The organism is Microbispora sp. H10836 (assembly GCF_012999525.1).
In the GTDB taxonomy this organism is placed as follows: Bacteria; Actinomycetota; Actinomycetes; order Streptosporangiales; family Streptosporangiaceae; genus Microbispora.
Genome location: NZ_JABBWU010000034.1, coordinates 1 through 55,624, shown reverse-complemented (window position 1 = coordinate 55,624; position 55,624 = coordinate 1). Strand labels below are relative to the sequence as shown.

55 protein-coding genes, 1 tRNA gene and 1 pseudogene are annotated in these 55,624 nt (G+C 70.7%); 40 read left to right on the top strand and 17 right to left on the bottom strand.

The features are described from left to right. Window positions 1-8 precede the first annotated feature (8 nt). A complete protein-coding gene (locus HHX30_RS38280; protein WP_169988840.1) occupies window positions 9-698 on the top strand; it encodes an SDR family NAD(P)-dependent oxidoreductase in 690 nt (229 codons plus the stop codon). Between the two features lie 27 nt (window positions 699-725). Here HHX30_RS38280 and HHX30_RS43575 read toward each other — a convergent pair whose 3' ends face one another. Continuing rightward, on the bottom strand, window positions 726-3,080 hold the full coding sequence (locus tag HHX30_RS43575; RefSeq protein ID WP_169988839.1) for a GH1 family beta-glucosidase: 2,355 nt from the start codon (window positions 3,078-3,080) through the stop codon (window positions 726-728). A 247-nt stretch (window positions 3,081-3,327) separates the two neighbouring features. On the opposite strand from HHX30_RS43575, the gene HHX30_RS38270 reads away from it, so the two are divergent. From HHX30_RS38270 to HHX30_RS43015, 8 genes are all read left to right on the top strand, one after another. After that, window positions 3,328-5,184, top strand: a complete 1,857-nt coding sequence (locus HHX30_RS38270) for a glycosyltransferase family 2 protein (RefSeq protein WP_169988838.1) — start codon at window positions 3,328-3,330, stop codon at window positions 5,182-5,184. Between the two features lie 81 nt (window positions 5,185-5,265). After that, window positions 5,266-6,309, top strand: a complete 1,044-nt coding sequence (locus tag HHX30_RS43570) for an energy-coupling factor ABC transporter permease (protein WP_311923022.1) — start codon at window positions 5,266-5,268, stop codon at window positions 6,307-6,309. Window positions 6,310-6,453: 144 nt separating this feature from the next. After that, window positions 6,454-7,218 (top strand): cobalt ECF transporter T component CbiQ, encoded by a 765-nt coding sequence (gene cbiQ, locus HHX30_RS38260; protein ID WP_169988836.1) that lies wholly within the window; start codon window positions 6,454-6,456, stop codon window positions 7,216-7,218. Continuing rightward, window positions 7,203-7,967: an energy-coupling factor ABC transporter ATP-binding protein gene (locus tag HHX30_RS38255; RefSeq protein WP_169988835.1), complete on the top strand. Its 765-nt coding sequence runs from the start codon at window positions 7,203-7,205 to the stop codon at window positions 7,965-7,967. The genes cbiQ and HHX30_RS38255 overlap by 16 nt, the downstream gene beginning before the upstream one ends. 40 nt (window positions 7,968-8,007) lie before the next feature. After that, window positions 8,008-8,352, top strand: coding sequence for an STAS domain-containing protein (locus HHX30_RS38250; RefSeq protein WP_169988834.1), 345 nt, complete (start codon window positions 8,008-8,010; stop codon window positions 8,350-8,352). A gap of 33 nt (window positions 8,353-8,385) precedes the next feature. Beyond that, window positions 8,386-9,165, top strand: coding sequence for an SDR family NAD(P)-dependent oxidoreductase (locus HHX30_RS38245; protein ID WP_169988833.1), 780 nt, complete (start codon window positions 8,386-8,388; stop codon window positions 9,163-9,165). Window positions 9,166-9,180: 15 nt separating this feature from the next. Next, window positions 9,181-9,978 carry a crotonase/enoyl-CoA hydratase family protein gene (locus tag HHX30_RS38240; protein WP_169988832.1) on the top strand — a complete coding sequence of 266 codons (798 nt, stop codon included), beginning with the start codon at window positions 9,181-9,183 and terminating at the stop codon, window positions 9,976-9,978. A 250-nt stretch (window positions 9,979-10,228) separates the two neighbouring features. Further along, window positions 10,229-11,251, top strand: a complete 1,023-nt coding sequence (locus tag HHX30_RS43015) for a hypothetical protein (protein WP_283246984.1) — start codon at window positions 10,229-10,231, stop codon at window positions 11,249-11,251. A gap of 79 nt (window positions 11,252-11,330) precedes the next feature. Here the strand turns inward: HHX30_RS43015 and HHX30_RS38230 are convergent, their stop codons facing one another. Together HHX30_RS38230 and HHX30_RS38225 are read right to left on the bottom strand one after the other, a co-directional pair. Next, on the bottom strand, window positions 11,331-12,239 hold the full coding sequence (locus HHX30_RS38230) for an SDR family oxidoreductase (RefSeq protein WP_169988831.1): 909 nt from the start codon (window positions 12,237-12,239) through the stop codon (window positions 11,331-11,333). Then, window positions 12,236-12,805 carry a TetR/AcrR family transcriptional regulator gene (locus HHX30_RS38225; RefSeq protein WP_211593350.1) on the bottom strand — a complete coding sequence of 190 codons (570 nt, stop codon included), beginning with the start codon at window positions 12,803-12,805 and terminating at the stop codon, window positions 12,236-12,238. The genes HHX30_RS38230 and HHX30_RS38225 overlap by 4 nt, the downstream gene beginning before the upstream one ends. A gap of 168 nt (window positions 12,806-12,973) precedes the next feature. Here HHX30_RS38225 and HHX30_RS38220 point away from each other — a divergent pair, with 168 nt between their 5' ends. After that, window positions 12,974-13,600, top strand: a complete 627-nt coding sequence (locus tag HHX30_RS38220) for a rhomboid family intramembrane serine protease (protein ID WP_169988829.1) — start codon at window positions 12,974-12,976, stop codon at window positions 13,598-13,600. Window positions 13,601-13,612: 12 nt separating this feature from the next. On the opposite strand, the gene HHX30_RS41070 is transcribed toward HHX30_RS38220, so the two are convergent. From HHX30_RS41070 to HHX30_RS38205, 3 genes are all read right to left on the bottom strand, one after another. Then, window positions 13,613-14,023 (bottom strand): hypothetical protein, encoded by a 411-nt coding sequence (locus HHX30_RS41070; RefSeq protein ID WP_211593348.1) that lies wholly within the window; start codon window positions 14,021-14,023, stop codon window positions 13,613-13,615. 189 nt (window positions 14,024-14,212) lie between these two features. Beyond that, window positions 14,213-15,325 (bottom strand): phosphoserine transaminase, encoded by a 1,113-nt coding sequence (gene serC / locus HHX30_RS38210; protein WP_169988828.1) that lies wholly within the window; start codon window positions 15,323-15,325, stop codon window positions 14,213-14,215. Between the two features lie 230 nt (window positions 15,326-15,555). Then, window positions 15,556-16,662: a citrate synthase 2 gene (locus tag HHX30_RS38205; RefSeq protein ID WP_169988827.1), complete on the bottom strand. Its 1,107-nt coding sequence runs from the start codon at window positions 16,660-16,662 to the stop codon at window positions 15,556-15,558. A gap of 170 nt (window positions 16,663-16,832) precedes the next feature. Here HHX30_RS38205 and pdxH point away from each other — a divergent pair, with 170 nt between their 5' ends. Continuing rightward, entirely contained in the window at window positions 16,833-17,477 is a 645-nt protein-coding gene (pdxH, locus tag HHX30_RS38200; RefSeq protein ID WP_310742269.1) for a pyridoxamine 5'-phosphate oxidase, read from the top strand. A gap of 17 nt (window positions 17,478-17,494) precedes the next feature. On the opposite strand, the gene HHX30_RS38195 is transcribed toward pdxH, so the two are convergent. Beyond that, a complete protein-coding gene (locus HHX30_RS38195; protein WP_169988825.1) occupies window positions 17,495-18,106 on the bottom strand; it encodes a UdgX family uracil-DNA binding protein in 612 nt (203 codons plus the stop codon). A gap of 78 nt (window positions 18,107-18,184) precedes the next feature. Here HHX30_RS38195 and HHX30_RS38190 point away from each other — a divergent pair, with 78 nt between their 5' ends. Together HHX30_RS38190 and HHX30_RS38185 are read left to right on the top strand one after the other, a co-directional pair. After that, window positions 18,185-18,889 carry a metal-dependent transcriptional regulator gene (locus HHX30_RS38190; RefSeq protein WP_169988824.1) on the top strand — a complete coding sequence of 235 codons (705 nt, stop codon included), beginning with the start codon at window positions 18,185-18,187 and terminating at the stop codon, window positions 18,887-18,889. 120 nt (window positions 18,890-19,009) lie between these two features. Then, entirely contained in the window at window positions 19,010-21,235 is a 2,226-nt protein-coding gene (locus tag HHX30_RS38185) for a SpoIIE family protein phosphatase (RefSeq protein WP_169988823.1), read from the top strand. A 37-nt stretch (window positions 21,236-21,272) separates the two neighbouring features. Here the strand turns inward: HHX30_RS38185 and HHX30_RS38180 are convergent, their stop codons facing one another. Next, window positions 21,273-22,163 carry a hypothetical protein gene (locus HHX30_RS38180; protein ID WP_169988822.1) on the bottom strand — a complete coding sequence of 297 codons (891 nt, stop codon included), beginning with the start codon at window positions 22,161-22,163 and terminating at the stop codon, window positions 21,273-21,275. Window positions 22,164-22,317: 154 nt separating this feature from the next. Here HHX30_RS38180 and HHX30_RS38175 point away from each other — a divergent pair, with 154 nt between their 5' ends. Further along, window positions 22,318-23,094: an alpha/beta fold hydrolase gene (locus HHX30_RS38175; protein WP_169988821.1), complete on the top strand. Its 777-nt coding sequence runs from the start codon at window positions 22,318-22,320 to the stop codon at window positions 23,092-23,094. A 68-nt stretch (window positions 23,095-23,162) separates the two neighbouring features. Continuing rightward, a complete protein-coding gene (locus HHX30_RS38170; RefSeq protein WP_169988820.1) occupies window positions 23,163-23,324 on the top strand; it encodes a hypothetical protein in 162 nt (53 codons plus the stop codon). A gap of 7 nt (window positions 23,325-23,331) precedes the next feature. On the opposite strand, the gene HHX30_RS38165 is transcribed toward HHX30_RS38170, so the two are convergent. After that, window positions 23,332-24,477, bottom strand: a complete 1,146-nt coding sequence (locus HHX30_RS38165; RefSeq protein WP_169988819.1) for an acyl-CoA dehydrogenase family protein — start codon at window positions 24,475-24,477, stop codon at window positions 23,332-23,334. A 237-nt stretch (window positions 24,478-24,714) separates the two neighbouring features. Here HHX30_RS38165 and HHX30_RS38160 point away from each other — a divergent pair, with 237 nt between their 5' ends. From HHX30_RS38160 to HHX30_RS38130, 7 genes are all read left to right on the top strand, one after another. Continuing rightward, window positions 24,715-26,148, top strand: a complete 1,434-nt coding sequence (locus HHX30_RS38160; protein WP_169988818.1) for a hypothetical protein — start codon at window positions 24,715-24,717, stop codon at window positions 26,146-26,148. A gap of 11 nt (window positions 26,149-26,159) precedes the next feature. Then, window positions 26,160-27,050: a class F sortase gene (locus HHX30_RS38155; RefSeq protein ID WP_169988817.1), complete on the top strand. Its 891-nt coding sequence runs from the start codon at window positions 26,160-26,162 to the stop codon at window positions 27,048-27,050. 243 nt (window positions 27,051-27,293) lie between these two features. Next, the gene (locus HHX30_RS38150; protein WP_169988816.1) at window positions 27,294-28,523 is read left to right on the top strand and encodes a hypothetical protein; all 1,230 of its coding nucleotides are present in this window, start codon (window positions 27,294-27,296) and stop codon (window positions 28,521-28,523) included. Window positions 28,524-28,678: 155 nt separating this feature from the next. Then, on the top strand, window positions 28,679-29,602 hold the full coding sequence (locus HHX30_RS38145; RefSeq protein WP_169988815.1) for a hypothetical protein: 924 nt from the start codon (window positions 28,679-28,681) through the stop codon (window positions 29,600-29,602). A 9-nt stretch (window positions 29,603-29,611) separates the two neighbouring features. Further along, a complete protein-coding gene (locus HHX30_RS38140) occupies window positions 29,612-30,520 on the top strand; it encodes a class F sortase (RefSeq protein WP_169988814.1) in 909 nt (302 codons plus the stop codon). A 79-nt stretch (window positions 30,521-30,599) separates the two neighbouring features. Next, window positions 30,600-31,580, top strand: coding sequence for a hypothetical protein (locus tag HHX30_RS38135; RefSeq protein WP_169988813.1), 981 nt, complete (start codon window positions 30,600-30,602; stop codon window positions 31,578-31,580). Window positions 31,581-31,694: 114 nt separating this feature from the next. Continuing rightward, the gene (locus HHX30_RS38130) at window positions 31,695-32,840 is read left to right on the top strand and encodes an acetyl-CoA C-acetyltransferase (protein ID WP_169988812.1); all 1,146 of its coding nucleotides are present in this window, start codon (window positions 31,695-31,697) and stop codon (window positions 32,838-32,840) included. A 61-nt stretch (window positions 32,841-32,901) separates the two neighbouring features. Here the strand turns inward: HHX30_RS38130 and HHX30_RS38125 are convergent, their stop codons facing one another. Then, complete coding sequence (locus HHX30_RS38125; RefSeq protein ID WP_169988811.1) at window positions 32,902-33,051, bottom strand: hypothetical protein; 150 nt, start codon at window positions 33,049-33,051, stop codon at window positions 32,902-32,904. Window positions 33,052-33,341: 290 nt separating this feature from the next. Between HHX30_RS38125 and HHX30_RS38120 the strand changes: the two genes are divergently transcribed. After that, window positions 33,342-33,500 carry a hypothetical protein gene (locus HHX30_RS38120; protein WP_169988810.1) on the top strand — a complete coding sequence of 53 codons (159 nt, stop codon included), beginning with the start codon at window positions 33,342-33,344 and terminating at the stop codon, window positions 33,498-33,500. A 60-nt stretch (window positions 33,501-33,560) separates the two neighbouring features. On the opposite strand, the gene HHX30_RS38115 is transcribed toward HHX30_RS38120, so the two are convergent. From HHX30_RS38115 to HHX30_RS38100, 4 genes are all read right to left on the bottom strand, one after another. Further along, on the bottom strand, window positions 33,561-35,438 hold the full coding sequence (locus HHX30_RS38115) for an acyl-CoA dehydrogenase family protein (protein WP_169988809.1): 1,878 nt from the start codon (window positions 35,436-35,438) through the stop codon (window positions 33,561-33,563). Between the two features lie 40 nt (window positions 35,439-35,478). Next, entirely contained in the window at window positions 35,479-36,864 is a 1,386-nt protein-coding gene (locus HHX30_RS38110; RefSeq protein WP_169988808.1) for a HAMP domain-containing sensor histidine kinase, read from the bottom strand. Window positions 36,865-36,874: 10 nt separating this feature from the next. Further along, window positions 36,875-37,573: a response regulator transcription factor gene (locus HHX30_RS38105; RefSeq protein WP_169988807.1), complete on the bottom strand. Its 699-nt coding sequence runs from the start codon at window positions 37,571-37,573 to the stop codon at window positions 36,875-36,877. 136 nt (window positions 37,574-37,709) lie between these two features. After that, window positions 37,710-38,441 carry a bifunctional 2-polyprenyl-6-hydroxyphenol methylase/3-demethylubiquinol 3-O-methyltransferase UbiG gene (locus HHX30_RS38100; RefSeq protein WP_169988806.1) on the bottom strand — a complete coding sequence of 244 codons (732 nt, stop codon included), beginning with the start codon at window positions 38,439-38,441 and terminating at the stop codon, window positions 37,710-37,712. Between the two features lie 174 nt (window positions 38,442-38,615). Here HHX30_RS38100 and HHX30_RS38095 point away from each other — a divergent pair, with 174 nt between their 5' ends. Then, window positions 38,616-39,152 (top strand): RNA polymerase sigma factor, encoded by a 537-nt coding sequence (locus HHX30_RS38095; protein WP_169988805.1) that lies wholly within the window; start codon window positions 38,616-38,618, stop codon window positions 39,150-39,152. After that, entirely contained in the window at window positions 39,142-39,888 is a 747-nt protein-coding gene (locus tag HHX30_RS38090; protein WP_169988804.1) for a hypothetical protein, read from the top strand. The genes HHX30_RS38095 and HHX30_RS38090 overlap by 11 nt, the downstream gene beginning before the upstream one ends. Window positions 39,889-39,897: 9 nt before the next feature. Here the strand turns inward: HHX30_RS38090 and HHX30_RS38085 are convergent, their stop codons facing one another. Then, window positions 39,898-40,917, bottom strand: coding sequence for an adenosine deaminase (locus HHX30_RS38085; RefSeq protein WP_169988803.1), 1,020 nt, complete (start codon window positions 40,915-40,917; stop codon window positions 39,898-39,900). A 74-nt stretch (window positions 40,918-40,991) separates the two neighbouring features. On the opposite strand from HHX30_RS38085, the gene HHX30_RS38080 reads away from it, so the two are divergent. From HHX30_RS38080 to HHX30_RS38070, 3 genes are all read left to right on the top strand, one after another. Then, the gene (locus HHX30_RS38080) at window positions 40,992-41,492 is read left to right on the top strand and encodes a SigE family RNA polymerase sigma factor (RefSeq protein ID WP_169988802.1); all 501 of its coding nucleotides are present in this window, start codon (window positions 40,992-40,994) and stop codon (window positions 41,490-41,492) included. Next, window positions 41,489-42,493: a PASTA domain-containing protein gene (locus HHX30_RS38075; protein ID WP_169988801.1), complete on the top strand. Its 1,005-nt coding sequence runs from the start codon at window positions 41,489-41,491 to the stop codon at window positions 42,491-42,493. The genes HHX30_RS38080 and HHX30_RS38075 overlap by 4 nt, the downstream gene beginning before the upstream one ends. A 120-nt stretch (window positions 42,494-42,613) precedes the next feature. After that, window positions 42,614-43,855 carry an ATP-binding protein gene (locus HHX30_RS38070; protein WP_169988800.1) on the top strand — a complete coding sequence of 414 codons (1,242 nt, stop codon included), beginning with the start codon at window positions 42,614-42,616 and terminating at the stop codon, window positions 43,853-43,855. 164 nt (window positions 43,856-44,019) lie between these two features. Here the strand turns inward: HHX30_RS38070 and HHX30_RS38065 are convergent, their stop codons facing one another. After that, the gene (locus HHX30_RS38065; RefSeq protein WP_169988799.1) at window positions 44,020-45,225 is read right to left on the bottom strand and encodes a pyridoxal phosphate-dependent aminotransferase; all 1,206 of its coding nucleotides are present in this window, start codon (window positions 45,223-45,225) and stop codon (window positions 44,020-44,022) included. A 235-nt stretch (window positions 45,226-45,460) separates the two neighbouring features. Here HHX30_RS38065 and HHX30_RS38060 point away from each other — a divergent pair. From HHX30_RS38060 to HHX30_RS38035, 6 genes are all read left to right on the top strand, one after another. Then, window positions 45,461-45,533: transfer RNA gene (locus tag HHX30_RS38060), tRNA-Trp, on the top strand. Between the two features lie 75 nt (window positions 45,534-45,608). Beyond that, complete coding sequence (secE, locus tag HHX30_RS38055) at window positions 45,609-45,866, top strand: preprotein translocase subunit SecE (RefSeq protein ID WP_169988798.1); 258 nt, start codon at window positions 45,609-45,611, stop codon at window positions 45,864-45,866. 55 nt (window positions 45,867-45,921) lie between these two features. Continuing rightward, a complete protein-coding gene (gene nusG / locus HHX30_RS38050; protein ID WP_310742268.1) occupies window positions 45,922-46,695 on the top strand; it encodes a transcription termination/antitermination protein NusG in 774 nt (257 codons plus the stop codon). A gap of 94 nt (window positions 46,696-46,789) precedes the next feature. Then, complete coding sequence (gene rplK / locus HHX30_RS38045; protein ID WP_169988797.1) at window positions 46,790-47,221, top strand: 50S ribosomal protein L11; 432 nt, start codon at window positions 46,790-46,792, stop codon at window positions 47,219-47,221. Between the two features lie 115 nt (window positions 47,222-47,336). After that, window positions 47,337-48,050, top strand: coding sequence for a 50S ribosomal protein L1 (gene rplA / locus HHX30_RS38040; protein WP_169988796.1), 714 nt, complete (start codon window positions 47,337-47,339; stop codon window positions 48,048-48,050). A 127-nt stretch (window positions 48,051-48,177) separates the two neighbouring features. Next, window positions 48,178-48,675 carry a MarR family transcriptional regulator gene (locus HHX30_RS38035; protein WP_310742267.1) on the top strand — a complete coding sequence of 166 codons (498 nt, stop codon included), beginning with the start codon at window positions 48,178-48,180 and terminating at the stop codon, window positions 48,673-48,675. A gap of 13 nt (window positions 48,676-48,688) precedes the next feature. On the opposite strand, the gene HHX30_RS38030 is transcribed toward HHX30_RS38035, so the two are convergent. Then, a complete protein-coding gene (locus tag HHX30_RS38030) occupies window positions 48,689-49,897 on the bottom strand; it encodes an amidohydrolase family protein (RefSeq protein WP_169988795.1) in 1,209 nt (402 codons plus the stop codon). A 178-nt stretch (window positions 49,898-50,075) separates the two neighbouring features. Here HHX30_RS38030 and HHX30_RS38025 point away from each other — a divergent pair, with 178 nt between their 5' ends. From HHX30_RS38025 to HHX30_RS38000, 6 genes and pseudogenes are all read left to right on the top strand, one after another. Then, window positions 50,076-50,921, top strand: a complete 846-nt coding sequence (locus HHX30_RS38025; RefSeq protein WP_169988794.1) for a DUF1396 domain-containing protein — start codon at window positions 50,076-50,078, stop codon at window positions 50,919-50,921. A gap of 223 nt (window positions 50,922-51,144) precedes the next feature. Further along, window positions 51,145-51,669, top strand: coding sequence for a 50S ribosomal protein L10 (rplJ, locus tag HHX30_RS38020; protein ID WP_079319155.1), 525 nt, complete (start codon window positions 51,145-51,147; stop codon window positions 51,667-51,669). 77 nt (window positions 51,670-51,746) lie between these two features. Next, entirely contained in the window at window positions 51,747-52,142 is a 396-nt protein-coding gene (gene rplL / locus HHX30_RS38015) for a 50S ribosomal protein L7/L12 (protein ID WP_169988793.1), read from the top strand. A 194-nt stretch (window positions 52,143-52,336) separates the two neighbouring features. Next, the gene (locus HHX30_RS38010) at window positions 52,337-52,825 is read left to right on the top strand and encodes a hypothetical protein (RefSeq protein WP_169988792.1); all 489 of its coding nucleotides are present in this window, start codon (window positions 52,337-52,339) and stop codon (window positions 52,823-52,825) included. Further along, the gene (locus HHX30_RS38005) at window positions 52,822-53,328 is read left to right on the top strand and encodes a hypothetical protein (RefSeq protein ID WP_169988791.1); all 507 of its coding nucleotides are present in this window, start codon (window positions 52,822-52,824) and stop codon (window positions 53,326-53,328) included. The genes HHX30_RS38010 and HHX30_RS38005 overlap by 4 nt, the downstream gene beginning before the upstream one ends. 420 nt (window positions 53,329-53,748) lie before the next feature. Then, window positions 53,749-55,624, top strand: a pseudogene (locus tag HHX30_RS38000) (DNA-directed RNA polymerase subunit beta); the annotation flags it as partial.

Below are 55,624 nucleotides of genomic sequence, written 5' to 3'. Positions count from 1 at the left end.
ACAGTCAGATGAAAGTCGCACTGGTCACGGGATCGGGACGCGGAATCGGCAGGGAAATCGCGCGGCAGCTCGCCGGGCACGGCATGACGGTGTTCGCCGGGGTGCGCGACGAGAGCCACGCCCCCGAAGGCACCCGTCCCGTGCTGCTCGACGTCACTGACGACGCGATGGTCGGGAACGCGGCCAAGCTCGTCGGAGAGGAGTTCGGGCGGCTCGACGTGCTGGTCAACAACGCCGCGATCTGCGGCGACTACGGCGTCAGCCCGGCGGACGCGACGGCGGACCACATGCGCGCCACCTACGAGGTGGGCGTGTTCGGGGTCGTCACCGTCACCCGCGCGATGATCCCGCTGCTGCGGGCGGCCGGCGAGGCCAGGGTCGTCAACATGACCACCCGGCTGGCCTCTCTCACCCTCACCCAGGCGAAGGACGACTTCAACGTGGGGTGGGCGATGCTGGCCTACAACTCGGCGAAGAGCGCGCTCAACGCGCTCACCGTGCTCTACGCGAACGAGCTGGCCGGCTCGGGCATCCTCGTCAACGCGGTGGACCCCGGTCACTGCGCCACCGACCTGACCGGCCACACCGGCACCCGTACGGCGGCCGAGGGCGCGGCGGTGGCCGTGCGGATGGCGACCCTGCCGTCCGGCGGCCCCACCGGCACGTTCAGCTCGGCGGAGGGCGCGATCCCCTGGTAGATCCTCCGCCCAGGAGGGTCGCGAGGGTCACGTCGTAGCGCGGACCACCAGGCGCGTGGGGAGGACGACGGGGCTGGTGTGACGACCGTCGAGGCGGGACAGGAGCAGCCGCGCCAGGGCCAGGGCCTGGTCCGCGGCGGGCACCCGGACGGTGGTGAGCGGCGGGGTCGTGCAGGAGGCGGCGTGGATGTCGCCGAAGCCGACGACCGCCAGATCCTCCGGCACCCGCAGTCCCCTCTCGCGCGCCGCCTCCATGGCGCCGATCGCCAGCTCGTCCGAGGTGGCGAACACCGCGTCGAGATCCTGGTCACCGGACAGGAGCTCGCGGGCCGCGGCGGCGCCCGACGCGCCGTCCAGGCCGGCGAGCGCGATCACCGGCCGCAGTCCGTCCTCGTGGAGCGTGGCCAGGTGCCCGTTGAGACGGTCCTGTACGGCGACGAGGTCCATGGGGCCGCAGATCACGCCGATGCGGCGGCGACCCCGGTCGAGGAGGTGCCGGGTGGCCGCCTTCGCGCCGCCGGCGTTGTCCACGTCCACGTGCGGCACGAGGGAGGCGATCACGGGCTTGCCGAGCAGCACGACCGGCACCCCGGTGCGGGCGAGCCGCTCGGTGAGCGTGTCCGGGCCGTCCGGAGGGACGAGCACGACCCCGTCGACCTGCCGCGCCTCGACGTGCCGGATGATGCGCCGATGGCTTTCGGCCGTGTCGGCGAGCATGAGGGTGATCTGCTTGCCGGCTCCTTCGAGGACGCTGGTGACGTACTGGACGACGGCGGAGGTGAGCGCCTCGCCGCCGTGCCGGGGGACCGACAGGACGAGCGCGACCGAGTCGGTCCGCCGGGTGACGAGGCTCCTGGCGGCGGCGTTGGGCACGTAGCCCAGCTCCTGCACGGCGCGCAGCACCGCGGCGCGCACCTCGGGGCTGACCCGCGCGTCCCCGTTCACGACCCGCGAGACCGTGGCCCTGGAGACGCCCGCGCGAGCGGCGACGGTCTCGAGCGTGGGCCGCTTCGGCCGCTCCGCGCCGAGCCCGTTGCGCTTGATGACGTCGCGATACCACAGCGCGCTGTCCTTGAGCAGCCGCCGCTGCGTGGTGAAGTCGACGTGGACGATGCCGAACTTGCGCCGGTAGCCGTCCGCCCATTCGACGCAGTCGAGCAGCGACCACAGCAGATAGCCGCGGACCCGGGCGCCCTCGTCGATCGAGGTCCGCAGGGCCCGCAGGTGCTCCTCGACGAAGCTGATCCGGTCGACGTCGTGGATGCCGTCGCTTGTCACGACGTCCTCGAAGTCGGCGCCGTTCTCCGTGATCATCAGCTCGGTCTCGGGGTAGTCCTCGGACAGGCGCCGCAGGACCAGGGACAGGCCGTTCGGCATGATGGGCCAGCCCATCGCGGTGACGGCCGTGGGCACACTGCTGAACAGAACGCCCTCGCTGCCCGGGAAGGCCGGGTCGGCCGCGGCGCTGGGCTGGGCCTGCACCGTGATGGGCGTGTAGTAGTTGACCCCCACCAAGTCGACGGGCCGTCCGATGAGGTCGAGGTCCCCGTCGCGGATGTGGCCGAGCCCGGCGGTCCTATCGATGACAGGCAGCAGCTCGGCGGGGTAGCGGCCACGCAGCACCGGCTCCAGGAACTGCCGGTTGTGCAGGGTGTCGATCCTCGCCGCCGCCTCGGCGTCCTCCTCGGGGACGTCGGTGGACATGTCCCCGAGCTGAGCGGGAGTGAGGACGGGGGAGAGGTTCAGCACGATGCCGGCTCTGGCGGCGCCCCCCGCGCGCAGCGCCTCCAGGCTCAGCCCGTGCGCGAGCAGCATGTGGTGGGCGCCCACGAAGGCGTCGGCCGCCGACCGCAGGCCCGGGGCGTGCACCCCTGAGGCGTGGCCGAGGAAGGCGGCCACCCACGGCTCGTTGAAGGTGAACCAGGTGTCCACCCGGTCGCCGATCCTGTCGTACACGACGCGGGCGTAGTCGGCGAAGTGGCCGGCGGTGTCGCGTGAGGTCCACCCCCCGGCGTCCTGCAGCGCCCGCGGCAGGTCCCAGTGGTACAGCGTGGCGTACGGCGCGATGCCCGCCTCCAGCAGCTCGTCCACGAGCCTGTCGTAGAAGTCGAGCCCCGGGCCGTTGACGCGGCCGTACCCCTCGGGCAGCACGCGTGGCCAGCTGACGGAGAACCGGTAGGCGGCGATGCCCAGGTCCTGCATCAGCCGGACGTCCTCGGCGTGGCGCAGGTAGTGGTCGCAGGCCGGGTCGCCGTATCCCCCGCCCGCGAAGGCGTCCCAGATCGAGGGGCCCCGGCCGTCGCGGTCGGTGGCGCCCTCGATCTGGAACGCGGACGTGGACACTCCCCAGACGAAACCCTCTGGGAACAACGCGGTGCGCATCTACGCGAAACCCCCGGTGACTCGGTGAGCGCTCAGTCTGCCGCCTCGCGTGCCGGAATCGCCACTCAGAGGGCCGCCGTGGGCCCCGGCCGCGTGAGGCGCGAGTCTGGACGGCCGACGAGGCGGCCGCCCGGTCGCGGGAGCCGTACGCGGAGGACGCCGGCGTGACGCGGACCGGATGCGATGTGACGCGCCCGGCGCGGCGCAGGCGGGGTTCGCGCGGGTCGTCGGCACATAATGAAGCGCGATGGATACGGGGAGTGGCCAACGCGCCGATCGGGGGATCGACGTCAGCGTCGTCGTCCCGGCGTACAACCGCCGGGCGTCACTCGACCGTTGCCTCACCTCGCTGCTCGTGCAGCGGGTCGCCAAAGAGATCATCGTGGTCGACGGCGGCTCACGGGACGGAACCCCGGCACTCCTCGACCTCTACGCCGCGCACCATCCCCGGCTGATCACCGTGATGCGGGACGCCCAGCCCGGCACGCCCGGAGGCGCTCGCAACCGCGGACTCGAACGGGCGGCCGGGCGGTACGTCTTCTTCTGCGACGCCGGGGACCACCTCGCCTCCGACGCGCTGGCCCGCCTGGTCGCCACGGCCGACCGGACCGGCGCCGACGTCGTCGTGGGGAGGATCGCCGGTGCGCGTCAGGGGCTGCGGGACAGCGCCGACAAGGCCTCCTTAACCGCCGTCTACGATGATTTGTCCTGTTTCAAGCTCTTCCGCCGGGACTTTCTCGATCGGCACGCCATCCGCTTCGACGAGACGCACCGGCGTGGCGAGGACATGACCTTCGCCGTCCACGCGTACTGCCATGCCCGGGTGATCTCCGTGGTCGCGGACCGGGACTGCTACCACGCCGAGGGCGGGAACGAGGCGTCCGCGCGCGATCCGCTCGGCTGGCTGCGCGTGGTCCGCACGCCCATCGAGGTCATGGCGCGGCACGTGCCGCCCGGCGCGCTGCGCGACCGCCTGCTCCTGCGGCACCTGCGCCGTGACGTGCTCGCCCAGCTCGGGGCGCCGTTCCTGGCCGCGTGCGAGGCCCATCGCGAGAAGATCGCCGTCGAGGTCGCCGACATCTGCGGGCAGTGGCTGACGCCGGGGGTACGCGCCCATCTCGACGGCGTGGACGCCGCCCGCGTCGCCGCGCTCGACGATCCCGACCGGCTCGTACGGCTCGCGCGCGTCGAGGCCGCGCCGCTGCGGCACCGGCTGACCGGCGTCGAGTGGCGGGGCGACCACCTGGTGATCGAAGGGTGGGCCGCCCTCGCCGGTCTGGACATATCCCCGCCGGAGACCACCGTGGGCCTGGTGCTGCGCGAACGCCTGACGCGTGCGGAGCGCGTGCCCCGCGTGACCCGCGGCGGAACCGGAGCCGCCGGATCCTTCACGGCCGTGGTCGACGCGGCCGCACTGCCGACGGGAGTGTGGGACGTCCACGTCGCCGTCGAGTGCGAGGGCGCGCGCAGGCTGGCCCGGCTCGGCTCACGCCGCGACGACGGAGCCGGCGTTCCCGCCGCCCACCTGGTCGGCGGGGTCGTCGCGGTGCCCTTCCTGACCCGGTCCCAGGGCCACCTCGGTCTCGACGTCGGGGGGCACGTCGTGCGGGTCCCCGCGGCCGTACGGCTGACGCGGGCGTGGTGGCGGGGCAGGCGGCTGCGGGTCGAGGGCCGGGCGAGGGTGGGCGACGAGGCCGCCGCCGGGGCCGTACGTCACCTGATCTGGCGCGAGCGGACGACGGGGCGGGAGCACCGCGAGAGGGCTGTGGCGTCCGGGCCGGGGGAGTTCACGGCCGAGACGGCCGGCCTGCCGCCCGGCACGTGGGACGCCTACCTCGAACTCGACCTCGGCGGCCCTTCGGTGCGTTTTCCGGTCAAGGTCGCCGACGCGGACACGCTCGACCGGCCGCTGCGGTGGTGGCGCGGCCCGCTGCCATGGGACACGGCGTCCCGGGACCCGCGGGGTCCGTTGGGGTGGGTCCCCGCGCAATGGACGGTCCGGCCGTACGCCACGGCGGTCAACCGGCGGCTCAGCGTGTCGGTGCGCGTGGCCACCCCGCTTACGGTGGCCAGACGGATGGTCAGGGCCCTGCGGCATGGCTAATTGCGAATCATTTGCAACTACAACTCGGTGCCCTAAAGTGGGAGGGGATTCGCCCGTTTCGAAGGGGTTATAGCCGTGCACGTGCCCGATGGGTTCTTTGACGTCCCCGTGTCCGTCGGCGCCGGGGTCTTCGCGGCCGCCGGGGTGGCCGTGTGCCTGCGGGGCGCCAAACGGGAGCTCGACGACCGCACCGCCCCCATGGCGGGTCTGGTGGCCGCGTTCGTCTTCGCGGCGCAGATGCTCAACTTCCCCGTCGCGGCGGGCACCAGCGGCCACCTGCTCGGCGGGGCGCTGGCGGCGATACTCGTCGGGCCGTACACCGCCGTGTTGTGCGTCGCGGTCGTGCTGCTCGTGCAGGCGTTCTTCTTCGCCGACGGCGGGCTGACCGCGCTGGGCGTCAACATCACGCTGATGGCGATCGTGACCGCGGTCGTCGGCTGGGCGGTGTTCCGGCTGATCACCCGGGGCGCGCCGCGCGGGCGGGCGACGCTGGTGGCCGCGTCGTTCGTGGCGGCGCTGGTCTCCGTCCCGGCGGCGGCGCTCGTGTTCACGGTCCTGTTCTGGCTCGGCGGCACCGCGCCGATCGAGCTGGGCTCGGTGGCCGCCGCGATGGGCGGCGTGCACCTGCTCATCGGGCTCGGCGAGGGCTTCATCACCGCGCTCACCGTGAGCAGCGTGCTGGCCGTCCGCCCCGACCTCGTGTACGGCGCGCGCGGAATGGCCAGGGCGCTGACGCTGCGGACCGCCGAGGGGGAGGTCCAGGTGGGCCAGGCGGCCCCGGAGGCTCCCCCGGCCGGGATCGGCCTGCGTCCTGTGCTGGTGGGCGGTGCGCTCGTGGCCGTGCTGCTGGCCGGTGTCTTCTCGTTCTACGCCTCCGGCGACCCCGACGGGCTGGAGAAGGTGGCGGCCGACAAGGGCCTGAGCGCGCAGGAGAAGCCGCACGCTGTGGAGAACGGTCCGCTGGCCGACTACGCCGTCAAGGGCGTGGAGGACCAGCGGCTGTCCGGCGGCCTGGCCGGGGTGGCGGGCGTCGCACTGACGGTCGCGGCCGGGGGCGGCGTGTTCTACGTCATCCGCCGGCGGCGGCGCCTGACCGACGGGATGACTCCCGCGAACGCGCAGTGAGCGCACGGCGCCCGGGTGAGGACGCCGCGTGAGCGCCGAGCCCGGCACCCCCGGCGAGCCCGATGAGCCGCCCGTGAGCGCCCGTGCCCGCCCTGGGCGGGCACGGGCGGCGTGGGTCGGCGATGATGGCTCTGTGAGTGCGAAGTGAGCGCCGGGCACCATCACCCGATCTACCGGCCCGCCGACACGCCCGTCCACCGCCTGCCGCCCCAGTGCAAGCTGGCGGCGGTCGTCGCGTTCGCGGTATTCGTGGTCGCCACCCCGCGTGAGCGCTTCTGGGCGTTCGCCGTCGACGCGCTGCTGCTGGCCGCCGTCGCGGCAGCCGCCCGGGTGCCGGCCGGCGTGATCGCCCGGCGCATGGTCATCGAGGTGCCGTTCGTGCTGTTCGCGCTGGCGATTCCGGTGATCGGCACGGGCGAGCGGGTCCAGGTGCTCGGTCTGTCGCTGAGCGCCCCGGGCCTGTGGGCCGCCTGGAACATCCTGGCCAAGGCAACGCTGGGCGTGGTCGCCTCGATCCTGCTCGCGGCCACGACCGAGCCCCGGATGATGCTGCTCGGCGCCGAACGGCTGCGGCTGCCCCGGCTGCTCGTGCAGATCGCGACGTTCATGCTGCGCTACCTCGACGTGATCCTCGACCAGATGCGGCGCATGCGGATCGCCAGGGAGTCGCGGGGGTTCGTCGCGCGGGACCTCAGGCAGGCCCCCGTGCTGGCGAAGTCGGCGGGCGCCCTGTTCATCCGCTCGTACGAGCGAGGGGAGCGGGTCCATCTCGCCATGCTGAGCCGGGGATACACGGGCGAGATGCCGACGATTAGGGATATATCGGCAACTGGGCGAGACTGGGCGATGGCGGGCATGCTTCCGTGTCTCGCCGCGGCGACGGCCCTACTGGCGTGGAGCACGACGTGACCTCCGGCAGCCCTTCTCTCACGGTGAGCAGGCTCGCGTACGCCTATCCCGACGGGACACAGGCGTTGTACGGCGTGGACCTGACGATCGAGCGGGGAGAGCGGGTCGCCCTGCTCGGCCCGAACGGCGCGGGCAAGACGACGCTCGTCATGCACCTCAACGGCATCCTCACGCCGGGGCACGGGACAGTGGAGGTGGCCGGGCTTCCGGTGCGTGCGGACACCCTGCGGGAGATCCGCCGCCGGGTTGGGCTGGTGTTCCAGGATCCGGACGACCAGCTCTTCATGCCGACCGTGCGAGAGGACGTCGCGTTCGGCCCTGCCAACCTCGGGCTGCGCGGCGCGGCACTCGACCGCCGCGTGCGGGACGCGCTGGAGCGGGTCGGCATGCTGGACGCGATCGACAGGCCGCCCCACCACCTGTCCTTCGGCCAGCGCCGCCGGGTGGCCGTGGCCACCGTGCTGGCGATGGAACCGGAGATCCTCGTCCTCGACGAGCCGTCGTCCAACCTCGACCCCGCGTCCCGCCGCGAGCTGGCCGAGATCCTCAAGAGCCTGGACGTGACCGTGCTGATGGTCACCCACGACCTGCCGTACGCGCTGGAACTATGTGAGCGTTCGCTCGTCATGTCCGAGGGGGTGATCGCCGCCGATGGAGCGACGAATGTCCTGCTCTCCGACGAGCGGTTGCTCACGGCGCACCGGCTCGAACTCCCTTACGGGTTCGCCGTCCCTGCTCAGCCGGGGTGATGGATAAGTAAAGTGGGCCGGAGCTGAGGAGGTCCCGACGATGAAGCTGCGGCTCGCGCGCCAATCGCTCTCCAATGCCGTCGTGGTGGCTGTGGAGGGGGAGCTCGACCTGTTCACGGCTCCGTTCCTGCGTGACGAGATCCGCGACGCCATACGCGACGACGGCCCGACACTCGTGCTCGACCTCGGCGAGCTGTCGTTCATGGATTCCAGCGGGCTGAGCGTGCTCATCGAGGCATGGCGGCTGGCCACCAGCGAGGGCGGCACGGTGTCTCTCGCCTCGCCGCAGCCGCCGGTGGCCCGCATCCTGCGCACGACCGGCCTGGACCGGCGGATCAAGGTCTACCCCGACGTCGATACCGCGATTTTGCAGCACCCCGAGTAGAACTTCATTCGGTTCGCGCGTTAAGGTCCGGCTATGGATCTGAACGGAGCAGCAGCAATCATCTCGGGCGGTGCGAGCGGCCTCGGCGAGGCCTCGGCCCGCGAGTTGGCCCGCGTCGGCGCGACCGTGGTCGTGGCCGACCTCAACGCGGAGCGCGGCAAGGCGCTGGCCGACGAGCTCGGCGGTGTGTTCGCCCACACCGACGTGTCCGACGAGGCGTCGGTGCAGGCCGCGGTCGAGGCGGCGGTCGCCACCGGCAAGCCGTTGCGCGCCGTGATCAGCAGCGCCGGCATCGGCTGGGCGCAGCGCACCGTCGGCCGGGACGGCTCCCCGCACGACCTGGCGTCCTACCGCAAGGTGATCGACGTCAACCTGATCGGCACCTTCAACCTCATGCGCATCGGCGCCGCGGCCATGGCCCAGACCGAGCCGGTTGACGAGGACGGCGCCCGTGGCGTCGTCATCAACACCGCGTCGGTCGCCGGCATCGAGGGCCAGACGGGCCAGGTGGCGTACTCGGCGTCGAAGGGCGGCATCATCGGCATGACCCTGCCCGCGGCCCGCGACCTCGCGGCCGTCGGCGTCCGCGTGCTGACCATCGCGCCGGGCATCATCGACACCCCCATCTACGGGAAGATCGGGGACAAGAACGCCGAGGAGTTCAAGGCCAAGCTCATCGGGCCGGTGGCGTTCCCGAAGCGGCTCGGCAAGGCCTCCGAGTTCGGCCACCTGGTCCGCGCGCTGATCGAGAACGACTACATGAACGGCGAGGTCATCCGTTTCGACGGCGGCATCCGCTTCCAGCCCAAGTAAGCCGAGTGAGGTCAGGTGTCCGAGGTCAACTCCGGGCCGGCCGCTGAGCCGGACGAGGTACTCGTAGAGATCGTCGACGGCGGCGTGGCCGTCGTCACCATCAACCGGCCCAGGGCCAGGAACGCCGTGAACGGCGCCGTGGCGCGCGGAATCGCGGCCGCCCTGGACGAGCTGGACGAAAGCCCTGACGTGTCCGCGATCGTCCTCACCGGGGCCGGCGGCACGTTCTCGGCCGGTATGGACCTGAAGGGCTTCCTCACCGGCGACATGCCGGTGGTCGAGGGCCGGGGCTTCGGCGGCATCACCGAGGCGCCGCCGAGGAAGCCGATCCTCGCCGCGGTCGAGGGGTACGCGCTGGCCGGCGGCTTCGAGCTGGCGCTGTCCTGCGACATCATCGTCGCGTCCGAGGAGGCGAAGTTCGGCCTGCCGGAGCCCAAGCGAGGGCTGGTGGCCGGGGCGGGCGGGATCATGCGGCTGCCGCGCCGCATCCCGTACCACATCGCCATGGAGATCGCCCTCACCGGCGACCACTACCCGGCGGCCCGGCTGTACGAGCTGGGGCTGGTCAACCGCATCACGTATCCGGGCGAGGCGCTCAACGGCGCGCTCGAACTGGCCCGCACGATCGCCGCGAACGCGCCGCTGGCGCTCGCCGCGACCAAGCGGGTCATCGTCGAGTCGGCCGACTGGTCGCTCGACGAGATGTTCCGCAAGCAGGGCGAGATCGTGAGCCCGGTCTTCGTCTCGAAGGACGCGATGGAGGGTGCGGCGGCCTTCGCCGAGAAGCGCGCTCCCGTCTGGAAGGGCGAGTAGCCCCCGGCCCGCCAAGTCACCACTCGGGGCGCTCCGCGCAGTGCCTACTTGGGGCGCTCCGCGCAGGGGCGCCCCAAGTCGTGTCCGGGCGTCGTAAGCGTCGCCGTGCCGACTCGGAACAGTGTCTCTGTCCGGCTGGGACGCGTCCTAAGCCGGATGGCGGACGGCTTATCCGCCGTGATGATGACGTGCCCTCCCGTCCCGCTCATCTATGTTCCCCCGGGAAGATCACAAACTTGAGGGAACGGTGATGAGGGTGCGAACTGGCCGTAGTGCCTGGCTGGCGGTGGGGGCGGCGGCGGGGCTGCTCGTGGGCGGCGGGGGAATCGCCGTGGCTACGACGGCGACGACGTCGTCCATCGTGGCCTGCGTGGGCCCCGACGGCGTCATGCGGATGCCCCAGGCGCTGGAGGAGTCGGTCCAGGGCCGTACTGCGGACGCGCAGGTCGCCGCGCCGGTCTCCGCCGGCACGTGTCCCGTCGAGTACCGGACCGTCTCCTGGAACACCGCCGGACCCCAGGGCCCCGTCGGACCGGCCGGACCTCAGGGCCCCATCGGGCCGACCGGACCCCAGGGGGCCGAGGGAGAGACCGGTCCGCAAGGGCCCCAGGGCCAGCCCGGACCCCAGGGCCCCAAGGGGGACAAGGGCGAGCCGGGCGCCGCGTACGGGCAGACCTACATCGCCTCCGGCAATCACCTCTACGGCGACGGGACGCTGCAAGAACTCGTACGAATCCCGCAGGTGCCCGCGGGAAACTACGCCATCCAGATCGGCGTCAGCGCATACGACCTCCAGACGACTCCCACGGGCTTCGTCGTCGAGTGTGACGTCAGTACGCCCACGGGCGTCACGTCCGCGAGGCCGCAGCAGGCCGGTAACGGTGGGCCGGGATCGACCCTCACGATCGCCTACTTCGTCACCGCGAAGCTGAACGCGCCCGGTCCGGTGGTTCTCACGTGCCACGCCCTCACTGACGGCGGCATCATCCGGGTCAGCGCCGAGGGCAGGCTGATGGCGACCAGCGTGCCCGAGGTCGTCGCCTGGCCGTCCGGGAATCCGACCGCTACGCCGTCCGTTACGCCGTCCGGGAATCCGACCGCTACGCCGTCCGGGAATCCGACCGCTACGCCGTCCGGGAATCCGACCGCTACGCCGAGCGTTACGCCGTCCGGGAATCCGACCGCTACGCCGTCCGTTACGCCGTCCGGCAATCCGACCGCTACGCCGAGCGTTACGCCGTCCGCCAATCCGACCGCCACGCCGAGGCTCTGACAAGGCCGGCGGACGGCTGCGCCCGTCACGAGGCGTACGGGCGGCCTCGCTCTCGCCTCCCGCGGGCGCGAGCGAGGCGTCAGAGCGGGTCGCCGAGGGGGCCGTACTCCTCCTCCAGGACGTTCGCCCAGTGCGCGGCGAAGTCCGGTTGGGTGCCGTCCGCGTCGGTGAAGCCGTACTCCTCGTACAGCCCCCAGGTGGCCAGGGCGCGTCCGGTCTTGGCCATCACGCCGGGGTCGGCGGCCAGGGCGGCCACCGCCCGGCCCAGGTAGGCCGGCGTCTCCGAGTGGGCGAAGTGCGGGTCCTTCGCCACCGCGTCCCGCCAGTTGTCCTCGGTCACGCCGAAGTGCTCCAGCATCGCCTCCGACCGCAGGAAACCCGGGGTGACGGCGACGGCCGCCACGCCGTACGGCTTCAGCTCCGCCGCCTGGGCCACGGCCAGACGGATCACGGTGGACTTGGCGATGTCGTAGAAGAACGAGCCGCGATACCTGGCGGTGTTGCCGTCGGTGACCTCCACGACCAGTCCGCTCCGGCGGGCGACCATCAGCGGAAGCGCGAACCGGCTGGTGACGATGTGCGTCTCCACCGCCCGGCGCAGCAGCCGCAGGCCGGAGTCGAGGTCCTGCTCCCACAGGGGATGCGCCCAGTCGGTCAGCGCGTCGCCGCCCCACACGGAGTTGACCAGGACGTCGAGCCGCCCGTCCTGCTCGGTGGTGATCCGCTCGACCAGGGCGCGGACCTCCCCGGGGTCGCTGTGGTCGGTGCGTACGGCGATGCCGGTGCCGCCGGCCGCGGTGACGCGGGCGGCGCTCTCCTCGATGGTCTCGGGACGGTCCAGGTCGGAACGGCCGGCCGCGCTGCTGCGGCCGGTGACGTAGACCGTCGCGCCCGCGACCCCGAGTTCGACGGCGATGCCGCGCCCGCCGCCCCTCGTGCCTCCCGCGACGAGGGCGACTTTTCCGGCGAGCGGCCGGCTGTCGTTCATGACGTCTCCTTGGAAGGGATGTGGGGCGAAAGGAGCGCGGTCACCGCCCGCCGGAGCCGCTCCGGCAGCGTGCCCCGCCGGTCGAGGGCCCAGGTCAGACCGGTGCCGGCGATCAGCGACTGGACGGACTCGGCCAACGCGGCGGTGTCGGCGCCGGCGCGGAGCTCTCCCTCGGCCACCGCCTCGTCCAGCAGGGCCAGGATCGCCCTTCGCTGCGCCTCGTGCATGGCCAGGGCGTGCTCGTGCAGTTGCGGATCGGTGAGGTCCATGCAGAGGAACGCCAGGTGGTTGGCGAAACGCTCCGGCGTGTCCATGAGGGCCATCGACTCCTCGGCCAGCGCCAGCAGCGCCTCCAACGGGGAGGGACGCCCCTGCCGCAGCCGCTCGTGGTGCGCCTCGGACTCATGCGCCGACTGCCTCGCCAGCGCCACCAGCAGACCGCGCTTGGACCCGAACCGCTGCACGAGAGTGCCGGGGACGAGCCCCACCTCGTCGGCGACGGCGGCGAGGGTCAGTCCCGCGGGACCCACCCGGCCGATCACCTCGGCGGCCGCGCGCAGAATCACCGAATCCTCCACTCCTCGCGGGCGTCCCGCCACCAGCCCCTCCTCTTTTATAAATGCCTGTTCATTTATTAATACAGCCCGTTCGCCCCTCTCGGCAACCCGTCGGCATGATCCCCGCGTATCCGGGCAGTCCGCTCGTTCGTGAGCGGGACTGCGTACGGTGAAGCCATGAGTGATTCCGGGCCCGGGCTGCCCCCGGTGGGCAGGTCGATGCGGGAGCGGACGTCCGCGCTGCTCACCGGCGCCCTCGGCAGTGCGATTCTGATGATCGTGCTCGTCTCGGTGATGTGGGCCATCGAGATCGTGGACTACGTGGAGAACGGACGGCTCGACAGGTACGGCATCGTCGCCCATGAGCCGGACGGCCTGCCCGGGATCCTGTTCGCACCGTTCCTGCACGCCGGGTTCGGGCACCTGATGGCGAACTCGCTGCCGCTGCTCATCCTGGGGTTCCTGGCCGCCATCCGGGGGATCGGCAGGTTCCTCGCGGCGAGCCTGGTCATCATCCTGGTCAGCGGGCTGGGCGTGTGGTTCACCAGCCCGCCGGACACGCTGACGATCGGCGCGAGCGGCCTCGTCTTCGGATATTTCGGCTACGTCGTGGCCCGGGGGCTGTTCGACCGCCGGGCCCTCGACATCGTCCTCGGCGTCGTGGTCGCCGTGCTCTACTACTCGATCCTGTGGGGCGCCCTGCCCACCCAGCCGGGCGTCTCCTGGCAGGGCCACCTGTTCGGCCTCATCGGCGGCGTGATCGCCGCCTGGCTGCTGCGCCGCCGCAAGACCGTGACGACCTGACCCGCGAACGGCTCAGGAGCCCGGAGGCGGGGTGGCGGTCCCGACCTCGAACGCCGAGGGGTCGTCGACGACCCGGCAGGGCTTCACGGGCCCGTCGGTCAGCCGGCCGGAGAACTGCCAGGCGACTCCGGGACGCCTGACGTTCCGTTGCAGCGGGTTCTCGTTGATCTCGATCATGACGATCCGCCCCGGCCCGATGAAATCGGGGTGGATGGTGATGCCGTTTTCCGGCCGGATCGCCTTGCTCGACGCCAGGTTCTCCATCACCCGGCGGACGCGCGCCCGTACCGCCGGATCGTCGCTCTCCATCTCCTCCTTCGTGAAAGAGGCGTCGTCGCCCGCCACGAACGGGGCCCGCCCGTCGGCGCCGCGTAACTCCCGCGCCGCACGGCGGCGCTGTGCCAGCACCGTGTTGCGCGCCACGCCGTACAGCCAGGCGATCTCGCTGCTCCTGTCCGGACGGTGGCGCCCCCCTCGGTCGTGTGACAGAACACATCCCTGCTTGGACGGAGCGCCGCACACCGTTACAGGACCGGAAAAACGAAAAGCCGACGGCCCGGGGACCGTCGGCGAGAACGTGCGGCCGCCGGAGAGGCGGCCGCCTGTGAAACGTCAGAGACGCTCGACCACGTAGTCGACGCAGGAGGTCAGCGCCTCGACGTCGGAGGGGTCGATCGACGGGAACATCGCGATCCGCAGCTGGTTGCGGCCGAGCTTGCGGTAGGGCTCGGTGTCCACGATGCCGTTGGCCCGCAGCACCTTCGCGACCGCCGCCGCGTCCACCGCGTCGTCGAAGTCGATGGTCCCGACGACGTTGGAGCGCTGCGCCGGGTCGGCCACGAACGGGGTGGTGTACGACGTCTTGTCGGCCCAGGTGTACAGGCGCGAGGCGGAGTCGGCCGTACGGGCGGTGGTCCAGGCGAGGCCGCCCTGGGCGTTCATCCAGTCGATCTGGTCGGCCAGCAGGAACAGCGTGGCGACCGCCGGGGTGTTGTACGTCTGGTCCTTGACGGAGTTGTCGATGGCGGTCGGCAGGCTGAAGAACTCGGGGACGAACCGGCCGCTCTCGGTGATCTCCGTCACCCGGGCCAGCGCCTTTGGCGAGAACAGCGCGATCCACAGGCCGCCGTCGGAGGCGAAGCTCTTCTGCGGGGCGAAGTAGTAGACGTCGAACTCGTCGGCCGAGACCGGCAGGCCGCCCGCGCCGCTGGTGGCGTCCACCAGGACGAGCGACTCGTCGTCGCCGACGCGCTTGATCGGCATGGCGACGCCGGTGGAGGTCTCGTTGTGGGTGAGCGCGTAGACGTCCACGCCCTCCTCGGCGACCGGCAGCGGGTGGCTGCCCGGCTCCGACTTGATCACCGAGGGATCGGCGAGCCAGGGGGCCTTCTTCGCGACCGTCGCGAACTTCGAGGAGAACTCTCCGAAGTGCAGGTGCTGCGACTTCTCCCGGATCAGCCCGAAGGACGCGATGTCCCAGAACGCCGTGGTGCCGCCGTTGCCCAGCACGACCTCGTACCCCTCGGGGAGGGAGAACAGGTCGGTGAGCCCGGCGCGGACGCGGGCGACGAGGTTCTTCACCGGCTTCTGCCGGTGGGAGGTGCCCATGACCTTCGCCCCGGCGTCGGCGAGAGCGGCGAGCTGCTCGGGGCGTACCTTCGAGGGCCCGCAGCCGAAGCGGCCGTCGGCGGGCTTGATGTCAGCGGGAATCACGATGTCAGCCACGGCTTCCAGCCTAGTGAGACCTGCGGATGCTCTAGACCATGGTCCGGATGGTGAGACACCATGATCCGGTTTTGGGACCACGCGGCGCGTCGAGGACGGACGACCCCGCTCTCGGTGACACGGAAACGGCCCGCCCCGGGCAGGGGCGGACCGTCGACGGCGCGCGGGCCGGGCCCGGCGGCCTCTCGGAGCTTTTTGGGCACACCGCCGGGCCGGACCCGCGCGAGGGCTCAGACCTTGCCGACGACCTCGGCGGCGCCGGGCACCTCGTTGATCGAGCGCTGCTTCGGGCCCACGTAGTTCGCGCTGGGGCGGACCAGCCTGCCCGTGCGCTTCTGCTCCAGGATGTGGGCGGCCCAGCCGGCGGTCCGGGCGCAGGTGAACATCGAGGTGAACATGTTCGACGGCACCTCGGCGAAGTCGAGCACGACCGCGGCCCAGTACTCCACGTTGGTCGCGAGGACCCGGTCCGGCTTGCGGGCGTGCAGCTCCTCCAGCGCCGCGGTCTCCAGTGCGGCGGCGACCTCGTAGCGCGGCGCGCCCAGCTCCTTGGCCGTACGCCGCAGCACGCGGGCGCGCGGGTCCTCGGCCCGATAGACCCGGTGGCCGAAGCCCATGAGCCGCTGGCCCTTGTCCAGCTCGCTCTGGACGTACTTGCGGGCGTCGCCCATCTTCTCGACGCCCTCGATCATGTGCAGCACGCGCGCCGGAGCGCCGCCGTGCAGCGGACCCGACATCGCGCCGACCGCGCCCGACAGGGCGGCCGCCACGTCGGCGCCGGTGGAGGCGATCACGCGGGCGGTGAACGTCGAGGCGTTCATGCCGTGCTCCGCGGCCGACGTCCAGTACGCGTCGATGGCCTTCACGTGCTTCGGATCGGGCTCACCGCGCCAGCGGACCATGAAACGTTCGACGATGCTCTCGGCCTCGTCCACGCGCTTCTGCGGGACCATGGGCAGTCCCAGGCCGCGGGCCGACTGCGCGACGAACGACAGAGCGGTCACCGAGGCACGTGCGAGATCGTCGCGGGCCCGGTCGTCGTCGATGTCGAGCAGCGGCTTGAAGCCGTAGGTGGGCGCCAGCATGGCCAGCGCACTTTGTACGTCTACTCGGATGTCGCCGGAATGGACGGGAACGGGGTACGGCTCCGCCGGGGGAAGCCCCGGCTGGAACGAGTTGTCGACGAGCAGGCCCCAGACGTGTCCATAGGAGACGTTGCCTACGAGCTCTTCGATGTCGACGCCCCGGTATCGCAGGGCGCCCCCTTCTTTGTCCGGTTCCGCGATCTCGGTCTCGAACGCCACCACGCCTTCGAGCCCGGGTTTGAAGTCGGACATTCTCGGCCGCCTCCCTCTCTTGTGAAGTCCAGAGCCTTGATGTCGAGATACCGGCGGGTCAATTTAACCCTCAGCGCCCGACTGTCGCGCCCCCGGCCCTACCGAACGGGGTTCTCCCTGGTGGGGGCCACCGCTCGAGACGTATGCCGAACACGCGAGAATACCTTTCCGTGGACAGCGCATCGCACCTCCCCGGGCTCCGGCACAGTTACGAAGGTGAGCCCCTGATCGAGTCCGGCATGGCCGCCGACCCGGTGACGCAGTTCGCGCTGTGGTTCGCGGACGCCGTCGCCGCGGGCCTGCCGGAACCGAACGCCATGGTCGTCGCCACCAGCTCCGCCGGTGGCCGTCCCTCCGCCCGCACCGTCCTCCTCAAGGGGTTCGACGAGCGCGGTTTCGTCTTCTTCACCAACTACGAGTCTCGCAAGGGCCGCGACCTCGGTGAGAACCCGCGTGCCTGCCTGCTGTTCCCGTGGCATCCCATCAGGCGGCAGGTCCGCGTGGAGGGCCCCGTCGTACGGCTCCCGCGCGAGGACAGCGCCGCCTACTTCCACTCTCGTCCGTACGGCTCCCGCATCGGCGCGTGGGCCTCCCGCCAGTCGGCGGTCGTGGAGTCGAGGGAGCAACTCGACGCCAGGTTCCGGGAGCTGGCCGCCCGCTGGCCGCAGGACCCGCCGCTGCCGGACTTCTGGGGCGGCTTCCGGGTGGCGCCGGCGGAGGTCGAGTTCTGGCAGGGCCAGACCGACCGCATGCACGACCGGCTCCGCTACCGGCGGACCGGCGCGGCATGGACGCTGGAGCGCCTCGCCCCCTGAGGTCCCGCCCCGGCCGATCAGAGCAGCCCGGCCGCGACCTTGAGATCGGTGAGGAAGCCGGAGTAGGCCTCGTCCCGGTCGGGCGAGCGCAGGATCGCCGAGGGGTGGATCGTCGCCACGTAGTAGGCCCCCTCGCGCCGGGGGACCGGCTCTCCCCGATGCCTGGTGACGCGGAAGCCCGGGCCCAGCAGGGCACGGGCGGCGGTGGCTCCCAGCACCACGGTCACCTCCGGGTCCACCAGGCTCATCTCGGCCTCCAGCCAGGGCCGGCAGGCGTTGATCTCTCCCACCGTGGGCTTCTGGTGGATCCGGCGTTTGCCGCGCGGCTCGTACTTGAAGTGCTTGACCGCGTTGGTCACGTACACCGCCTCGCGCTCGATGCCGGCCTCCTCGAGCGCCTTGTCGAGCAGGCGCCCCGCGGGCCCGACGAACGGCACGCCCTCACGGTCCTCCTGGTCGCCCGGCTGCTCGCCGACCAGCATGAAACGCGCAGCGGGAACGCCCTCGCCGAAAACCGTCTGGGTGGCGGCACGGTAGAGATCACAGCCCTCGCAGTGGCGCGCGGCCTCCCTGAGAGCGGGCAGGCTGATCTCGCCCGGAAGGAATCGCTGCGCCCCGATGTTTCCCATCCTGGGTCGCTTCCCCAATAGGGTCGGCTGCGAACGCGGGGGAGGTCGTAGCATCGATTAACAAGGACTGGAGGAGCCTTGACCGCACACGGCCTGATCGACACGACGGAGATGTATCTCCGGACGATCTTCGAGCTCGAAGAGGAAGGCATCGTGCCGCTCCGCGCGCGCATCGCCGAGCGCCTGCAGCAGAGCGGCCCGACTGTCAGCCAGACGGTGGCGCGCATGGAGCGCGACGGGCTGGTGAAGGTTGAGGGGGACAGGCACCTCAGCATGACCGAACTGGGGCGCACGCTGGCCATCCGCGTCATGCGCAAGCACCGCCTCGCCGAGTGCCTGCTGACCCAGGTGATCGGCATGCCGTGGGAAGAGGTCCACATCGAGGCGTGCCGGTGGGAGCACGTCATGTCGGAGTCGGTGGAGACCCGGCTCGTGAACCTTCTGAAGAACCCTCGGGTGTGCCCGCACGGCAACCCGATTCCGGGTCTCGACGAGCTGGGGGTGCCGCAGCCCGGTTCGACCGGAGATGAGATGGTGTCACCCATGGTGACCCTCGCGGGACCGGCCCCCGTGCCCGTTGTAGTGCGCCGAATCAGCGAACAAGTGCAAAGCGACCCGGCCCTGATGCTTAAACTCAAGCAAGTTGGGATACAACCCGGACGCGAGGTGACGCTCGCGGCGAGCGACAACGGTGTAACGGTGACAGCTGATGGTGAGGTGGGGACCACGACCGCGGAACTTCCGAGGGACGTCGCCTCACACGTTTTTGTCACCAGACGATGACGGAATGAGTTGTGCCTGGTTGAATCCCCTAGGGAGTCCTTTCATTTCTCGCGACCCAGCCTTCGCAGGAGCGCCCGTGCCCGGCATAGCGAACCCACCTCGTCAAGGGACGGTCGTGGCATGAGGCGATGGGGAGATCTGTCACAGGACGCCGACGACCACCTTTCCGCCGGATCCGTTCTCGACCACGCGGAGATGGCCGTGGTCGTGACCGACCGCTTCAGCAACGTCCTGTACTGGAATCCCTTCGCCGAGCAGCTGTTCGGCCGCGTGGGCGCGTCTCCGGGCAAGGAGTCGTTGCTCACCCTCGGGATCACGGAGAAGGACCACCCGCTCGCGGCCGAACTGGCCAAGCACGTGCTGCGCGGCAACGTGTGGGAGGGCACGTTCGACGTGGCCCGCGGCGACGGCACGATGATCTACGTGCGCGCGCAGGCGGTGCCGCTGCGGCACCCCTCCGGCTCGGTGAGCGGCATCGTGATCACCGCGCGCGAGGCGATGCGCAGCAACGAGCGTGAGAAGGACCGCTTCGGCCTGCTGGAGCGGATCGGCGAGCGGCTCGCCGGCTCCCTGTACGTCGAGGAGACGCTCGACCGGGTCGCCGAGATGCTCGTCCCGCAGTTCGCCGACCACTGCTTCATCGAACTGGTCGAGGGCGACCGCCTGGTGCGCAAGGTCTCCACCCACGTGAACGGCTGGACGCCGCCGCCGGACACCTGGCGGCCGGTGGGCGCGGAGATCAGGTACCCGCTGGGGCACTACGCCGAGAGCGCGCTGCGCCGCCAGGAGACGATCCTGGTCGAGGACTTCTCCCAGGTCAGCTACCCGGCGACGAGCGAGGGCGCGGCCCGGCTGTGCGGTGAGATCGGGATGACCTCGGCCATCGTCGCCCCGCTGTGCGTGCGCGGCGAGACGCTCGGCCTGATGTACCTCGGCATGTCGAACCTCACGAACCGGCGCTCGCCCCACTACGACACCTTCGACCGCGACTTCGTCGGCGCCATCGCCACCCGCGTCGCGCTCGCCGTCGACAACGCGCTGCTGTTCGAAGAGGAGCGGCACACCGCGGAGTCGTTCCAGAAGCACCTGCTCCCGCGCCAGTTGCCCACGCTGGACGGCCTGGAGATCGCCGTCCGCTACTACCCGGCCGCCCCGCTCGCCTCGCACGGCCAGGGCATCCAGACCCAGGTGGGCGGCGACTGGTACGACGTGATCCCGCTGTCGGCCGGTCGCGTCGGCATCGTGATCGGCGACGTCGAGGGCCGGGGGGCCAAGGCGGCGGCCGTCATGGGCCAGCTCAGGGCCGCGTTGCGGGCCTTCGCACAGGACGACAAGCCGCCGGCCGACATCCTCGCCCGACTGGACGAGTGGACCCGGGTGGTGGCCGCGCCGGAGCACGACGACTTCGGCGCCGACATCACCAACCCGCCGATCGTCACCTGCCAATACATGGTGTACGACGCGTGGTCGAGGCAGCTGTCGTTCGCCAACGCCGGGCACGCGCCGCCGCTGCTGATGGTGGACGGCGAGGTCGAGGACCTGGAGATCAACGAGGTCGGCCAGCCCCTTGGGGTGCGGGCCAAGGGCGTGCACGCCGACCTGGTCTACAAGGAGGAGACGAAGGTCCTGCCCCCCGGCGCGACCCTGCTCCTCTACACCGACGGCCTGGTCGACCGCAGGCCGCCGCGCGACTCCGCCTCGAGTGCGCCCGACGACGACGAGGCACTGGGCATCCTGTGCGAGAAGCTGGCCAAGGCGTCGGGGGAGTCCGTCGAGCGCATCGCCGACCTGGCCACGGTGGCCGTCCCCGGCGAGATCGACGACGACATGGCCATCCTCGTCGTCCGCGCGGCCGGCACGGAGCTGCAGTCCCAGGAGCGGACGTTCCCGGCCCAGCCGATCATGGTGAGCGAGGCGCGGCGCATGGCGTCCGAGGCCTTCGCCGTATGGCAGGTGCCCGAGGAACGCGCGGAGCTGGCCTGCCTGCTCGTCTCCGAGGTCGTGACCAACGTGGTCCTGCACGCCGCAAGCGCCAGCGTGCCGCGCCGCGAGCTGGTGCTCGACGGGCCGCCGCTGCCGTTCGACGAGTCGTGGGACGTGCCGGGCTTCGAAGAGGAGATCGCGGGCGACAAGGAGTTCACCCTGCGGCTGCGCAGGGGCGCGGAGTCGGTCTGGGTCGAGGTCTTCGACCAGGACCTCCGCCTGCCTCGCATCCGCAGCGCGGGGGAGAACGACGAGGGCGGCCGCGGCCTCTACCTCGTCGACCAGCTGGCACGACGCTGGGGCTCCCGCCCGACCCGCGAGGGCAAGGCCGTCTGGTTCGAGATCCCCATCGGCGGTCGTTAGGTCGTGACGCGCCCCCGGCGCGGGGGGCGCGTCACGGTCAGTTCTTCTGCTTCATGCAGCTGTATCCGGCCGGGCGTTCGGGTTCGAGCGTCACCTGCCGCAGCACGGTCGCCTCCATGGAGATGCGGAAGGTCTCCTGGTGCGCGCAGTCGTACAACGCGTACGCGCCCTCGCGTTCGCCGAGCAGCAGCACCTGCACACCGCCGCGCAGCACCTTGCCGCTTTCGCGGTCGTTGAGCACCACCCACTGGTCCTGGAAGCCCACCATGGACAGGAGCAGGCTGGCGGGCCTGCCCTTCTCGGCGACGGCGAGCGCGTCGCTCTCCATCTGCCCCATCAGCGCGAAGCCCAGCCCGATGCCGGTGAACGCGGCGACGACGATCTTCATGCCCGCGCGGCCGGCCGGACGCCGCCGCAGCAGCCGGAACGGCACGAGGAAGGCCAGGGCGCCGATCACCACCGAGGTGATCACGATGCCGGCCAGCGACGCGCCCTCGCCCAGCCCGAGGTAGCCGAGGAAGCCCCAGTAACTCGCCCCGCACCACAGCGCGCCGGCGGTCGCGGCGGCCCACGGGCGCACGCGTACGGCCTGGGCCAGGCGGAACAGACGGCCGAGGGTGGCCTTGTCGAGCAGCCAGAGGGCCGCCACGACGACACCCGCGAGCAGTGCGCCGCCGATGATGAGCAGGACCAGCGTCCCCACCAGGCGGCCGAACATCGTGGCCTGGTCGATGCCCGCCTGCTCCGGGCTGATGTCGAAGATGCCGTAGACCTGCTGGATGCCGAGATAGAGCAGCGCGTAGAGGGCGATGGCGATCGGCACCACGACCGATCCGCTGCGTTCCAGCAGATCGACGACGCCGGCTTTCCCGTCCGGCTCCGGCAGGTCGGCGTGGCCGGTGTCTTCCTCCGGCTTGGTGATGGTCATCGTGTCTGTGCGTCCCGCCTGTGATCGTTGTGCCGGAACATGATTGCAGTCCGAGACGACGACCACGCACCGGGTCCGCCCGGACGGGACAGCGGATGCGCGTCGTGGGCTCCGGCGCTTCTTTCCGGCCGTGCGTGGTGCTTGACTCGTCGGTATGGAGCTCGCCCACGACCGCCGCGGCAGCGGGCCGCCGCTGGTCCTCCTCCACGGCATCGGCCACCACAGGCACGGCTGGCTGCCGGTCCTCGACCTGCTCGCCGAGCGGCACGACGTCATCACGGTGGACCTGCCCGGCTTCGGCGACTCCCCGCCGCTGCCGTACGGCACGCCGTACAACGTGGAGACGCTGGGGCGGGCGGTGCGCGAGTTCTGGACCCGGCTCGGCCTGAGCCGGCCGCACGTCGCGGGCAACTCGCTGGGCGGCTACATCGCGCTCGACCTGGCGTCCAGCGCCGACGTCCGCACGGCCGTCGCGCTGTCTCCCGCCGGGTTCTGGTCCCGGCCCGAGTACGCGTACGCGCGGGCGGTGCTGCGCCTGCTGCGGCTGGCGGTCCGGGCGGACGGGCTGCCCGCGCTCGTGGCCGGCACGGACGAGGGCAAGGCGCTGGCCATGGGCCTGCTCGTGGCCCGTCCCTGGCGGCTGTCGGGTGCGGCCGTGCGTGCGGCGGCCGAGGCACTGCGCGACTGCGCGGGATTCGAGGAGACGCTGGACTCGCTGGCGTGGGTCGCGCCACCCGCGCCGCCCAAGGTGCCGGTCACGATCGCCTGGGGCGAGCGCGACCGGCTGCTGCCGCGCCGCCAGGCCGTGCGGGCGGCGCGGTGGGCGGGGCAGCGGGCGCTGCTGCTGCGGGGCTGTGGCCACCTGCCGATGAGCGACGACCCGGAACTGGTCGCCCGGGTGATCCTCGAACGCTGCGGCGATCCCCCCTGAGTCGTCTTCCGGTGCCGCTTGTGCTGACCGGCACGCGGCCGCGGGGAAACCCACGCATACTGATCAGTGTGGACACCGGACTCATCCTTCTGGTCTTCCTGGCGCTCCTGTTCGCGTGGCTGCTGAACAAGGTGCGCCGGTTCTTCCGGCTGAGCCCGGTGGCCTACGGGGGCGTGATGGTCGTGTTCGTGGTGGCCATGCTGCTGATCTGGGGGCAGCAGCGCGGCTGAGGCGGGGTCAGAAGCCGAAGGACCGCCCGATGATCTCCTTCATGATCTCGGTGGTGCCGCCGTAGATCGTCTGCACGCGGCTGTCGAGCCAGGCCTTGGCGACCGGATACTCCAGCATGTAGCCGTAGCCGCCGTGGAGCTGGACGCACCGGTCGACGACCTTGTTCTGCAGCTCCGTCGTCCACCACTTGGCCTTGGCCGCGTCCACCGCCGTCAGCTCCCTGGCGTTGAGCGCGCGCACGCACTTGTCCACGTAGTGGCGGGCGATCTCCACCTCGGTGGCCAGTTCGGCCAGCAGGAACCGAGTGTTCTGGAACTTGCCGATGCTCCGGCCGAAGGCCGTGCGGTTGCGGCAGTACTCGATCGTCTGCTCCAGCACCGTCTCCGCGGCGGCCACGGCCGCCACCGCGATCGACAGCCGCTCCTGCGGCAGGTTGTTCATGAGCTGGAAGAAGCCCTGGCCCTCCTCGCCGCCCAGGAGGTTGGCCACCGGCACCCGGACGTTCTCGAAGAACAGCTCGGCGGTGTCCTGCGCGTGCATGCCGACCTTCTCCAGGTTCCGGCCGCGGGTGAAGCCCTCCATGCCGCGCTCCACCACCAGCAGCGAGGTGCCGCGCGCCCCCGCCGAGGGGTCGGTCTTGGTCACGACCACGACGAGGTCGGAGTTGATGCCGTTGGTGATGAAGGTCTTCTGCCCGTTCACCACGTAGTGGTCGCCCTCGCGGACGGCGGTGGTGCGGATGCCCTGCAGGTCGCTGCCGGCTCCCGGCTCGGTCATGCCGATGGCCGTGATCAGCTCGCCGGACGCGAAGCCGGGCAGCCAGCGCTGCTTCTGCTCGTCGTCGGTCAGGTCGACCATGTACGGCGCCATGATGTCGTTGTGCAGGCCGAATCCGAGGCCGCTGGCGCCGACACGGATGACCTCCTCGACGATCACGACGTTGTAGCGGAAGTCGGTGATCCCCGAGCCGCCGTACTCCTCGGGGACGGAGAAGCCGAACATGCCCAGCTCGCCCGCCTTCTTCCACACCTCGCGGGGGACGATGCCGTCCTTCTCCCACTGCGCGTGGTGGGGGACGACCTCGCGGGCCATGAACTCACGGACGGTCTCGCGGAAGAGGTCGTGCTCCTCGTCGAAGAGGTCTCGCCGCATCGGGTACGCCTTCCGGCTCAGGGTCTGTTGGCGGCACCAGAATACGATTCTGGTGCTCCTCGGGTCATCGGCGCCTTCTTGTACGGCTGGTCACAACTCCGAAACCATCGCGATAACTGCCCCTTTGACCACTTCCGTACCCTCTAAGATCTACCTTCGGTTTGCTATAGGCCCGCACGGACGGACCTGTGATCGGAGTATGCGGTGAAACGGTGGAGAGTTGGTCTCCCTAGGACCATGGCTGCCCTGGCCCTCGGCCTGGCAGGTACGGCGGCGATCGTCGTGCCATCGGTAACGGCACAGGCCAATACCGCCGACCTCGTCGTCGACTACGCCTGCACTCAGGGGATCGCCTCGTCGGGCTCCGGGACCGTCTACCTCCGGACGAACCTCACCGTTCCCACGACGCTGAAAGTCGGTGATCCCCTCAACGTCGCATGGAATCTGGCCTACAGGGACGCGACGCGCTTCGGAGCGCCCACCCTGCTGCCCAACGGCGGCCGGATCTATGTGACCGGTGAGGTCAACCTCAGCGACGGCTGGCAGGGACAGCTCCAGCCGGTGGGGAACGTCGACCAGGCCGGGCCGATGAAGAAGGGGACTCCCCTCAACCTGCCGTCCACCATCTCGGACTTCGCGTACACCACGAGGGCCGGCACGGTCACGGTGAAGCCGGGCAAGCTCTACGTGGACTTCCGGCCGCCCGCCTCCGAGGTCATGGTCAATGACGACCAGGTCGAGCCGAAGATCAACTACAGCGCCGGCGACTGGGTGGACGTCAACGACCGGCCGAGCGGAGACAACGACTACCACCTGGACTTCCACCAGACGAACAAGGCCGGCGCGTGGGCGGAGCTCACCTTCACCGGCACCGGCATCGAGTACGTCGCGCAGAAGGACCGGCGCGGCGGACCGGTGGAGATCTGGGTCGACAACCAGCTCTCGACCCCGCCGCGGGTGGATCCCTCCAAGAACGACGACGGCACGCTGGTGAACGACTCGAACGTCGGCGGCCAGACGCTGTGGAGCTTCACCGGACTCGAGTACAAGCAGCACACGATCACCATCAAGAACGTCGAGGACAAGCGGACGCTGCTCGACGCGTTCCGCGTGATCACCGGTGAGCTGCCCGGTCCGCCGCCGCAGTACCGCGCCGAGTGCACGCTCATCAGCGCACCGGTCGCCGTCCAGGTGACGATCGGTGGCGGGACGGGCAGCAGCCCGTCGCCGGACAGTTCGCCCGACGCGTCTCCCGACACGTCTCCGGACACCTCGGCCAGCCCTTCGGGAAGCGCGTCGCCGAGTGGTTCGCCGAGCGCCTCGGGCAGCCCGTCGGCTTCGGCGACGCCGGGCGGTCAGTCTCCGTCTCCGTCGCCCTCGGCGAGCAGGAGCCCGAACCTGTCGGCGACGCAGAACTACGTCGTGGCGGTGCTCCCGCAGGGCAGCCCGTCGCCGACGGCGACGAGGACGGTGACGCTGACCGCGACGCCGACCGTGGCCCAGGTGGCGGTCACGCCGCAGGGCGGCGCGCAGACCGGTGAGGCTCCGGAGCGGATGGCCGCCTCGGGAGTGCTGCTGATCGGCTCGGGCGGTGCGCTGCTGGTGATCGGCATGCTCAGCGGCGTGGCGATGCTCCGGCGCAGGGCGGCACACGCGGGCGAGCGGAGCTGAGGAGGATGACGATGAACGGGACACCCGACGGCGGTTCCGCTCCCGTCCCGGACGGGACGGCGGGCGACGCCAAGAAGACGCGTAAGCCGCTGCCCCAGCCGGTCCTCGCGACCCTGCTCGTGGCCGGGTCGTTCGGCGGCATCGCGGCCGTGATGGCCGGCGTGCTCGTCGCGCTCAGCCCCTCGGATCCGCAGGAGAGCGGGCCAATCCCGGGGCAGGTGCACGTCCAGGACGCGGGCAGTGTGGCCTTGCTGCCGCCGACCGTGGGCCCGGGCGGGCCGGGCGTGCCGCTGACGGCGGCGGACCCGGCCGCGCCGCCGCCGCTTCCCGCGATCAAGCCGATCGCCCCGCTGACCTTCACGAGCGCGGCGTCGTCGTCCTCGACGCCGCTGTCGTCCTCGTCGTCGACCGCCACGAAGACGACGACGACCAAGAAGGTCACCGGCAGGCCGCTCAAGATCAGCATCCCGGCGATCGGCGTGAAGGCCACCGTCGGCTCGGTGGGCGTGGACAAGTCCGGCGTCATCCAGACGCCTCCGCTGAGCAAGCCGAACCTCACCGGCTGGTACCGCCTCGGGCCGGCCCCCGGCGACCAGGGCCCGGCGATCATCCTCGGGCACGTGAACACCCGCAAGGGCGCCGCCGTCTTCAGCCGCCTGCGCGAGCTCAAGCGCGGCAACAAGATCGCCGTCATGCGTGCGGACGGCAAGATGGCGATCTTCACGGTGGACGGGATCGAGCAGGTCAGCAAGTCGACGTTCCCGACCAAGCGGGTCTACGGCAACACGATCTCGTCCTCGCTGCGGCTGATCACCTGCGGCGGGGTCTACAACGCCAAGCAGCACCACTACACGGACAACATCATCGTCTACGCGACGCTGACGGAGACCAAGGGCAAGTGATCCGCGAGGTGGTCGGCTCACGCCGGCCACCTCTTCGCCCCTCCCGCGCCTCGCGTCCGGGCAGACCGTGCGGCGTGCGCCGTACGGTCGCCCCGGGCCGGGTTCACGGCCCGCCTACCGTGGGAGGGCGATGAACATTCCCTGAGAATTTCCTGACATAAAGCAGCTGCCGGTTATGTCGATGGTCAACTACTGGGACACTGTTGGCCACGTGTACGCGACTGTGGTGGCAGGAGAGACGTCGTGCCCGACCCCAGTGCCCGGCGCAGGAGTGGCCGGCGTCGCATCGCGGCCCGATCGGCGGCGGGAGCGGCGGCCGCGCTGGCCCTGATGACCTGGCCGGCGCTCGCGGCGAGCGAACCCACGACCGTGCTGTATTCCTGCACTCCCGTGGGCGGCGCCCCCGCGACCTACCCCGTGAGCGTGGCCCTGGTCGCGCCGGCCGACCCGGTGGTGAACAGCACGGCGGTCGTGACCTGGCGGATCGCTCCCGCCTCGCCGTCGGACGGACAGAGCGCGCTGGTGGCGCCCGCGACGGGCATCGCGGCCAATGACGTCGTGGTCGCCGAAGGCCTGATGGAGGCGACCGGCGCTCCCGTGGTGAGCGAGTCCGGCGCTTCCGGCGAATCACCGACCCCCAGCCCCTCCCCTTCGGCCACGCCGTCGCCCTCCATCTCGCCCTCCGCCTCACCTACTCCTTCTCCCTCGCCTTCTCCCGGGGGCGCGGAGTCCGGCGGCGACGCGCAGTTCCAGGCGGCGGCCGACACCTCCGTGACGCCGTCTCCGAGTGCGACGCCGTCTCCGAGTGCGACGCCGTCTCCGAGTGCGACGCCGTCCCCCTCGGCCATCACGCTGAGCCCGTCGGCGTCCACGGCCGTGCAGACGTCCCTCGCGCCGTCGGCCACGCTGTCGCCGATCCCTGAACTGCTCGTCACGCTGACCCCGACGGCGGAGGGCACGGTGGGAGTCGCGGCCGGCGACTTCACGCTGAGGTTGCTGCCGGCGGGGAGCACCACCGGCGCCGGTGAGGCGCTCTACACGTGCACGCTGCCGGACCCCGCGACCCGCGCGTCGCTCGCGTTCGTGGTCTCCGCCTCTTCATCCGATCAGCCGGGCACGACGCCCTCCGACGACGGCACGAACGCCTCGCCCACTCCCGACCGGACGACGACGTCCCCGGCCGCCGCCACGGCGACCACCACTGCGACCACAACTGCGACGGCCACCACCACGGCGACGGCCAGGACGACCACCACTGCGACGGCCACCGTCACCGCGACTGTCTCCCGTACGACGACGAAGCAGGTCAGGACGACGCCGCTGGGCGGCGCGCAGACCGGCGGGGGCGGCGACGCGGGCCCCGACGCCCGGCTCGTGGTGCTCACCGGTGTGGCGCTGGTGGCCGCCGCCGCGGCCGGAGGGCTGCTGCTGCGACGCTTCGGCCCGAACCCCGGTTCGTACGGCAGGCATTAGCGTCCGCCTGACGCGGACATGGTCCGAACGGGAGAATGGAGAGGCAATTGGAGGCGTCTTGGGGTTTTTGTCCGTAAGATCTCTACCTGACCGTGACCGTATGATGGCATGCTGGTACGCCTGTTGACTGCGAGCATCGAAGTGGAGAGAAGTCAGTGCTGAAGTCAAAGGCGCGCGGCCGTGTCGCCGGGAGGGCCGCCGCGGCCGGAGTGGTCAGCGCGGGCCTTCTCCTGGGCCTGACCGCGCTCGGCGCGCGAGCCGACACGAAGACCGTGACGTACACCTGCACTCCGTCGACCACCGGCGGCACGCCTGTCACACACGACTTCACCGTGTCGCTCACCTCGACGGGAACGGGCACCCAGTACACCGCGACCCTGAACATCCAGCCGCTCACCGGTTCGGCGTTCCCCGTGCCGGTGGAGATCGCGAGCGGCGCGTCGATCCAGCTGCAGCCGACCGTCTCGGCGTCGGCGCTGCCGGCCGGCATGAACGCGGGCGTGTCCACGCCCTCGCCCACGGGCGCGGCCTTGACCTCGGCCGTCGCGGCCGCGGCGACCATGCCGCCGCTTCCGACGGCCACGCTGACCGTCACGCCGTCGGCCGGGGCCACCTCCGTCGTGCTGACCGCGAAGGACTTCAAGATCAATATGATCGCGCCCGCCGGGACGGGCACGACCACGACGACGCCCACCACGCTCTACAACTGCGTCATCGCGACGACGGGCGCCAACACGATGCCCGCGGCGGCGACCATCGCGGTGACGAGCCCCTCGGCGTCCCCCAGCGCGAGCGCCAGTGCGAGCCCCAGCGCCAGCCCCTCCGCGAGCGCCTCGCCCTCGCCGCGCGGCACCCGGACGGTGTACGAGACGGTCTTCGCGTCGCCCACGCCGTCCAAGACCAAGACGACGAAGTCCGTCCAGGTCGAGAACACGCCCGGGGGCGGCGCGGCCACCGGCGGCGGCGGCGACGCGGGCCCCGACGCCCGTCTCTTCGTCCTCACCGGCACCGCGCTGATGCTGGCGGCGGCGGCCGGCGGACTCGTGCTCAGGACCCGGCGCCGACCGGTGCGGCACTAGGACGAGCCCATGACCACCCCGCCTCCTGGACAGTACCCGCCGGGCCAGCCGTACGGCATGCCTCCCGGGCCGGGCGGGCAGGGCTACCCGCAGCCGGTTTACGGCCAGCCGGTCTTCCAGCCGGTCATGCTGCCCCAGATGCAGCCCGCGCAGCCGGCGCCCCCGCCGCCGGAGGAGAAGCCTCCAGGCGACGGTGCGCAGGCCATCCGGCGGTTGCTGATCACGGCGGCCGTCGTGGGCCTGGTCGTCGTGATCGTGGGTGTCGTGATCATGGTGAACAATCCCGACGATTACGCCGCGCCGTCCCGTCAGACGCTGAAGCTCGCGGCCCCGCAGAACGGGCTCGCCCCCTCTGTGGGGCCGGGCGGCGGGCAACCGCTGACGCAGGCGGTCGCCGACGCGCCGCCGCCGGTTCCGGACATCCCGGCGGTTCCGGCGATGCAGCCGTCCACGCCCAAGCGCCTGGTCATCCCCAAGCTCGGCGTGAACGCGCCGATCAAGTCGCTCGGTCTGGATCGCGCCGGCGCGATCCAGACGCCCCCGATCAGCAACCCGAACCTGGTCGGCTGGTATCGCGGCGGCCCGACGGCGGGTGAGGCGGGCCCGGCCGTCATGCTCGGCCACAAGGACACCAACACGCGCAGCGCCGTCTTCACCCGCCTGCACGAGCTGGAGTACGGCGACAAGATCGAGGTGTACCGCCTCGACGGAACCGTGGCCATCTTCACCGTGGGCGGCATCGAGCAGGCGAACAAGCAGACGTTCCCCACCGACCGGGTGTACGGCCACGCCGACAACGCCGAGCTCAGACTGATCACCTGCGGCGGCAGCTACAACCGGTCGACCGGTCACTATGTCGACAATGTCATCGTCTACGCCACGATGACCGGTACGCGTCTGGCGAAGTCGAGGTCCTGAGCCGGGGCACCTCGCCGGAAGACTCGTGAATCGGCGCCGTCGGGGCTATGGTCTCTTCGACCGATCATGAGGAGGGCCTGTGGGCTGGTTCTCGAAAGTCCTGCTCCCCGGCCGGCTGCGCACGGGACCCACGGCGCTGCTGCCCGCTCGGCCGGACCAGAAGACACTGTTGGCCGTCGCGCAACTCGCCGATCCCGAGGCGACGACCGACGGCGACGACATCATCGCGGGCGGATCGCGCATACAGCCGCCCATCGAGCTGACCGGAGACATCCTCGCCAAGCTCGGCGTGCCCGACGAGGACACGCTCTGGGCCTGCCGGGTCGCCGCAGAGGGCCCGTTGCCCGTCGACTTCTTCGACAAGAGCCTGGCCGAGGGCATCGCGTACCGCCTGGGCGGCTGGTCGCTCTGCCAGGGCGAGCCACTCGATCCCGCGGAGGACGGCGGAGACCCGCTGGTCTTCCTGCCGGCCGTGCCGGAGCCCGAGGAGATCCTGCCGGTTCTGGGCGGGCTGCTGGGCCTCGTCGAGGCCGTGGACGCCGAGCGGTGGCCCGAGGGGGAACTCGTCGACGGCGTCGTCCACGTCCCCGTCCGCGGCGGCAGGGTGGCCGACGTCTACGTGGGCGACGCGCTCGTCCTCACCGTCGAGCAGGGGCACCGTATCCCGCCCGTCGCCCGCACTCGCTGGCCGTACCTGACGGAGATCGCCGTCGCACGGGTCTCGCCGGTCGACCGTACGGGGGAGACGAAGGCCGAGGACGCCGGAAGCGTGGAGTCGGCGGCGGAGACGGCGGGCGATGCGGACACCCACGCCGAGGACACCCACGCCGAGGACGCCCACGCTGAGGACGCCCACGCTGAGGACGCCCACGCTGAGGACGCCCACGCCGAGGGTGCCGTGGACGGGGGAACGACGCGTGAGGACGAGGCGCGGGCGGATCTGGTCGGGCGGGCGGCCGTCGCGGTGACGCTCGCGAACGGGCTCCGGGGGATCGCGGCCGACAGCCGGGGATTCCAGCTCGGCGAGCCCGCCGACGTGCTACCCGGACGATACGCCTGAGCCCTGCCTATCAGCCCTGCCCATAAGCCGCGCCCGTACCGTCGCCCGCCCCGACGAAAGTTCTGATGTAACCTCTCACTAACCGAACAATGCTCGGTTTCTTATGGAGGCACTGTGGCAGAGGCGTACATCGTCGGGGCGGTCCGCTCGCCGGTCGGCAAGAAGAAGGGCGGGCTCTCCACGGTCCACCCGGTCGACCTGGCCGCCCACACTCTCTCCGCGCTCGTGGAGCGCACCGGCGTCGACCCCGCCGCCGTGGACGACGTGATCATGGGCTGCGTGATGCAGTTCGGCCCGCAGTCCATGGACATCGCGCGCAACGCGTGGCTCAGTGCGGGCCTTCCGGAGACCGTGGCCGGAGTCACCATCGACCGGCAGTGCGGCTCGTCGCAGCAGGCGATCCACTTCGCCGCGCAGGGAGTGCTGTCGGGCACGCAGGACCTCGTCGTGGCGGCCGGCGTCGAGTCGATGTCCATCGTCCCGATGGGATCGAGCATCACGGCGGCGCTGGAGAAGGGCATGCCGTTCCCGTTCGGCGACAAGTGGGTCGAGCGGTACGGCAAGCAGGAGATCTCCCAGTTCCGCGGCGCGGAGCTGATGTGCGAGAAGTGGGGCTTCACCCGGCAGGACCTGGAGGTCTTCGCCTACGAGAGCCACCAGCGGGCCGCGAAGGCGATCGCCAACGGCCACTTCAAGGAGCAGATCGCCCCCGTCAACGGCGTGAGCGACGACGAGGGCCCGCGGCCCGACACCACGATCGAGAAGATGGCCGAGCTCAAGACCCTGCGTGAGGGCGGCCGGATCACCGCGGCCACCTCCTCGCAGATCTCCGACGGCTCCGGCGCGCTGCTCATCGCCTCGGAGCAGGCGGTGCGCGACCACGGCCTGACCCCGCGCGCCCGGATTGTCACGCTGACGCTGGTCGGCGACGACCCCGTCTACATGCTGACGGCGCCGATCCCGGCCACCCGTAAGGCGCTGGCCAAGGCCGGGCTCTCGATCGAGGACATCGACGTCATCGAGATCAACGAGGCGTTCGCCCCGGTTCCGCTGGCCTGGCTCAAGGAGATCGGGGCCGACCCGGCCCGCACCAACCCCAACGGCGGCGCGATCGCGCTGGGGCACCCGCTGGGCGGCACCGGCGCGATCCTCATGACCAAGCTGCTGCACGAGCTCGAGCGCACCGGTGGGCGGTACGGCCTGCAGACGATGTGCGAGGGCGGCGGCCAGGCCAACGTCACGATCATCGAGCGCCTCTAACGCTCACGACGAAGGGCACCCCGGTCGAGCGCCGGGGTGCCCTTTCTCTGTCCTGACGGGGTTACTTGGCCCGCGGCAGCCGCCGCGGCTGCCGTACCGGCCGCATGGGCGGGGCCGGGATCTGACGCGGCGGCGGCGGGAAGGAACGCTGGGGCTGCGGCGTGCGCGGGTTCTGCTGCTTGCCGCCCTTGCTGGACGCGCGGGTACGCATACGGGATCTCCTTGTACGTCGGGAACGCGGCACCAGGTGCCGTCACTCAGCTGCCGCGTCGGATGGACAGGGCCGGAAAGCTGAGCGGATCAGCGGGTCAGAGGCTGATCAGCGGTCGCCGTAGAGAATCCACATGCGGGCGACAGTAACAAGCCCCCGCATCGCGGGACAAAGGGTTTTCCCGCCTCTGAACCGAGCAAGTAGCCTCCAAGTCGCCCACCAGATCCCGCCAAGTGGGTTCCTGTGTACTCGGACACGTCAAAGAAACGTTCCCCGCACAGGAGATACCAGTGAAGTCGCTCAAGCGCGCCGCGGCCGTCCTCGCCACCACCGCCGTCGCCGTCACCACCTTCGGCGTTCTGTCCGCCCCGGCCCAGGCGAAGGCTCCCGAGGGCTGGTACCGCTGCTACATCTCGGGCTACGGCTGGATGTATTGCTACGACGTCTGATCCCCAACTCGGACCACGGCCCCGCCCCCGCATGCCGGGGGCGGGGCCGTGCCGTTCCCGTCAGCCGATGCGCCGGTGGACGTCCTCGAACATCGACGGCCCGGTGCGCTGCGCGGCGATCCACGGGCCCTCCATCGACGGGTCGACGATGCCCTCCTCCAGGAACTCGTACCGCCCGTCGAGCACCCGGCGGGCCAGCCGTACGTCGCGGGCGTCGGTGTTGTCCCACAGCCGGTCGAACAGCGCCTCGGCCCGCTGCCTGGCCTGGTGGCAGAAGGTGTCCGCGAGTTCGTACGGCTTGCGCCCGAACTCGGCCGACTCCTCCTGGGCGCGCACGCAGACCGCGGTGATGGCGAACAGTTCGGCGCCGATGTCGACGATCCGCGACAGGAACCCCTGCTTGTGCTCCAGCCGAGCCTGCCAGCGGGACATGCCGTAGAACGTCGACCTGGCGAGCTTGCGGCTGGTCCGCTCGACGTACCGCAGGTGCTGGGCCAGCGGGCCGAACTCGGCGTACGACGTGGGCACCTGGCCGGGCCCGGTCACCAGGCTCGGCAGCCACCTGGCGTAGAAGGCGCCGGCCCGGGTGGCCGCCCGCCCCTTGGCCCGCAGGCCGGCCTTCGGATCGACGAGCTCGCCCGCGACCGACAGGTGCGCGTCCACCGCCTCGCGGGCGATGAGCAGGTGCATGATCTCGGTCGAGCCCTCGAAGATGCGGTTGATCCGCATGTCCCGCAGCATCTGCTCGACCGGCACGCCGCGCTCCCCGCGGGCGTGCAGCGACTCGGCGGTCTCGTAACCGCGCCCGCCTCTCATCTGCACGAGCTCGTCCATCAGCCGCCAGGCCATCTCCGAGCCGTACAGCTTGGCCAGCGCGGCCTCGATGCGGATGTCGTTGCGCTCGTCGTCGGCCATCCGGCCGGCGAGGTCCACCACCGACTCCAGCGCGTACGTGGTGGCGGCGATGAAGGCGACCTTGCGGGCCACCGCCTCGTGCTGACCGACCGGCCGGCCCCACTGGACCCGCTCGCGTCCCCACTCGCGGGCGATCTTCGTCGCCCACTTCGCCGCGCCGACGCAGGTGGCGGGCAGCGAGAGGCGTCCGGTGTTGAGCGTGGTCAAGGCGATCTTCAGGCCCTGGCCCTCGCGGCCGATCAGGTTCTCCACCGGCACGCGCACCTGGTGGAAGCGGGTGACGCCGTTCTCGATCCCGCGCAGTCCCATGAACTGGTTGCGCTGCTCGACGGTGATGCCGGGAGAGTCGGCCTCGACCACGAAGGCCGAGATCTTGGCTCCGGTCCTGGCCATCACGACCAGCAGATCGGCCACCACGCCGTTGGTCGTCCACAGCTTGACGCCGTTGATGACGTACGCGTCGCCGTCGCGCACGGCGATCGTCGACAGCCGGGCGGGGTCGGACCCGACGTCCGGCTCGGTGAGCAGGAACGCCGAGATCTCGCCGCGGGCGCAGCGGGGCAGGAACCGGCGCTTCTGCTCGGGGGTGCCGAACAGCCGCAGCGGCTGCGGAACCCCGATGGACTGGTGGGCCGACAGCAGCGCGCTGAGCGCGGGGGAGCAGGACGTCACGAGTTCCAGCGCACGGCAGTAGTACAGGTGGCTCAGACCCAGCCCGCCGTACTCCTCCTCGGTGGTCATGCCGAACGCGCCGATCGCCGCCAGGCCCTTGATCACTTCGTCGGGAATCACGGCGGTGCGCTCGATGAGCGCGGGGTCGACCTTCTCCTGCAGGAACGCCCGCAGGGCGCGCAGGAAGTCGTCCCCCTTCTTGATCTCCTCTTCGGTCAGGCGGGGTGCGGGATGCACGAGGTCCAGCCGGAAGTTCCCGAGGAAGAGCTGCCTGCCGAAGCTCGGGCGGGTCCATTCCGTCTCGCGCGCCTGCTCGGCCACCTCCCTGGCCTTGGCGTAATCGGTCGTCATCCTCGACCTCCTCGGTGGTGGAACGAGCTGTACTCGTTACCTACCCGCCAGTAGCCTCTTGCACCGCCGGAAGCCCGATGTGTACGGAGGTGCCCCCGCCGGGAGAGGAGTCGATCCGGCACCGCCCGCCGTGCGCCTCCACGATGGCCTTCACGATCGACAGGCCGAGCCCCGCACCGCCGGACAGGTGATCCTCCCCCCGCTGGAACCGGTCGAAGGCGCGTTCCGCCTGTTCCGGGCTCATACCCGGGCCGGTGTCGCGCACCTCGATCGTCACCGAGTCCCGGACGCGCGTCAGCCGTACGGTGGCCTTCGTGCCCTCGGGGGTGTGCGCCCGCACGTTGCCGAGCAGGTTGACGAGCACCTGGCGGACCCTGGCCTCGTCCACGGTCGCGATCAGGGAGATCGGGGCCTCCACCGTCACGGGATACGCGGGATCGAGGGCGGCCGAGTCGGCGGCCACCTCGCGGGCCATCTCGGCCAGGTCGGTCTCGCTCAGCGCGAGGGCGGCGCCGCGGTCGAGCCGCGCGAGCTCCAGCATCTCGCCCACCAGACGGCCCATGCGGTCGGCCTCGGCCTCGATCCGTCCCATGATCTTGGGCAGGTCCTCGGGCGGGATCGCCCCGGCCCGGTAGAGCTCCGCGTAGCCCGAGATGGTCGACAGCGGAGTGCGCAGCTCATGGGAGGCGTCGGCGGCGAACCGGCGCACGCGGTCCTCCGACGCCTGGCGGTCGCGGAAGGCGCCGGCGATCCGGTCGAGCATGAGGTTGATCGCCGCGCCGAGCCTGCCGACCTCGGAAGGACCCTCCGGCATCCGGGCCGACAGGTCGCCTCGCTCGGCCACGAGATGCGCGGTTCGCGCCATCTTGCCGAGGGGCGCCAGGCCGCCGGCGATCAGCAGCCGGCCGCCCGCCGCCAGCAGCAGGATCAGCGCCCCGCCGGTCGCCAGTTCGCTGATCAGAAGGTGGCGCACCGGATCGTCGACCGCGTCCAGAGGCACCGCGACGACCACCAGCCGCAGACCGCTCGGCGACATCGCCACGGCCGCGATCAGGTCGTGGCCGCCGCTCGGGTCGAGGTCGAAGGTGCGGCCCTGCGCCGCGTACGCCAGCAGGTTGTCCTCGCCGAGCCTCTCGGCCAGGTCGGGCACGGCCGCGGCGTCGACGGCGTCGCCGCTCACCAGATGGGCCCGGCCGTCGGTGAGGTCGTAGGCGGCGACGGCGTAGGTGGAGCCGGTCAGCGCCTGCGCGAGCGGGTCTCCCACGACCACCCGGCGTGCGGCGGTGACGGTCGCCGCCACCACCTGCCCCTCCAGGCGCGTACGCAGGTGCCCGCGCAGGACGACGACGCTGACGACGGAGAGCACGACGAGCAGGACCGCGCTCACCCCGAGCAGCCCGGCGAGCAGGCGCGTCCTGAGCGACATCACGGGTCCGTCACATGTCCTGCGGCGGGCGCAGCGCGTATCCGATGCCGCGTTGGGTGTGGATCAGCGGCGGACCGAGCGGGTCGAGCTTGCGGCGCAGGTAGGAGATGTAGGTCTCCAGCACCTGGGAACTGCCGCCGTAGCCCCAGACCTCCTCGAGCAGGCGCCGCTTGGTGAGCACCAGGCCGGCGTTCGCCATCAGGAAGGCCAGCAGGCGGAACTCGGTCGGCGACAGATCCACCGGAACGCCGCCGCGCCGCACCTCCCAGCGCGCCTCGTCGAGCTCCAGGTCCGCGACCCGGAGGATCGGCCCGTGCGCCCGCTCGGCCGCCTCCGGCACGCTCGTACGGCGCAGCACGGCGCGGATCCGCGCGACCAGCGCCTCGACCGAGAAGGGCTTGGTGACGTAGTCGTCGCCACCGAGGGTCAGCCCGCGTACGGTGTCGGCGACCGCGTCGCGGGCGGTGAGGAAGATCACAGGAGGATGCACGCCGCCGGCCCGGATTCGCCGGCACACCTCGAAGCCGTCGATGTCGGGGAGCATGACGTCGAGGACGACGAGGTCGGGCTGGTCCTTCATGACCTCGCCGAGCGCCGCGGCCCCCGTGCCCACGGCCGTCACCCGGAAGCCGTGGAATCGGAGGGCGACTTCCACGATGTCCCGGATGTTCGGCTCGTCCTCGACGACGAGGATCCTGGTTTCACTCATGCGGGACCCATTGTGCAGGCAGGAGGCATTTGTCGCACAATCCGGATCCGCGGCGCCGTGGTCCGTGAGGACGGTTACCTGGGCACCCTGCTACCTGCGCGCTGCTACTTGGCGACCCTGCTACTTGGGGACCCTGCTACATGGGGACCCTGGCGACGCAGAAGACGGTCTGGCCGAACGGCGGGCGGACGAACCGCTCGATGAGCCGGGTCATCGGCACGACGGTCCGGTCGTAGATCTTCACGAGCCGGGGGTCGGGGTAGCCCACGCCGCCCCGCCGCACGGCCGCCCACCAGGCGATTCCGCCCAGGAAGTTGATCGGCTTGAGCACCTGGACGTCGAGACCGGCGGCGGTGACCGTCCTGCGCAGCGTGGCGGGGGTGTAGCGGGTGACGTGCCCCACCTTGCGGTCGAAGTCCCCGTAAAGCTGCATGTAGCCGGGCACCCAGATAACGATCCGGCCGCCGGGGGCGGTCACCCTGGCCAGCGACCGCAGCGCCTCGGCGTCCTCCTCGATGTGCTCCAGGACGTTCATCATCACGACGGTGTCGACCGGCTCGGCCAGGGGGATGTCGGTCGGCAGGCCGAACTGGAGCACCGACACGTCGTCGCGGTCCGCGAATCTCGTGCGCAGTTGCTCGACGCAGTAGGGATCGAAGTCGCTCACCACGAGCCTGTCCAGGCGCGGCAGGAACTGCTCGGCGAAGTGCCCGAGACCCGAGCCGATCTCCAGCAGCGACCGCCCCACGTGCGGTGCGACCATGTCGAACTCGTACTGCCGGTAGTTCTTGGCCTCGTCGCCGCCGAGGTGGTTCTCCAGAGCCTCGTCTCCGGCCGCCGGCTGGACTACTCGGTCATACCCAGACATAAGATCCTCGATCTACACGCTGACGGACTTGGAAAGTGTAGTGCCCACCCCATCGGCGGGTGCCCGCTTCGCCGGAGGGGCCGCTCGCGGGCCACCGACGGCGGTGTGGACTGAATGCCCGGCTGCTCGTAGGCTTCACCTCCGTCCGCCGATACGCCCCCGATTCCCCCTCAGATGGACGACGACGAGGCAGTGACCCGTGCCCTGGCCGGTGACCTTGACGCCTACGAGGTGCTGGTCGCCAGGTACAGCGCGGTCGCCCACCGTACGGCGAGCCTGCTGGGCGCGGCCGACGAGGCGGAGGACGTCGTCCAGGAGGCGTTCGTCAAGGCCTTCCGCCACCTGAAGGGCTTCCGCCGGGGCTCGTCCTTCCGCCCCTGGCTGCTGCGCATCGTGGCCAACGAGACCCACGACCTCACCCGGTCACGTGGCCGCCGCTCCGACCTCGCCGTACGGCTGGGCCGCGAGCGGGAGCCGTACGGACCGGAGGACCCGCAGAGCGCGGCCGTGGACGCCGACGGCAGGTCCCGCCTGCTGGAGGCCGTACGCGCGCTGCCCCACGGGGAACGCGAAGCCGTGGTCTGCCGGTATTTCCTGCAGTTGTCCGAGGCGGAGACGGCCGAGGTCCTCGGCGTACGGCTCGGCACGGTGAAGTCGCGGACGTTCCGGGCCCTGCGGCGCCTGCGGGAGGAGGTGGGCCGTGAGCGATGACGACCGGCCCGAGTCGCTCGAGGCGCGCCTGCGGGCTCTCGGCGCCCACCTGGCCGTGCCCGCGCCGCCCCCCGCCGACGTGGCCCGTGCCGTGCGTGCCCGGCTGGAGGACGCCGGCGCCGAGGACGAGCGGGCGCGGCGCCCGGATCGGCGGCGGGCCGGTTGGCGGCCGTCGCCGCGCGTGGCGGCGGCGTCGGTGGCGGTCCTGATGGCCGTGCTGCTCGGGGCCACCCCGCAGGGCCGGGCCGCGGTGGTGTCGGTGCTGCGCTTCGCGGGAGTGGAGATCCACGTCGGCGGCGCCGGGCCGCTGCCCACGGGAGTGCCGAGCCCGCTGCCCGGCGAGCGCCGGGTGACGCTGGAGGAGGCGCGGCGGACCGCGCGATTTCCCCTCGCCGTGCCGTCCGCGCTCGGCGATCCTGCCGACGTGCGGCTCGCCGACAGCGGCAGGGTGGTGACGCTGCTGTGGCCGGGTGTCCGGCTCGACGAGTTCGACGGGACGCTGAGCGTCGTCTGGCACAAGGAACTCGGCGAGCCGTTTCCCGAGCAGGTGGACGCCGTCCGCGGATGGTGGATCCCGCAGCCCCACGGCGTGTCGTACGTGCCGTCCGGCGGCGGCGCGCCGCATGAGGAGCGGGTGGCCGGGCCGACGCTCATCTGGCAGCACAGGCTGGTCGGCATGCGGCTGGAGGGACCGGACCGCGCCGAGGCCGTACGGATCGCCTCCTCGGCCCGATGATCCGGAGACTCACTCGGGGGAGGCGAGCCAGCCGTCGATCCCGCTCAGCAACTCCTTCTTGACCGCGTCGGGCGCCCTGGACGACCGGATCGACTGCCGGGCGAGCTCGGCGACCTCGGCGTCGGTGAAGCCGTACACCTCCCTGGCGAGCTCGTACTGCGGCAGCAGCCGGGCGCCGAACAGCAGCGGGTCGTCGGCGCCGAGGGCGATCGGCACCCCGGCCTCGAACAGCCGCCGCAGCGGCACGTCCTCGGGCCGCTCCGCCACCCCGAGACCGACGTTGGACAGCGGGCACACCTCGCAGGTGATCTGCCGGTCGGCCAGCCGCTCCATCAGACGGGGCGACTCGGCCGCGCGCACCCCGTGCCCGATCCGGTCGGCGCCCAGGTCGTCGAGGCACTCGGCGACGCTCGCCGCGCCCAGCAGCTCGCCGCCGTGCGGCACCGCGAGCAGCCCGGCGCGCCTGGCGATCCGGAAGGCGTGCTCGAAGTCCCTGGCCCGGCCGCGCCGCTCGTCGTTGGACAGGCCGAAACCGACCACGCCCCTGCCCTCGTACCGCGCCGCCAGGCGGGCCAGCGTCCTGGCGTCGAGCATGTGGCGGGTGCGGTTGGCGGCCACGATCACCGCCATGCCGATCCCGGCCTGCCTGGCAGCCTTCTCGGTCGCGTCGAGGACGAGTTCGAGGGTCTCGGTCAGCCCGCCGAAACGCTGGGCGTAGCCGGACGGGTCGACCTGGATCTCCAGCCAGCGCGACCCCTCCCGGGCCTCGTCCTCGGCGGCCTCGCGCAGCAGCCGGTAGACGTCCTCCGGCCGGCGCAGCACCGACCGCGCGATGTCGTACAACCGCTGGAACCGGAACCAGCCGCGTTCGTCGGTCGCCCGCAGTTTCGGCGGCCAGTCCTCCACCAGCGCGTCGGGGAGATGGACGCCCTGCTCCCGGGCGAGCTCGATCAGCGTCGAATGCCGCATCGAGCCGGTGAAGTGCAGGTGCAGATGTGCTTTGGGGAGCGTGTCGAGTGGACGTGCCATCTCCATATGTTGCCGCATCCCGTTGACAACCCGTCGGCGGGTTGGCGCGTTGGGGAGGGGCGAAAGGGGAGCTCATGACCGAAGAAGACGAGGCGGCCTTCGACGAGTTCCTGGCCGCGCGCAGCACCGCTCTTCTGCGCACCGCGATCCTGGTCTGCGGCGCCTCGGCGACCGACGCCGAGGACATGGTCCAGAGCGCGCTGGAGAAGGTCTATCGGCACTGGCCGCGCATCCGGCACGACAACCCCGAGGCGTACGCGCGCCGGGTCGTGGTGAACGGCGCGATCAGCAGGGCCAGGCGGCGCAGGGTGCTCCAGGAGATCACCCTCGCCCAGCCGCCGGAGACGCCCGTGGAGTCGCCCGACCTCGGGCTGCGGGACGTGCTCGTGACCGAGCTCAGGAAGCTGCCGGCCCGGATGCGGGCCGTACTGGTCCTCCGCTACTGGGAGGACCTCTCGGAGGCCGAGACCGCGGCGCTGCTCGGCTGCTCGGTCGGCACCGTCAAGAGCCAGGCCGCCCGCGGCCTGGCACGGGTGCGCGCACGTATGGAAAACCTGGAAGGAGCGTCCGCATGAACGTCGAAGAGGCGCTGAGAGACGCCATGGCCGCTCAGGTCGCCGGCGTGCAGGCGCCGCCGTCGCTGGGCCAGGCCGTCCGGCGGCGCAACCGGCGGCACGTGGTGAGGTTTCGTACGACGGGAGCGGCCCTGCTCACCGCGGCGGTCGCGGTGACCGTGCCCGTGGTGCTGACCGGCGGGCCGGGCACCGCCCCGGCCGTGGGCGGCGGCCAGGGGACCGGCGCCGCCGGCCAGGGGGCGCCGGTCGCGTCCGCGTCCGCGACAGGCTCGGGTGACACGGTCGCCGTGCCGGCGAACCTCGTCCCTGACATGGTCGGCAAGAGCGTCGAGGAGGGCGGCGCCGTCCTGAAGGAGGCCGGCTACACGGTGCGGGTCACGAAGGTCGTCAGCGACAGGGATCCTGCGGGGACGGTCGTCGGCCAGACGCCGGCTCCCGGAACGAGCGCTCCCCCCGGGGCGGCGGTCACGCTGATCGTCGCCGCGACGGCCGCGCCGACCCCCGACACCACGGCGGGTACGGAGAGCCCGGGGATGCCCCAGGACCTCGGCGACCTCGGCGACGGCCGGACGCTCGGCCGTGTGCACGTCGGCTACCTGCCCGAGGGGCTCGAATGGGGCAAGTGGTCCGGGAAAGACGGGTTCGGCACGCGGAGCTACACCACCAGCTGGGTGGAGCCGGGGCTGGAACCCGGCATGTACAGCGTCCAGATGGTCGTCTACCGGAAGGATGCCGCCAAACAGTTCGCGAAGCGGCTCCAGGGCTTCGCCGCCCAGGGCGCGAAGCCGGTCGAGGCGGGCGGGAGGAAGGCGTACCTGGTCAGCCTGTCGGAGGGCGGCGACCAGGTCAACGACGGGGGCACCCGGACGATCGCGTGGACCCTCGCGCCCGGAGTCGGGGTCGAGGTCATGATGAGCCCCGACTACGTGGCCGAGCTCGGCGGCGCCGCGGCCGATAGCGAGCTCAAGAAGATCGCCGCAGAGGTCGCCCTCGCCAGGTGACCCCCGCCGGTCCACCGCCTCCACACCTCAGCCCGGGGCCGGTAGGCGGTGGGTCGTCTTTGTAGTGCCGGCTGGGTCATCTTTGTACTCGCGGCTGGGTGAGATTGGTAGTCTGCCTGGATGGGCCGTGATTCCTACATCCCGCGACTCGTGGATCCGATCATCGACGGTGTCTTCGGGACCCTGCCGGCGATCATGTTGGTCGGTCCACGGGCCACCGGGAAGACCACCACGGCGCAACGACACGCCGAAACGGTGGTGCGGCTCGATCGGGACAGTGAGAACGCCGCCTTCCGCGCAGATCCGGACGCGGTCCTGCGCGGGCTCAAGGAGCCCGTCCTGCTGGATGAGTGGCAGGTCGTCCCCGAGGTGCTCGGAGCGGTCAAACGAGCGGTGGACGACGATCACCGGCCAGGTCGCTTCATCCTCACCGGCTCCGTCTGGTCGGACTTCGGTGGCCGGACCTGGCCCGGGACTGGGCGGGTCGTCCGCATCGACATGATGGGGCTGGCGGTCAAGGAGCTCGCGGGCAGCACCGAGAGGCCTCCGTTCGCCGACCTGCTCGCTCAGGGCCGGATCGGGGAACTCGCCGCGCCGGCGCAGCCGCCCGACCTGGCCGGCTACATCGACCTGGCGTTGCGCAGCGGCTTTCCCGAGGCTCAGCGGATGCCCGCTCCGGTCCGGATGCGGTGGCTGGACAGCTACATCGAGCAGACCCTCACGCGGGACATCGAGACTTTGGACGGACGGCGCGACCCCGTCCGCCTTCGGGCCTATCTGGAGGCGCTGGCCCTCAATACCGCGGGTGTGGTCACGGACAAGACGCTCTATGACGCGGCGGCCGTCAACGCCCGCACGGGAGAGGCGTACGAGCGCCTCCTGCGTGATCTCCTCATCGCCGACAAGGTTCCCGCCTGGTTCAGCAACCGGCTGAAGCGGCTGATTCGCGGGCCGAAGCGGTATCTCGTCGACCCGGCCCTGGTCGCGGCCCTGCTGCGGGTGGACGGGCACGCGCTCATCCGCGACGGCGATCTGCTCGGCCGGTTGCTGGACACCTTCGTGGTCCAGCAGCTACGCGCGGAGGTGCCGGTGTGCGACAGCCGGCCCCGCATCTACCACCTGCGTCAGGACCAGGGACGGCACGAGGTCGACATCGTCCTGGAGCTCGGTATGGGGAGAGTGATCGGCATCGAGGTCAAGGCGGCGGCCACCCCACGCCATGACGACGCGAAGCACCTGCGGTGGCTGCGGGACGAGCTGGGCGACCGATTCGTGGCCGGTGTCGTCCTGCACACCGGCCCGCGCGTCCACGAGATGGACGAGAGGATCGTCGCCGCCCCCATCTGCGTCCTGTGGTCCTGAGGCCCGCACAGCGCGGGAGAGCCGGGCGGTGGCCGTGTTTCGGCTGGTCATAGGCGTGGCGGAGGCCCGGCCCCGCGTGGTGGGGGACCGGGCCTCCGTGCCGGGTTCGTGACGCCGGCGCGCCTGTTTGCCGCGATGCGCTTCGGTCGCCCAGCGCTTCGGTTTCAGTGCGCCTCGGCCAGGAGCTTGGTCACCCGGCTGACGCCCTCGACCAGGTCGTCGTCGCCCAGCGCGTACGACAGGCGGAAGTAGCCCGGAGTGCCGAACGCCTCGCCGGGCACCAGCGCGACCTCGGCCTCCTCCAGGATCAGCTCGGCCAGCTCGGCCGAGGTCTGCGGGCGCCTGCCGCGAAGCTCCTTGCCCAGCAGCGCCTTCACCGACGGGTACGCGTAGAACGCGCCGAACGGCTCGGGGCAGACCACGCCGGGGATCTCGTTGAGCATCCGGACCATGGTCTGGCGACGCCGGTCGAAGGCCGCCCGCATCTCGGCGACGGCGGACAGGTCGCCGGAGACGGCGGCGAGCGCGGCGGCCTGGGCGACGTTGGAGACGTTCGAGGTGGCGTGGGACTGCAGGTTCGTCGCCGCCTTGACCACGTCGGCGGGGCCGATCAGCCAGCCCACCCGCCAGCCGGTCATCGCGTACGTCTTGGCCACGCCGTTCAGCACGACGACCCGGTCGCGCAGCTCGGGCACGGCGGTGGCGATGCTGGAGAACTTCGCCTCGCCGTAGACCAGGTGCTCGTAGATCTCGTCGGTGACGACCCACAGGCCCTTGTCGAGCGCCCAGCGGCCGATCTCCTCGACCTGGGCGGGGGAGTAGACCGCCCCCGTGGGGTTCGACGGCGAGACGAACAGCAGCACCTTGGTGCGGTCGGTCAGCTTCTCCTCCAGCTGCTCGACCGAGGCCAGATAACCGGTCGTCTCGTCGGTGACCACGTCGACCTGGACGCCGCCCGCGAGCTTGATCGCCTCCGGGTACGTCGTCCAGTACGGCGCCACGACCAGGACCTCGTCACCCGGGTCGAGCAGCGTGGCGAAGGCCTCGTAGACCGCCTGCTTGCCGCCGTTCGTCACCAGGACCTGGGCGGCCTCGACCTGGAACCCGCTGTCGCGCAGCGTCTTTTCCGCGATCGCCTGCTTGAGCTCGGGCAGGCCTCCGGCCGGGGTGTACTTGTGGAACCTGGGGTTCCGGCACGCCTCGACGGCCGCCTCGACGATGTAGTCGGGCGTGGGGAAGTCGGGCTCGCCGGCGCCGAAGCCGATGACCGGGCGACCGGCCGCCTTCATCGCCTTGGCCTTGGCGTCCACGGCCAGAGTCGCGGACTCGGAGATCGCGGAAATACGCGCGGAGATGCGAGGTCGGGTCATGGCTCCATCGTTCCAGACGCGCCACGCGGTTTCGTCTCCATATCCAGGATGCGGACGGGTTCTCGCGGTAGCTTTGAACCGCACGAACGGCACTCGGGCCGCCTCTCCGGGCGGCGCGGCGACCACGTGGTTCGACGGACTGGTGAATCCCGCGTACACTTCACCGACTAGTGGGCCACGTGAACGACGGGACGGACGCTTCTCCGCGTTTCTCGGGTATCGTGGTGCACGGCTTAGGGCACTAGCGCAATTGGTAGCGCACCGGTCTCCAAAACCGGCGGTTGGGGGTTCGAGTCCCTCGTGCCCTGCGGAGTGCGGTCCGCGCAACAATGGCGTGAAAGCGCGCCGCAACTGCGACGGACACGACGGATCAGGTGAGGACTGTGGCGATCGATACCCGCGGCGAGACCGCTGGCAAGCCAGGCAAGCCGACCAGTGAGAAGAAGGCAAAGCGCACCTCGCCCGCTCTTTTCTATCGGCAGGTCGTCGCCGAGCTGCGCAAGGTCATCTGGCCCAGGCGCACTGAGCTGATCTCTTACACGGTAGTTGTCCTGGTCTTCGTCGTGATCATGGTTGGGCTCGTGTTCGGGATCGATACGCTGCTGGGTAAGGGTGTGCTCTGGCTCTTCGGCGGATCCTGATCCCGCCCGAGACGTCGCAGCGCGTCAAGACACCAAGCGAAGAAGGAAGAGTCCCGTGTCCGAGTCCCCGATGCCGGCCGACCGCTCCCATGACGAGGATGACGAGTGGGGCACCGAGCAGGACGAGGCCGTAGCAGAGGCCGAGGAGACCACGGTCGCCGACTCAGACGGTGGTGACGGCGGCGAAGACGCGGCTGAGGCCGCCCCGCAGGTCGACGAGGACGGTGACGTCCTCCCGGATGTCGACCCGGTCGAGGAGTTCAAGCGCCAGCTTCGCGGTCAGTTCGGCGAGTGGTACGTCATCCACTCGTACGCCGGTTACGAGAACCGGGTGAAGCAGAACATCGAGAGCCGCATCGGGTCCCTCAACATGGAGGACTTCATCTTCCAGGTCGAGGTTCCGACCCACACGATCACGGAGTTCAAGGGCGGCAAGAAGACTCCGATCAAGGAGCGCGTGCTTCCCGGTTACGTCCTGGTCCGGATGGACCTGACCGACGAGTCCTGGGCCGCGGTGCGCAACACGCCCGGTGTGACCGGCTTCGTCGGCCTGTCCAACAAGCCGAGCCCGCTGAACCTCGACGAGGTCGCCAAGCTGCTCGCGCCGGAGCCTTCCGAGGAAGTCAAGAAGGCCACGACCAAGACGACCACCGCGACCGTCGACTTCGAGGTCGGTGAGTCCGTCACGGTCATGGACGGACCGTTCGCCACGCTGCCGGCCACGGTCAGCGAGATCAGCGCGGAGTCGCAGAAGCTCAAGGTCCTCGTCTCGATCTTCGGTCGAGAGACCCCGGTTGAGCTGTCGTTCAACCAGGTCTCGAAGATCTGACCGTCTCGCGTAGACTCGATAGCCGTCCTCACGCACGCCCTGCTTCGGCGTGCCTGTGAGGCTTTTGTAGGACAAAGGACCCGGAGAAGGACAAATGCCTCCAAAGAAGAAAGTCGCGGCCCTGGTGAAGGTCCAGCTTCCCGCTGGACAGGCCACCCCCGCGCCGCCGGTCGGTACCGCGCTCGGTCCGCACGGCGTCAACATCATGGACTTCGTCAAGCAGTACAACGCGGCGACGGAGGCCCAGCGGGGCAACATCATCCCCGTCGAGATCACCATCTTCGAAGACCGCAGCTTCACCTTCATCACGAAGACGCCGCCGGCGCCCGAGCTGATCAAGAAGGCCGCCGGTCTGCAGAAGGGCAGCGCGAACCCGCACAAGGACAAGGTGGGCAAGCTGACCCGCGAGCAGCTTCGCCAGATCGCCGAGACCAAGCTGCAGGACCTCAACGCCAACGACGTCGAGGCCGCCGAGAAGATCATCGCCGGCACCGCCCGCTCCATGGGCATCACCATCGCCGACTGACGATCTCCGCGAGGGCTCGTAAGCGCCCGAGGCGCCGCGCCGGAGGCGCGGCAATCCAACGCTGTGGGAGGGCCGAAGCGCAGGCCCGGACCACGATCTCCATGAGGAGCATGAAGTGAAGCGCAGCAAGAACTGGAAGAACGCGGCGGCCGAGGTCGACCGCGCGGCCCTGTACAACCCGCTCGACGGCGTACGGCTGGCCAAGAAGACCGCGACCACGAAGTTCGACGCGACCGTCGAGGTCGCCCTGCGGCTGGGCGTCGACCCCCGCAAGGCCGACCAGATGGTCCGCGGCACCGTCAACCTCCCGCACGGCACCGGCAAGACCGCCCGGGTCCTGGTCTTCGCGACCGGTGACCGTGCCGAGGAGGCCCGCGCGGCGGGCGCCGACATCGTCGGCTCCGACGAGCTGATCGACGAGGTGTCCAAGGGCCGTCTCGACTTCGACGCGGTCGTCGCCACCCCGGACCTGATGGGCAAGGTCGGTCGCCTGGGCCGCGTGCTCGGCCCCCGCGGCCTCATGCCGAACCCGAAGACCGGCACCGTCACGCCCGACGTGGCCAAGGCCGTCACCGACATCAAGGGCGGAAAGATCGAGTTCCGGGTCGACCGGCACGCGAACCTGCACTTCATCATCGGCAAGGCGTCCTTCGACGACCGTCAGCTCGTGGAGAACTACGCCGCGGCGCTGGACGAGGTCCTGCGTCTCAAGCCGTCGGCGGCCAAGGGCCGTTACCTCAAGAAGGTCACCTTCACCACGTCCATGGGCCCGGGCATCCCGGTCGACCCCAACGTGACGCGGGCGATGACCGCCGAGATCGACGCCTGAGCCGTCGCTCCGGACCGCACGACGACGGAAGCCCCCGCCCTTACCGGGCGGGGGCTTCCGCGCGTCTTGGGCAGATCACGAGCTTTCGTGCGTCTTCCGATAATCAGACGGCGAATAAACTCGGCGCGTGACCGTAGAGCGCAGGGATTCCGTCGATCACATCCTCGACCAGTGGCGGCGCGAGCGGCCCGACCTGGATCTGTCGGCCATGGGGATCTTCGGTCGCCTCGCCCAGGTGACCCGGGTGATCGAGGGAAGGGTCGAGGAGGTTCTCGACCGGCACGGCCTGCGCCCGGGGGACTTCGACGTGCTGGCCGCGCTGCGCCGTTCCGGCCCGCCGTACACGCTGATTCCGTCCGAGTTGTCGGACACGGTGATGATGTCGCGCGCCGGCATGACGAGCCGGCTCGACCGGCTGGAGGCCGCCGGGCTGGTCGAGCGCAGTCTCGACCCGGCCGACCGGCGCAGCTTCAAGATCACGTTGTCGGAGAAGGGGCGCGAGGTGATCGACGCGACCCTCACCGACCACGCGGCGAACCTCGCCCGGCTCGCGTCGGGGCTGCCCCCGAGGGACGCCGCCACGCTCGACCGGTTGCTGCGCGACCTGCTCACGTCGCTGGCCTGACATGCTCGCCGGCTCATCGGCGTACGCCGCGGCGCCAGACACCCGCGATGGCACGGGTGGCGGTGATGTCGCGGGTCGGGTCGCCGTCCACCAGCAGCAGGTCCGCGCGCATGCCCGGCGCGATCCGCCCTCGGTCGTGGAGCCCGAAGTGCCGGGCGGGGACGCTGGTGGCCGCCGCGAGCGCCTCCTCGGGGGTGAGACCCGCCTCGGTGAGGAGCGGCAGTTCGCGATGCATGCTCGCGCCGTGCAGCGGGGCGAAGAAGTTCGCGTCCGTGCCTGCCAGCAGGGGCACGCCCGCGCGGTGCAGGGCCAAGGCCGCGTGCGCGGCGTTCACCACGCCCTGGGGGTGCACGGGTACGGCGCCGGGGTCGTCGCGGACGGCCGCCCGCGCGTGGTCGGGCAGCCGCGACGCGACCCGCTCGTCCCGGACGAGTTCCGCCCCGCCCGTCCCGCCGGTGATCGCCTCGATGTAGCTCAGCGTGCTGACCACGAACACTCCGCGGGCGGCGGCCCGCGCCGCCAGCATCTCGACGGCGGGATCACCGGGCGGGGCATCGTGGACGACGTGCGCCAGGCCGTCGATTCCCGCCTCGATCGCGACAGTGGCGTCTCGCACGGTCGCCACGTGGGCGATGGTCGCCAGGCCCGCAGCGTGCCCGGTCTCGACGAGCGCGGCGACGACATCCGGGCCGAGGACCGGCAGGTCGAGCCCCGCCGCTGAGCCGTCGTCCACGACGATTTTCAGATAGTCGATGCCCTCCGCCAGCCGGGCCTCGACGAACGCCTTCGCCTGCCCGGCGTCGGCGATCGTGTCGAAGGCGCCCACGGCGTCGCCGAGGTGAGCGACGGCCGCGGCCTCCGCGGCCATGATCTGGCTGGGGTGGCCGTTCGGTGCGGTGGCCAGGACGCCGGCACTGCGCAGGTCGGCCACGTCGTCCCGCTCGGCGGCGAGCCTCCGCTGCCTGGCGAGGTTGGACGGCAGGCAGAACATGTCGAGCTCTGTCGTCACCCCGAAGGCCAGCGCCTGGGCGAGCATGCCGTCGGAGACGTGGGTGTGCGCGTCGATCAGGCCGGGGAGGACCGTCCTGGCCGTTCCGTCGATCTCGGCGTCCACCCGTCGTCCGTCGTACTCGGCGATGAGGTCGTCCTCGACGAGCACGTTCGCCCGGGGGATCGTCCGTTCGCCGTCGAAGACGCGCACGTCCCGAATCAGGGTACGCATGTCTGTGCTCCTCGTTCGATGTCAGATAGTACGGGTGCTAACTATCTAGCCGCAAACTAACCGTGTTTGTGCAGGGATTGTGTAGGGCTCATGGTGGTTCGTCCGGAGCGACGCGCCCGGCGCGTTAGGCGCATAGGGTCAAGGGCAGGTAAAGGGGGAAACCGAAGGGATGGACACAATGCGACGACTACTGGTGGCCGCCGGGGCGGTGGCCGCGATCACGGTCGCGGGATGCGGGACGACCGCGACTCCGTCTCTCCAGAACGCGCAGCTCTCGGCGGCCGAGGTCATCCAGCAGACCGCGCAGAAGGCCGACGAGGTCAACACCTATGCCGCGGACCTCGTGGTCAACGTGACCGACGCCAAGGGCGGTCAGGGTGGGGTCGTCCAGGGGACGATGCTCTACCAGAAGACCCCGCAGATCGCCTCCGACATCAACCTCAGCCAGGTGTCGTTCAACGGGCAGAACGTGCCCGGCGGCGTGCGGGTGATCCTCCAGGGCGACGTGGCGTACGTGAAGCTCGACATGCTCAAGACCCTGGTGGGCGCCACCAAGCCGTGGATCAGGCTCGACCTGAAGCAGCTCGGCTCGCAGGCCGGCGTGAACGTCGACCAGTTCCTCGGCCAGGCCCAGCAGTTCGACCTGAAGACGAGCGCCGCCCTGCTGACGGCGTCCAAGGACGTGAAGTCCGTCGGCGGCGAGCAGGTCGGCGGGGTGGACACGACCCACTACTCGGGCACGTTCCCGGTCGACGAGGCGGTCAAGCAGCTTCCCGAGGAGCAGCGCGGGCGCCTGCAGGGCGAGCTCGCGAGCGCCAAGGACGTCAGGTTCGACGCGTGGATCGACGCCCAGGGCCTGCCTCGCAAGGTCGAGCTGAGCGGCGGCAAGCCGGACGCCGGCACGTTCAAGGCCACCGCGATGTTCAAGTCGTTCAACGAGCCGGTCTCGATCGAGGCGCCGGCCGCCGACCAGGTGGGCGAACTGCCGCAGACGCTGCAGCAGCCGTCCGGCCTCGGCGGCTGATTTGGCGTCCAGACGGTTGACAACGTAGTCTGTCTCCTGCCGAAGACCGCCGGTCGTCGCCGGGCGTACAGCCCGGTACCGAAGGATCCACGTTGAGTGGACGGCCCGCGTAGGTGTGGAGACGCTTGAGGACGTTCGACGTCCGTCCAAGCCCCGTGCGCCTGCGCCGGGGCTTGTCTGTTTTCCGAGGGCCTTCGCCGGCGGCACATCTGGAAGGAGGCCCATGGCGAAGGCGGAGAAGAGCGTCGCGATCGCCGAGCTCAAGAGTGAGTTCGAGGGATCCAGCGCCGCCGTTCTGACCGAATACCGCGGTCTCACCGTCGCTCAGCTCAAGCAGCTGCGCGTTTCTCTCGGTGGGAATGCGAAGTTCGCCGTGGCGAAGAACACGCTCACCAAGATCGCGGCCAACAACGCCGGGATCACCGCCCTGGACGACCTGTTCCAGGGCCCGACCGCCATCGCGTTCGTCAAGGGCGACGTCGTGGAGGCGGCCAAGGGTCTGCGTGACTTCGCCAAGGCCAATCCCCTCCTGGTGATCAAGGGCGGCGTCGTCGACGGCAAGTCGATGACCCCCGACGAGATCACGAAGCTTGCCGACCTTGAGTCCCGTGAGGTGCTCCTCGCGAAGCTGGCCGGTGCGCTGAAGGCCAAGCAGTCCCAGGCTGCCGCCACCTTCGCCGCGCTGCCCACCACCATGGCTCGACTGGCCGAGGCTCTGCGCGCCAAGCGCGAAGAGGCCGGCGAGTAGGTCCGCGTAGCGGACGGGGGGAAGCGCGCACCGCGGTCCCTTTTCACTTTTAGCTAGACCCACTGGAGGAACACATCATGGCGAAGCTCAGCACCGACGAGCTGCTCGAGTCCTTCAAGGAGATGACCCTCCTTGAGCTGTCCGAGTTCGTGAAGGTCTTCGAGGAGACCTTCGACGTCAAGGCCGCCGCTCCGGTCGCCGTCGCCGCCGCCCCGGCCGCCGGTGGCGCCGGTGGCGCTGCCGAGGAGGCCGAGGAGCAGGACGAGTTCGACGTCATCCTCGAGGCCGCCGGCGACAAGAAGATCCAGGTCATCAAGGAGATCCGCGCCCTGACGAGCCTGGGCCTCAAGGAGGCCAAGGACCTCGTGGACGGCGCTCCGAAGCCGGTCTTCGACGGCAAGGTCAACAAGGAGCAGGCCGAGAAGGCGAAGGCTGCCCTCGAGGGCGCCGGCGCGACCGTCACCGTCAAGTAAGACGGTCTCGCAACACGCTTCACCGAAGGGGCGGGTCCATCCAGGTGCCGGATGGGACCGCCCCTTTCGCGTGTCCGGAAGTCGCGTGCGATCCAGACCCTTATGAGCAGGTCGGACCCGTTGATCTATCGTGCGGACGTAGGCTCCGCGCGACATGATCGGGCCGAGACCACCGGTGCTCAGGAGGTGCGGGGATGCGGCGCGCGCTGACCGTCGGGCTCGTTCTCCTGGTGGCCGTGTCGGCCCTGGCGGTTCTGCGCCTGGTCCGGGCCCGTACGGAGGCCCTGGCGGCGGAACAGGACCGCGAGATGGCCGTGAGGGCCGCCGCGGCGCACGCCGTGAGTCTCATGTCCATCGACCACCGCCGCATCGACGACGACATCAAGCGCGCGCTGGCCACCTCCACGGGCCCCGAGCGGGCACGGTACGCCGCCGGGCAGGCGGCGCTGAGGGATGCCACGCTGAAGAACAAGGCCGTCCAGACGGGGGTCCTGCGGGCCTCCGCGCTCGCCTCCCTCGACGACGGCCGGCGTACGGCGCAGGTGCTGATCGTCGGCGACGCGGTGATCCACTGGGAGGACGGCAGGAAGGCCCCGCCCGAGGAGCGCTTCTTCCGCTGGCGCATGGACGTCACGAACGCCTCGGGCCTGTGGCTGGTCTCCCGCGCGGAGCTGGTGCAGTGAGGCGCATCCTGGTGTCGCTGACGGCCCTCCTCGCGGCCGGGCTGGCCGTCGCCGCCGTGTGGCTGCTGCTCGACCTGCGCCGCCTCCAGGCCGCCGAGACGGCCTCTCGGGAGGCCCTGGCGGCCGCCCGATCCTACGCGCCCGACATGCTGTCGTACGACTACCGTACGATCGACCGGGACATGCTGAGGGCGGGGGCGCACGCCACCGGGCAGCTGGCGGAGCACTACCGGACGCTCGCGGAGACACTCGGCCCGCGGGCGCGCGAGCGGCGGACGGTCCAGCACGCCGTCGTGGCCGCCGCCGGCGTGGAGTCGGCGACGCCGGAAGAGGTCCGGGTGCTGCTGTTCGTGAACATGGTCACGACGCGCTCAGGACCGGGCCAAGAGGAGCCGAAGCAGCAGGTCAGCCAGGGGAGAGCGCGCCTGGTCATGGTGACGCAGGGCGACGGCTGGCGGGCCGCCCGGCTGTCCACGCTCCTGGGTGACACGCCCGTCCCCTGAGCCCGTGGCTAAATTGTTAGCAAAGAAGACGTTTAGGCCAGGGCTATGGCTGGGTATCCAGGGCATGGCGGCGTCGACCCATGGTCAGCGTTGGCCCGTTCGTGTGACTGAGCGTTACCCGTCTCCGGTCCCGGGTAGGGACTGGGTCCCGGCGCTCGCTCGGTCCCAAGGGCGGGAAAAACCCAGCGTGACGCCCGTCGGTTAGGCGAATTGTCGGCTCTCGGGCTTGACGTTTCGGCGCTGACGGGTGATGCTGCCACCAACGTGGAGCGCAGAGCGATAGCGGAGTGGACAGGTGTATGCCGATCGGCTACACTGCCCCTTTGCGCTGCCCTTTGACGACCGTCTCTCTGAGTAACTCTTAGTCCTGGTCGTCTGGCGTGCGTGTAGTCAGTCCGCGAGCCCTCGGAAGGACATCTGTTGGCAGCCTCGCGCAACGCCTCCGCCGTACCCGCCGGTCCCCGTACCGTGTCGTTCGCACGTATCGAGGAGCCGCTCGAAGTACCCGACCTTCTCGCCCTGCAGACCGAGTCCTTCGATTGGCTGCTCGGAAACGAGAGATGGAAGGGCCGGGTTGAGGCGGCTCGCCAGGCCGGGCGCAAGGACGTCCCGGCCCAGTCGGGTCTCGAAGAGATCTTCGAGGAGATCAGTCCCATCGAGGACTTCTCCGGAACCATGTCCCTGTCGTTCCGGGACCACAGGTTCGAGCCGCCCAAGTACTCAGTCGATGAGTGCAAAGACAAGGACATGACCTACTCCGCCCCGATGTTCGTCACGGCGGAGTTCATCAATAACACCACAGGTGAGATCAAGAGCCAGACGGTGTTCATGGGCGACTTCCCGCTCATGACGTCGAAGGGCACGTTCATCATCAACGGCACCGAGCGTGTCGTGGTCTCCCAGCTCGTCCGGTCGCCCGGTGTCTACTTCGACCGCTCGGTCGACAAGACCTCCGACAAGGACCTGTTCGGCTGCCGGGTGATCCCGTCGCGTGGCGCGTGGCTCGAGTTCGAGATCGACAAGCGGGACAGCGTCGGCGTGCGCATCGACCGCAAGCGCAAGCAGCCGGTCACCGTGCTGCTCAAGGCGCTCGGCTGGACCAGCGACCAGATTCTGGAGCGTTTCGGCCAGTACGAGTCGATGCGGGCGACCCTGGAGAAGGACCACACCTCCGGTCAGGACGACGCGCTGCTGGACATCTACCGCAAGCTGCGTCCGGGTGAGCCGCCGACCAAGGAGTCGGCGCAGGCGTTGCTGGAGAACCTGTACTTCAACCCGAAGCGTTACGACCTGGCCAAGGTCGGCCGCTACAAGATCAACAAGAAGCTGGGCGTCCAGGCCGACATCACCCAGGGCACGCTGACCGACGAGGACATCGTGTCCACCATCGAGTACATCGTCCGGCTGCACGCCGGCGAGGAGACGATGGGCCCGGACAACTCGGTGGTCGTCGAGACCGACGACATCGACCACTTCGGCAACCGCCGTCTGCGCAGCGTCGGCGAGCTGATCCAGAACCAGGTCCGCCTGGGCCTGGCCCGCATGGAGCGCGTCGTCCGCGAGCGCATGACCACGCAGGACGTCGAGGCGATCACGCCGCAGACCCTGATCAACATCCGCCCGGTCGTGGCGTCGATCAAGGAGTTCTTCGGCACCTCGCAGCTGTCGCAGTTCATGGACCAGACCAACCCGCTGGCCGGCCTGACGCACAAGCGGCGTCTGTCGGCCCTCGGCCCGGGTGGTCTGTCGCGTGAGCGCGCGGGCTTCGAGGTCCGCGACGTGCACCCGTCCCACTACGGCCGGATGTGCCCGATCGAGACGCCGGAAGGCCCGAACATCGGCCTCATCGGCTCGCTGTCCTCCTACGGGCGGGTCAACTCGTTCGGCTTCGTCGAGACCCCGTACCGCCGCGTCGTCGACGGCCGGGTCACCGAGGAGATCGACTACCTGACCGCGGACGAGGAGGACCGGCACGTCGTCGCGCAGGCCAACACGGCCCTGAACGCCGACGGCACCTTCGCCGAGACCCGCGTGCTCGCCCGCCGCAAGGGCGGCGAGTTCGAGGCGGTCCACCCGTCCGAGGTCGACTACATGGACGTCTCGCCGCGCCAGATGGTGTCGGTGGCGACCGCCATGATCCCGTTCCTGGAGCACGACGACGCGAACCGGGCGCTGATGGGTTCGAACATGCAGCGTCAGTCGGTGCCGCTGCTGAAGAGCGAGGCGCCGCTGGTCGGGACCGGTATGGAGTACCGTGCCGCGACCGACGCCGGTGATGTGATCACGGCGGAGAAGG

Bases quoted from the DNA above. Each gene is read 5' to 3' on its own strand.
- HHX30_RS38280 (WP_169988840.1), top strand. From the start codon at position 9: ATGAAAGTCGCACTGGTCACGGGATCGGGACGCGGAATCGGCAGGGAA.
- HHX30_RS43575 (WP_169988839.1), bottom strand. From the start codon at position 3,080: ATGCGCACCGCGTTGTTCCCAGAGGGTTTCGTCTGGGGAGTGTCCACG.
- HHX30_RS38270 (WP_169988838.1), top strand. From the start codon at position 3,328: ATGGATACGGGGAGTGGCCAACGCGCCGATCGGGGGATCGACGTCAGC.
- HHX30_RS38250 (WP_169988834.1), top strand. From the start codon at position 8,008: ATGAAGCTGCGGCTCGCGCGCCAATCGCTCTCCAATGCCGTCGTGGTG.
- HHX30_RS38245 (WP_169988833.1), top strand. From the start codon at position 8,386: ATGGATCTGAACGGAGCAGCAGCAATCATCTCGGGCGGTGCGAGCGGC.
- HHX30_RS43015 (WP_283246984.1), top strand. From the start codon at position 10,229: ATGAGGGTGCGAACTGGCCGTAGTGCCTGGCTGGCGGTGGGGGCGGCG.
- HHX30_RS38230 (WP_169988831.1), bottom strand. From the start codon at position 12,239: ATGAACGACAGCCGGCCGCTCGCCGGAAAAGTCGCCCTCGTCGCGGGA.
- HHX30_RS38220 (WP_169988829.1), top strand. From the start codon at position 12,974: ATGAGTGATTCCGGGCCCGGGCTGCCCCCGGTGGGCAGGTCGATGCGG.
- HHX30_RS38205 (WP_169988827.1), bottom strand. From the start codon at position 16,662: ATGTCCGACTTCAAACCCGGGCTCGAAGGCGTGGTGGCGTTCGAGACC.
- HHX30_RS38195 (WP_169988825.1), bottom strand. From the start codon at position 18,106: ATGGGAAACATCGGGGCGCAGCGATTCCTTCCGGGCGAGATCAGCCTG.
- HHX30_RS38185 (WP_169988823.1), top strand. From the start codon at position 19,010: ATGAGGCGATGGGGAGATCTGTCACAGGACGCCGACGACCACCTTTCC.
- HHX30_RS38180 (WP_169988822.1), bottom strand. From the start codon at position 22,163: ATGACCATCACCAAGCCGGAGGAAGACACCGGCCACGCCGACCTGCCG.
- HHX30_RS38175 (WP_169988821.1), top strand. From the start codon at position 22,318: ATGGAGCTCGCCCACGACCGCCGCGGCAGCGGGCCGCCGCTGGTCCTC.
- HHX30_RS38165 (WP_169988819.1), bottom strand. From the start codon at position 24,477: ATGCGGCGAGACCTCTTCGACGAGGAGCACGACCTCTTCCGCGAGACC.
- HHX30_RS38160 (WP_169988818.1), top strand. From the start codon at position 24,715: ATGGCTGCCCTGGCCCTCGGCCTGGCAGGTACGGCGGCGATCGTCGTG.
- HHX30_RS38155 (WP_169988817.1), top strand. From the start codon at position 26,160: ATGAACGGGACACCCGACGGCGGTTCCGCTCCCGTCCCGGACGGGACG.
- HHX30_RS38140 (WP_169988814.1), top strand. From the start codon at position 29,612: ATGACCACCCCGCCTCCTGGACAGTACCCGCCGGGCCAGCCGTACGGC.
- HHX30_RS38125 (WP_169988811.1), bottom strand. From the start codon at position 33,051: ATGCGTACCCGCGCGTCCAGCAAGGGCGGCAAGCAGCAGAACCCGCGC.
- HHX30_RS38115 (WP_169988809.1), bottom strand. From the start codon at position 35,438: ATGACGACCGATTACGCCAAGGCCAGGGAGGTGGCCGAGCAGGCGCGC.
- HHX30_RS38110 (WP_169988808.1), bottom strand. From the start codon at position 36,864: ATGTCGCTCAGGACGCGCCTGCTCGCCGGGCTGCTCGGGGTGAGCGCG.
- HHX30_RS38105 (WP_169988807.1), bottom strand. From the start codon at position 37,573: ATGAGTGAAACCAGGATCCTCGTCGTCGAGGACGAGCCGAACATCCGG.
- HHX30_RS38100 (WP_169988806.1), bottom strand. From the start codon at position 38,441: ATGTCTGGGTATGACCGAGTAGTCCAGCCGGCGGCCGGAGACGAGGCT.
- HHX30_RS38095 (WP_169988805.1), top strand. From the start codon at position 38,616: ATGGACGACGACGAGGCAGTGACCCGTGCCCTGGCCGGTGACCTTGAC.
- HHX30_RS38085 (WP_169988803.1), bottom strand. From the start codon at position 40,917: ATGGCACGTCCACTCGACACGCTCCCCAAAGCACATCTGCACCTGCAC.
- HHX30_RS38080 (WP_169988802.1), top strand. From the start codon at position 40,992: ATGACCGAAGAAGACGAGGCGGCCTTCGACGAGTTCCTGGCCGCGCGC.
- HHX30_RS38075 (WP_169988801.1), top strand. From the start codon at position 41,489: ATGAACGTCGAAGAGGCGCTGAGAGACGCCATGGCCGCTCAGGTCGCC.
- HHX30_RS38070 (WP_169988800.1), top strand. From the start codon at position 42,614: ATGGGCCGTGATTCCTACATCCCGCGACTCGTGGATCCGATCATCGAC.
- HHX30_RS38065 (WP_169988799.1), bottom strand. From the start codon at position 45,225: ATGACCCGACCTCGCATCTCCGCGCGTATTTCCGCGATCTCCGAGTCC.
- rplK (WP_169988797.1), top strand. From the start codon at position 46,790: ATGCCTCCAAAGAAGAAAGTCGCGGCCCTGGTGAAGGTCCAGCTTCCC.
- HHX30_RS38030 (WP_169988795.1), bottom strand. From the start codon at position 49,897: ATGCGTACCCTGATTCGGGACGTGCGCGTCTTCGACGGCGAACGGACG.
- HHX30_RS38025 (WP_169988794.1), top strand. From the start codon at position 50,076: ATGCGACGACTACTGGTGGCCGCCGGGGCGGTGGCCGCGATCACGGTC.
- rplJ (WP_079319155.1), top strand. From the start codon at position 51,145: ATGGCGAAGGCGGAGAAGAGCGTCGCGATCGCCGAGCTCAAGAGTGAG.
- rplL (WP_169988793.1), top strand. From the start codon at position 51,747: ATGGCGAAGCTCAGCACCGACGAGCTGCTCGAGTCCTTCAAGGAGATG.
- HHX30_RS38010 (WP_169988792.1), top strand. From the start codon at position 52,337: ATGCGGCGCGCGCTGACCGTCGGGCTCGTTCTCCTGGTGGCCGTGTCG.